The organism is Enterobacter cloacae complex sp. IR5384, assembly GCF_049237265.1.
Classification (GTDB): domain Bacteria; phylum Pseudomonadota; class Gammaproteobacteria; order Enterobacterales; family Enterobacteriaceae; genus Enterobacter; species Enterobacter cloacae.
This window is the reverse complement of sequence record NZ_JBMKHJ010000015.1, coordinates 1-56,222: the sequence shown is the minus strand read 5'-3', so window position 1 is coordinate 56,222 and position 56,222 is coordinate 1. Positions and strand designations below refer to the sequence as shown.

The window sequence follows — 56,222 nt, the reverse complement described above, 5'->3', positions numbered from 1 at the left end:
ATAAGCGGGCCTTTTTCGTAAACCGTGCCGATTACAGGCTGGATACGTTCTCGGACAGGTATTTCGCAACGCCGTCTGGGGATGCAGACATACCTTCTTTACCTTTTTCCCACTGAGCCGGGCACACTTCACCGTGCTCTTCGTGGAACTGCAGCGCGTCAACCATACGCAGCATTTCGTCGATGTTACGACCCAGCGGCAGATCGTTCACAACCTGGTGACGCACGATGCCGTTCGCGTCGATCAGGAAGGAGCCACGCAGCGCAACGCCAGCGTCCGGATGTTCGATACCGTAAGCCTGCTGGATTTCGCGTTTGATGTCCGCAACCATTGCGTATTTCACCGCACCGATGCCGCCTTTGTCGACAGGGGTGTTACGCCATGCGTTGTGTACAAACTCAGAGTCGAAGGAGACGCCAACCACTTCTACGCCACGCTTCTGGAATTCTTCATAACGTTTGTCGAACGCGATCAGCTCAGACGGGCAAACGAAAGTGAAGTCCATTGGCCAGAAGAACAGAACGGTCGCTTTACCGTTGGTGTGCTGTTTGAAGTTGAAGTTTTCAACGATTTCACCGTTGCCCAGAACTGCTGCAGCTGTAAAATCCGGAGCCGGACGAGTTACCAGAACCATATGATTCTCCTGTAGATACTAAGGTTATTTGGAACGCAACGCGAGCCAGTATAGAGAGTGTTCATGGATAAGACAAAGAGGTGGTGACAATCGTTCCGCCAGCTTTTACCTATCAATGCGAATTCTGTCAGAGCTGTTTGTTTTTCGCCTGCGCCATCATTCGCGGGTAAAACTGCCAGAAACGCGTTTCCAGCGCATCGTAATGTTCGTCCAGGTCATGCCATGAATCGCGTAGCGCATCCAGACGCGGTCGGCGGCTCGCCATCCCATTTAACACATTCTGGATGAAGTCCATCTCGCGATAGCGCTCCAGCCAGCGTTCCGACCACAGGTAATTATTCAGATTCACAAAGCGCGGCGGCGAGTCGGGCAGAATGATCGACACCTGCTGGTGGGCATAACGCACAAAATCCGGCAATGGCATCTTCGGCGACAGCTGCTCCCAGTGGCGCGACAGGAAATGGTCCCACATGACATCAAGCGAGATTGGCGCAACGCGGCGCGTTTCAGGGCGAAACCACGCTTTGGCCTCGGTTACTTCTGGCAGGTTATCCGTCATGACATCGATACGACGATGCATAAAAATCCCGTCGACAACCTCAGCGGGCCAGGTCTCGGCGGGGTTGCCGCGGACGAAATCGGCCAGCAAATTGCCGGAAAGGGAGCTGTCAGCGAGGTGAGCGAGGTGCAGGTGAGCGAGAAAATTCATGCGTTTTATTTGTCCGGGGGCGGCTAGTTGTTGCAGCAAAAGGGTGTGAGCACTAGACTATGCCGCCTGTTTTTAAGTCACGAGTATACGTCATGCGCGTCGCCGATTTCTCCTTTGAACTACCTGAATCCCTGATTGCTCACTATCCAATGCCTGAGCGCAGTAGCTGTCGCTTGCTGTCACTGGACGGGCCAACGGGCGAGCTGACGCACGGTACTTTCACCGATCTGCTCGACAAGCTCAACCCTGGCGATCTGCTGGTCTTTAACAATACCCGCGTGATCCCGGCGCGTCTGTTTGGCCGCAAGGCCAGCGGCGGCAAGATTGAAGTGCTGGTCGAACGTATGCTCGATGATAAACGTATTCTGGCACATATTCGCGCCTCTAAAGCACCTAAACCGGGTGCCGAACTGCTGCTGGGCGATGACGAGAGCATCAAAGCAACCATGACCGCGCGCCACGACGCGCTGTTCGAAGTGGAGTTCAACGATGAGCGCACGGTGCTGGATATTCTCAATGCCATCGGCCACATGCCTTTGCCGCCGTACATTGAGCGCCCGGATGAAGAGGCCGATCGTGAGCTCTACCAGACCGTCTACAGCCAGAAGCCTGGCGCGGTAGCGGCGCCGACGGCGGGTTTGCACTTTGACGAACCGCTGCTGGAAAAATTACGCGCGAAAGGCGTGGAGATGGCGTTTGTGACGCTGCACGTCGGCGCGGGCACCTTCCAGCCGGTGCGGGTAGACAGCATTGAAGATCACATCATGCACTCTGAGTATGCTGAAGTGCCGCAGGAGGTTGTTGATGCGGTTCTGGCGGCAAAAGCGCGCGGCAGCCGCGTTGTTGCAGTAGGCACCACCTCCGTACGTTCACTGGAGAGCGCTGCCCAGGCGGCTCAAAAAGATCTGATCGAGCCATTCTTTGGCGATACGCAGATCTTTATCTATCCGGGCTATCAGTACAAAGTCATCGATGCTCTGGTGACCAATTTCCATCTGCCTGAATCAACGCTGATTATGCTGGTCTCCGCCTTTGCGGGGTATCAGCACACCATGGCGGCATACAAGTCTGCGGTAGAACAAAAATATCGCTTTTTTAGCTACGGGGACGCGATGTTTATCACGTACAATCCGCTGGCTTTGAATGAGCGTGTCGGGGAATAAGTCCGCGGCACCGGAATAATGTGTTGGACTGTTTTTCTGGCACAGAGGAATAAAAATGAAATTTGAACTCGATACCACCGATGGCCGCGCGCGTCGCGGTCGCCTGGTGTTTGATCGCGGCGTGGTGGAAACCCCCGCGTTTATGCCTGTGGGGACTTACGGCACCGTAAAAGGGATGACGCCGGAAGAAGTAGAAGCCACTGGCGCCCAGATTATCCTCGGTAATACCTTCCACCTGTGGCTGCGTCCTGGTCAGGAGATCATGAAGCTTCACGGCGATCTGCATGACTTCATGCAGTGGAAAGGCCCGATCCTGACCGATTCTGGCGGTTTCCAGGTCTTCAGCCTGGGTGATATTCGCAAGATCACCGAGGAGGGCGTCCACTTCCGTAACCCGATCAACGGCGATCCGATTTTCCTCGATCCTGAAAAGTCTATGGAGATTCAGTACGATCTCGGCTCTGACATCGTGATGATCTTCGACGAATGTACGCCATACCCGGCGGACTGGGATTACGCTAAACGTTCCATGGAGATGTCGCTGCGCTGGGCGAAGCGTAGCCGCGACCGTTTTGACTCCCTGCAGAACAAAAATGCGCTGTTCGGCATTATCCAGGGCAGTGTTTACGAAGATTTACGCGATATCTCTGTTAAAGGTCTGGTAGAGATAGGTTTTGATGGCTACGCTGTCGGCGGTTTAGCTGTGGGTGAGCCGAAGGAAGACATGCACCGTATTCTGGAACATGTCTGCCCGCAAATCCCGGCGGATAAACCCCGTTACCTGATGGGTGTGGGTAAGCCAGAAGATCTGGTTGAAGGTGTGCGCCGCGGCATCGATATGTTCGACTGCGTCATGCCAACCCGTAACGCACGTAACGGTCATCTGTTTGTTACCGATGGCGTGGTGAAAATCCGTAACGCGAAGCATAAGAGTGACACCAGTCCGCTCGATGCCGAGTGCGATTGCTACACCTGTCGCAATTATTCTCGCGCGTATTTGCATCATCTCGATCGTTGCAATGAGATTTTGGGCGCGCGTCTCAATACCATTCATAACCTTCGCTATTATCAGCGCTTAATGGCTGGTTTACGCAAGGCTATCGAAGAGGGTAAATTAGAGAGCTTCGTGACCGATTTTTACCAACGTCAGGGTCGAACCGTTCCACCTTTGAACGTTGATTAATATTAATAATGAGGGAATTTGAATGAGCTTTTTTATTTCTGATGCGGTAGCGGCAACAGGTGCTCCAGCGCAGGGCAGCCCGATGTCTCTGATTCTGATGCTGGTTGTGTTCGGTCTGATCTTCTACTTCATGATCCTGCGCCCACAGCAGAAGCGTACCAAAGAGCACAAAAAGCTGATGGACTCCATCGCGAAAGGTGATGAAGTCCTGACTAACGGTGGCCTGGTCGGTCGCGTAACCAAAGTGGCTGAAAGTGGCTACATTGCTATCGCCCTGAACGACACCACTGAAGTGGTTATCAAACGTGACTTCGTAGCTGCCGTTCTGCCGAAAGGCACCATGAAGGCGCTGTAATCCCAACTTTTCCCAAAGGGAACTGCCGTGTTAAACCGTTATCCTTTGTGGAAGTACATCATGCTGGTCGTCGTGATTCTCGTCGGCCTGCTGTACGCGCTTCCCAACCTGTATGGTGAGGATCCGGCTGTTCAAATCACTGGCGCGCGCGGTGTCGCCGCCAGTGAGCAAACGCTGATCCAGGTCCAGAAAACGTTACAAGAAGAAAAAATTACCGCTAAGTCTGTGGCTCTGGAAGAGGGCGCAATTCTTGCTCGCTTCGACACCACCGACACGCAGCTCCGCGCTCGCGAAGCGCTGATGGGCGTGCTGGGTGATAAATACGTCGTGGCGCTTAACCTTGCTCCTGCTACCCCACGTTGGCTGGCTGCGCTGAGCGCAGAGCCAATGAAACTCGGTCTTGACCTCCGTGGCGGCGTACACTTCCTGATGGAAGTGGATATGGATACCGCGCTGGGCAAACTGCAGGAACAGAATATCGATAGCCTGCGCAGCGATCTGCGTGATAAAGGCATCGCGTATACCACCGTTCGTAAAGAAGATAACTACGGTATGAGCATCACGTTCCGCGACAGTGCGGCGCGCGATCAGGCTGTAGATTACCTGACCCAACGTCACCGTGACCTGGTGATCACCGCTCAGGGCAGCAACCAGCTGCGCGCGGTAATGACCGACGCCCGTCTGAAAGAAGCGCGTGAATATGCCGTTCAGCAGAACATCAACATTCTGCGCAACCGTGTAAACCAACTGGGCGTGGCTGAACCGCTGGTGCAGCGTCAGGGTGCTGACCGTATCGTTGTAGAACTGCCGGGTATTCAGGACACCGCGCGCGCGAAAGAGATTCTGGGCGCCACTGCAACGCTGGAATTCCGTCTGGTGAACACCAACGTTGACCAGTCTGCTGCCGCTTCTGGCCGTATTCCGGGTGACTCGGAAGTGAAAGAGACCCGCGAAGGTCAGCCCGTTGTGCTGTACAAACGCGTGATCCTGACCGGTGACCATATCACCGACTCCACCTCCAGCCAGGACGAGTACAACCAGCCGCAGGTTAACATCTCGCTGGACAGCGCGGGTGGTAACATCATGTCTAACTTCACCAAGGACAACATCGGTAAACCGATGGCAACCCTGTTCGTGGAGTACAAAGACAGCGGTAAGAAAGACGCTAACGGCCGTGCGGTGCTGGTGAAAGAGGAAGAGGTGATTAACATCGCCAATATCCAGTCTCGTCTGGGTAACAGCTTCCGTATTACCGGTATCAACAACCCGAACGAAGCGCGTCAGCTCTCTCTGCTGCTGCGTGCCGGTGCGCTGATTGCGCCAATTCAGATTGTTGAAGAACGTACCATTGGTCCAACTCTGGGTATGCAAAACATCCAGCAGGGGCTGGAAGCGTGTCTGGCCGGTCTGGCGGTCTCTATCCTCTTCATGATCTTCTTCTATAAGAAGTTTGGTCTGATTGCCACCTCCGCGCTGATCGCGAACCTGGTGCTGATCATCGGCATTATGTCCCTGCTGCCAGGGGCGACGCTGACCATGCCGGGGATTGCGGGTATCGTTCTGACCCTTGCGGTGGCAGTCGACGCCAACGTACTGATTAACGAACGTATCAAAGAAGAGTTGAGCAACGGTCGCTCTGTTCAGCAGGCGATTGATGAAGGCTATAAAGGCGCGTTCAGCTCCATCTTCGATGCGAACGTAACAACACTGATCAAGGTTCTTATCCTGTATGCAGTGGGGACTGGCGCAATCAAAGGCTTTGCGATTACCACCGGTATCGGTGTTGCAACGTCAATGTTTACTGCTATTGTCGGCACCCGTGCCATCGTGAACCTGCTGTACGGCGGCAAGCGCGTCAAAAAGCTGTCTATCTGAGGAGTGCGTTGTGGCACAGGAATATACTGTTGAACAATTGAACCACGGCCGTAAAGTCTGGGACTTTATGCGCTGGGACTACTGGGCCTTCGGCATTTCAGGTTTACTGCTGATTCTGTCCATCGTCGTTATGGGCGTAAAAGGCTTTAACTGGGGTCTGGATTTCACCGGTGGTACGGTGATTGAAATCACCCTGGAAAAACCGGTCGATATGGACCAGATGCGTCAGTCACTGCAGAAAGCGGGCTTTGAAGAGCCGCTGCTGCAGAACTTCGGCAGCAGCCGCGACATCATGGTGCGTATGCCGCCGGTACACGATGCCAACGGCAGTCAGGAACTGGGCAGCAAGGTTGTTAGCGTGATTAACGAAACAACCAGCCAGAACGCCACGGTTAAGCGTATTGAGTTCGTCGGCCCGAGCGTGGGTGCGGACCTGGCGCAAACCGGTGCGATGGCACTGCTGGTGGCGCTGATCTCCATCCTGGTTTACGTCGGTTTCCGCTTTGAGTGGCGACTGGCGGCGGGTGTGGTTATCGCACTGGCGCACGACGTGGTGATCACCATGGGCGTACTGTCTCTGTTCCATATTGAGATTGACCTGACAATTGTGGCATCCCTGATGTCCGTTATCGGTTACTCCCTGAACGACAGTATCGTGGTATCTGACCGTATTCGTGAAAACTTCCGTAAGATCCGTCGCGGTACGCCGTACGAAATCTTTAACGTGTCGTTGACCCAGACGCTGCACCGTACCTTGATCACATCCGGTACCACCTTGATGGTGATCCTGATGCTGTATCTCTTCGGTGGTCCAGTGCTGGAAGGCTTCTCGCTGACCATGCTGATCGGTGTGTCTATCGGTACTGCGTCGTCAATCTACGTGGCGTCCGCTCTGGCACTGAAACTTGGCATGAAGCGCGAGCACCTGCTCCAGCAGAAAGTCGAGAAAGAAGGGGCGGATCAGCCGTCTATTCTGCCGTAAGACGTTTATCGCGTTATCGAAATCCCGGTCTGTTGACCGGGATTTTTTTTATCTGCTCCTGACAAACACTCCTGACAGTATGCTGTCAGGAGCCCTGTCGTAGACTCCTGTTGAACCCAAACAAGAGTCAGGAGGATGTATGAAAAGTGTAATTAACTGGTTTGAAATTCCGGTCGCGGATATGGATCGCGCCATCAAATTTTATGAGCCGGTGATGCAGGTTTCACTGAGGCGCGAGAAAATGGACAGCGCCGAGCTGGCGGTATTCCCGCATGAGGATCCGGCCACCGGCGGCGCGCTGGCAAAATTTGAGGGGATTATTCCCTCGGTGCAGGGGGCCATTATCTACCTGCATACTGACAATTTGACCGCTACGCTCGATCGCATTGCCTCTGCGGGCGGCGAGTGCGTGTTTGGCCCGCTGGAGTTACCGCGCGGTATTGGTACTATTGCTTTATTTACCGACAGCGAAGGTAATCGCGTCGGCCTTCATCAACCTGCCTGAGAGCGTAAGCAAAAATGACCCGACGCGCTGACCGTTTGTTTCAGATAGTACAGATCCTGCGGGGCCGACGTCTGACAACGGCAGCGCATCTTGCGGACCGGCTGGGCGTTTCTGAGCGCACGGTGTACCGCGATATCCGCGACCTGTCGCTTTCCGGCGTGCCGGTGGAGGGCGAAGCGGGGAGCGGTTACCGGCTGATGTCGGGGTTTGACCTGCCGCCGCTGATGCTGACAAACAAGGAGTCTGAGGCGCTGATTGTGGCTATTCGCCTGCTTACCACCTGGGGTGGGGAGTCGCTGTCGCGCGAACTGGAGTCTGCACAGGAGAAAGTGCTCGCGATCCTGCCCGAAGAGAGCCGCCGAAAGGCAGAGCAGACGCGGATCTACGCCCCGGATTTTGGCATGAAAAGCCACTCCCGCAGTGATTTTGATGTCATACATCAGGCGATCTCGGCCCAGCGCGTGCTCGTGCTGCATTATCGTGACGAAGCGGGGCAATTTTCAACGCGTGAGGTTCAGCCGCTGGGGCTGTTTTTCTGGGGAGAACGCTGGCTACTGGCGTCATGGTGTGAACTGCGCGATGACTATCGCTGTTTCCGTCTCGACAGATGCCTCAAAATTGTCCTTACGGAAAGACGCTTTAGTGAGAGTGCAGACCGATCGCTGGCGGATTTTTTGCGCAAGGTGAAGCAGTAACAAGCCACGGGGAGAGACAGCCCGCACAGGTTTTGTAGGCCGGGTAAGCGTCAGCGCCACCCGGCAACAATCACACGATTAGAAGTTGTAACCCACTACCAGGTAACCACCCCAACCGGTAGAACGGACGCTGAAGTCGCCGTTGCCGAAGTTCAGGCTGGCGTCGTCGTTCCACTGTCCACCGTTGTGCCAGTAACGCGCAACAACAGAGTAGTGCCAGTGATCGTAGTTCAGCGCCAGGATGTGGCTGGAGGCGATGGAGTCGTTGGTGCGCGCTTTATTACCGTTCAGATCGCGGAAGTCGTTGTCGCCCAGATCGGAACCCCAGTCAAAGTTGGTGAAGCCGATATAGCTCAGGTTGCCGCCCCACAGCTGGGTGATTGGCACAAAGTATTTCACTTTGAAACGGTAACCATCCCACTCGTTTTCGTTCGCGGCACCGTAGTTCTGCCATTGATACTTAGCGTACACGTTCAGAGACAGGCTCATTGGCAGGCCCGTGTCGATGTCGGTACCCAGACCCATATACCAGGTGCTCTGGCGACCGGACTTGTTACGGCCCATGTCGTAGATATAGTTGTTTGCGAAATACCACTCTTTGAACGGACCAAACGCCAGGCTGGTACCAGTCAGTTTATCAATAGAGAAGCGCGGTTCGATCTCCATGAACAGTGGGGAACCGTGGTTCCAGATACCTTTTGCGTCGGTGTTACCACCGAAGAAGACCGGTGCATCCATATAGCCGTAGAAATCAAACCAGTCTTTCTTGGCGAACGCTTCGTACTCCAGGTAGGTATCGTTACGGATCTGAGGTCCGAAACGGGTGTGGTAGCTGCCGACCACGTTAACGCTCTGGTGCCACCAGTCGGAGAGGTATTGTGGTTTATCGTTTTCCGCTGCGTTAACAGTGAAAGAGGAGGACAATGCCAGCACGGCGCCGGCTGCGAGTAATGTTTTTTTCATAATCATGCCACTGATTGAAATTCCCTTCCGGGAGTGAAAAATGCGCGAATTGCGTTTCTAAATATTTCGTGTTTCTGCGGAGCCTATTATAGGAATCCTTGCTCACAAAAATATGTGTTGTTTCACATATCTCTCACACGCGTAATCGATTGCGTTCACGTTTGCGTACTTTAAACGGCCGGGATTGTAGCGGCAATCATTTATGTTGCCAATCCATACGAAATGTAAATGTTAGCGGAGTGACATTTCACTCCGCTCAAAAGGAGGGGGATTACTGTGCGGCGGGTTGGATGTCGTGAATGCGGATAAAGCCTAACTGATCGGGCGTAAGGCCGCTTAACTGCAGCGGAATATCCACATCACTCGGCGCTAAAACACTGGCCGGGGCGGTGAAGAGCTGATTCTTCACGTTCACCTCCTGGTAATTCTCGGTGGTGCCCTGGATCTGGCCCCACTCGACGGTGCCGCTAAAGGCTGGCAGCGGATCGTTGGACTCACCCTGAATGCGTAATGTTGCGCGAGTACCATCCGCATTTGCCGCCACATTCACCAGCGACATTTTTAACGTGCCAACCTGGCTGTTGAGACGGGCAGGGGTGTTGGCCCCCGGCAGCAAATACACTCCGCTGGTGGATTTTGCATTCAGCGCGTTTTGCTGGGTGATCTTCACGGTCTCTTTGTTCAGTTTGTCCATTGCCGTATTGAGCGTATTCACGCTCTGTTTCATCTGGCGGACTTCGGTTTGCTGTGCACAGGCACTAAGGGTGAAGAGGCTCCCCACCAGCAGAATTTTCAGGTAACGTCTTGTCATTGCGTTTAATTCCTTGAAATAACGGATCACCGTAATGGTAGCCAGCATCATCCCGACAGACATAGATCCTTTGTCTCAAAAAGCTCTTCCTTTGTTGTCAGGCCAGTTCAGGGTAAAATGAAAGTCAGTTAACCAGATAACAGGGATACCGTATGCATTGCCCATTCTGCTCCGCTGTGGATACCAAAGTCATCGATTCTCGTCTTGTGGGCGAAGGGTCTTCCGTACGCCGCCGTCGGCAGTGTCTGGTATGTAACGAGCGTTTCACGACCTTTGAGGTGGCAGAGCTGGTCATGCCGCGCGTGGTAAAAAGTAACGACGTGCGCGAGCCGTTTAACGAAGAGAAGCTGCGCAGCGGAATGCTCAAAGCGCTGGAAAAACGCCCCGTCAGCGCGGATGACGTCGAAATGGCGTTAAACCACATTAAATCTTACCTTCGTGGTCTGGGTGAACGTGAAGTGCCCAGCAAGATGATCGGCAATCTGGTGATGGAGCAGTTGAAAAAGCTCGATAAGGTTGCCTATATCCGCTTCGCCTCTGTCTACCGCAGTTTCGAAGATATCAAAGAGTTTGGCGAAGAGATCGCCCGCTTACAGGATTGAGTCCATGCAGGATGAGATGTACATGGCGCGCGCCATGAAGCTGGCGCAGCGCGGTCGATTTACCACCCATCCTAACCCCAACGTCGGGTGCGTCATTGTTAAAGATGGCGAGATCGTGGGCGAAGGTTTCCACTACCGCGCGGGCGAGCCCCATGCTGAGGTGCATGCCCTGCGTATGGCGGGTGAAAAAGCGCGTGGGGCTACGGCCTACGTGACGCTTGAGCCGTGCAGCCATCACGGGCGCACACCGCCATGCTGTGAAGCGCTGATTGCGGCGGGAGTGTCGCGCGTTGTCGCTGCGATGCAGGATCCTAATCCCCAGGTGGCCGGACGTGGTCTGTACCGTCTGCAGCAGGAAGGGATCGATGTTAGCCACGGCCTGATGATGCAGGACGCGGAAGCGATCAACAAAGGCTTCCTGAAGCGTATGCGTACCGGGTTCCCGTATATTCAGCTCAAGCTGGGCGCCTCACTGGATGGCCGCACGGCGATGGCGAACGGCGAAAGTCAGTGGATCACCTCGCCGCAGGCAAGGCGCGATGTGCAACGTCTGCGTGCGCAAAGCCATGCTATCCTCACCAGCAGTGAAACGGTGCTCGCGGACGATCCGGCCATGACCGTGCGCTGGAACGAACTGAATGCCGATACCCAGGCGCTGTACCCACAGGAAAACCTGCGTCAGCCGCTGCGTATTGTCATTGATAGCCAGAACCGCGTCACGCCTGAACACCGCATTGTGCAGCAGCCCGGTGAAACCTGGATTGCCCGCACAAAGGAAGATTCACGCGACTGGCCGGAAAGCGTGCGCAGCATTATGGTGCCGGAGCACAACGGTCATCTGGATTTAGTGGTGCTGATGATGCTGCTGGGTAAGCAGCAGGTGAACAGCATCTGGGTGGAAGCCGGCCCGACGCTGGCAGGCGCACTGCTCCAGGCGGGTCTGGTCGATGAACTGATTGTCTACGTTGCGCCTAAACTGCTGGGTAGCGACGCGCGTGGCCTGTTTGTGCTGCCCGGCCTTGAAAAACTGGCCGATGCACCACAACTCAAATTTAGCGAGATTCGTCCGGTGGGTCCGGATGTTTGCCTCCATTTAACGACAGCGTAATTGCTCCTGAAATAGGGAAGCAGTGCGCAAAGTATTATGATAAAATCCGCCCCCCTGCGGGGCCAAATGAACCCGTAAAGGAAGAGTATGAACATTATTGAAGCTGCTGTAGCTACCCCGGACGCTCGCGTCGCCATCACCATTGCGCGTTTCAACAACTTCATCAACGATAGCCTGCTGGAAGGTGCGGTTGACGCCCTGAAACGTATCGGCCAGGTTAAAGATGACAACATTACCGTTGTGTGGGTTCCAGGTGCTTACGAACTGCCACTGGCAGCGGGCGCGCTGGCGAAAACCGGTAAATACGACGCGGTGATTGCGCTGGGTACCGTTATTCGTGGCGGCACTGCGCACTTCGAATACGTTGCGGGCGGTGCAAGCAATGGTCTGGCGCACGTTGCACAGGATGCTGAAATTCCTGTCGCGTTCGGCGTGCTGACCACCGAAAGTATTGAACAAGCCATCGAACGTGCTGGCACTAAAGCCGGTAACAAAGGTGCAGAAGCTGCACTGACCGCGCTTGAAATGATCAATGTATTGAAAGCCATCAAGGCCTGATTTTTTTGTAAGGGGAATTCCGTGAAACCTGCTGCTCGTCGCCGCGCCCGTGAATGTGCCGTTCAGGCACTTTACTCCTGGCAGTTGTCCCAGAACGACATCGCTGATGTTGAATACCAGTTCCTGTCAGAACAGGACGTGAAAGATGTTGACGTTCTGTACTTCCGTGAACTGCTGTCGGGAGTGGCGACTAATAGCGCGTATCTCGATGGTCTGATGAAACCCTACCTCTCCCGTCTGCTCGAAGAGCTGGGTCAGGTTGAAAAAGCAGTGCTGCGCATTGCGCTGTTTGAGCTGTCTAAACGTGATGATGTGCCGTACAAAGTGGCCATCAACGAAGCGATCGAACTGGCGAAAACCTTCGGCGCGGAAGACAGCCACAAGTTTGTAAACGGCGTTCTTGATAAAGCAGCACCTGCGATCCGTCCCCACAAAAAGTGATCCGCAAACCGGAGCTCTGCATTGCCTGACGGGCAGTGCGGCTCCGGTTTTTTCTTTTATTTGCTGAGGCATAACGTATGGCATGCGGCGAATTCTCCCTGATTGCCCGTTATTTCGACCGTGTCAGAACCTCTCGTCTTGATGTTGAAACCGGCATTGGCGATGACTGTGCACTTCTCAATATTCCCGAAAAACAGACGCTGGCAATCAGCACCGACACCTTAGTGTGCGGGCGCCATTTCTTACCTGATATCGATCCTGCCGATCTGGCGTATAAAGCGCTGGCGGTCAACGTGAGCGATCTGGCTGCGATGGGGGCCGATCCGGCGTGGTTAACGCTGGCCCTGACGCTGCCAGAGGTCGATGAACCCTGGCTTGAAGCCTTCAGTGACGCTCTGTTTGAGCAGCTTAACTACTACGACATGCAATTGATTGGCGGCGATACCACGGCGGGGCCGCTATCGATGACGCTCGCGATCCACGGTTATGTGCCGGCTGGACGCGCGCTGAAACGCTCCGGGGCGAAACCTGGCGACTGGATCTACGTCACCGGTACGCCGGGCGACAGCGCAGCGGGACTGGCAATCCTTCAGGATCGCTTAACCGTGAATGACACTGACGACGCGGCGTATCTGGTCAAACGTCATCTGCGGCCAACGCCGCGTATTCTTCACGGCCAGGCGCTACGCGAACGGGCAAGCTCGGCTATCGATCTCTCGGACGGGTTAATTTCAGATCTCGGTCATATTCTGAAGGCCAGCGGTGTCGGCGCGCGCGTTGACCTGGATCTGTTCCCGCTATCAGAGCAGCTGCTTCGACACGTCGAGCCTGAGCAGGCGCTGCGCTGGGCGCTCTCCGGCGGCGAAGATTATGAGCTGTGCTTTACCGTGCCTGAGCTCAACCGTGGGACGCTGGACGTGGCGTTAGCGCATCTTGGCGCGAAATTTACCTGTATCGGCCAGATCATGCCGGAGAGTGAAGGGCTGAAGTTTGTGAAAGATGGTGCGCCCGTTACGCTGGACTGGAAAGGGTACGATCACTTCGGGTGATGTTGTGCGATCTGTACTGCCGGGTGGCGGCTTCGTCTTACCCGGCTTACGTATTTGAGGGTTAGGGAGAGGGATTATTTAAACCCCACCACCGGATGCTGCTGATACGGTGTCTCCAGCTCGGCAACCTGCTCTGGCGTCAGCGTGATATCTACCGCATTCAGCAGTTCATCAAGCTGCTCTTCCCGCGAAGTGCCAATAATCGGTGCCGCGACGCCGCGTTTACCCAGCAGCCATGCCAGCGCGACCTGGGCGCGGGTGGCTCCGGTATCGTCGGCGATCCCGGCTAACCGTTCGGCAATTAACGCATCGCTGGCTTCTGTACTGGAATAAAGATTTTTTCCTACTTCATCCGATACCAGGCGGGCCGTGGTTTCCCCCCACGGACGGGTCAGGCGACCACGTGCCAGCGGGCTCCACGGGATCACCGCCACGCCTTCCTGATAGCAGAGCGGTAGCATATCGCGTTCTTCTTCGCGATAGATCAGGTTGTAGTGATCCTGCATGGTGACGAAGCGCGCCCAGCCATGTTGCGCCTGCAGAGCCAGCGCCTGAGCAAACTGCGACGCGTGCATAGACGATGCGCCGATGTAGCGCGCTTTACCGGCTTTCACCACATCGTTGAGCGCTTCAAGCGTCTCCTCAATGGGCGTGTTGTAATCCCAGCGGTGAATTTGCAGCAGGTCGACATAGTCCATGTTCAGGCGTCGAAGGCTGTCATCAATGGAACGCAGGATCTGGGCGCGAGAGAGCCCCTCAGCCAGATCGCCCACCGGGTAATAGACCTTGGTGGCGACGACGATTTCATCACGACGCGCAAAATCGCGCAGGGCTCGGCCAACGATCTCTTCACTGCTGCCGTCGGAGTAGCTGTTGGCGGTGTCAAAGAAGTTAATGCCACCTTCAATGGCGCGTTTGATGATAGGGCGGCTGCTCTCTTCCGGCAGCGTCCAGGCGTGATTACCCCGGTCAGGCTCGCCAAAGGTCATACAGCCCAGGCAAAGTCGGGAAACGTTAAGATCCGTTTTTCCTAATGTCGTGTATTGCATGGTTCCACTCCTGCTTTTTTAAACAATACGTTTAAGCATAGCAGGAGCGGAAAAGGGGAAGGATCAGGCAAGCCAGCTACGAATTTTGGCTTCAATACCAGCGGCGTCCAGGCCAATTGCCGCGCGGGCTTCGTCCTGAGTACCTTGCGGAATGAAGTGATCCGGCAGACCAAGGTTCAGTACCGGAACGGCTTTACGGTTCGCCATCAGCACCTCGTTCACGCCGCTCCCCGCGCCGCCCATGATGGCGTTTTCTTCCAGCGTCACCAGCACCTCATGGGTTTCTGCCATTTCCAGGATCAGGGATTCATCGAGCGGTTTCACGAAGCGCATATCCACCAGAGTGGCATTAAGCGCTTCAGCGACCTTAGCGGCCTCTGGCATCAGGGTACCAAAGTTCAGAATTGCCACTTTCTCACCGCGACGTTTCACCAGACCTTTACCTATCGCCAGTTTTTCCAGCGGCTGCAGCTCAACGCCTACCGCGTTACCGCGTGGATAGCGAACCGCGCTTGGACCATCCTGGTAGTGATAGCCGGTATACAGCATCTGACGACATTCGTTTTCGTCGCTTGGCGTCATGATAACCATGTCCGGGATGCAGCGCAGGAACGAAAGATCGAATGCACCCTGGTGCGTCTGGCCGTCAGCACCCACGATGCCTGCGCGGTCGATAGCAAACAGCACCGGCAGCTTCTGGATGGCAACGTCATGGATCACCTGATCGTAGGCGCGTTGCAGGAAGGTGGAGTAGATCGCCACCACCGGTTTGTATCCACCAATCGCCAGACCCGCCGCGAAGGTGACTGCGTGCTGCTCGGCAATCGCCACGTCAAAATACTGGTCAGGGTATTTTTTGGAGAACTCGACCATGCCGGAACCTTCTCGCATAGCCGGGGTGATCGCCATCAGCTTGTTGTCTTTCGCCGCGGTTTCACATAACCAGTCGCCGAAGATTTTGGAATAGCTCGGCATACCGCCGCTGCTTTTTGGCAGACAACCGCTGGTCGGATCGAATTTAGGTACCGCGTGGAAAGTGATCGGATCTTTTTCCGCCGGTTCGTAACCACGGCCTTTCTTCGTCATGATGTGCAGGAACTGCGGGCCTTTCAGGTCGCGCATGTTCTTGAGCGTGGTGACCAGCCCCAGCACGTCGTGCCCATCAACCGGGCCGATATAGTTAAAGCCCAGCTCTTCAAAGAGTGTGCCCGGCACGACCATGCCTTTGATGTGTTCTTCGGTGCGCTTGAGCAGCTCTTTGATTGGCGGTACGCCAGAGAAGACTTTCTTGCCGCCTTCGCGCAGCGTGGAGTAAAGCTTGCCGGAGAGCAGCTGTGCCAGATGGTTATTCAGCGCGCCGACGTTCTCGGAAATCGACATTTCGTTATCGTTCAGGATAACCAGCATGTCCGGCTTGATATCGCCCGCGTGGTTCATGGCCTCAAAGGCCATCCCGGCGGTGATGGCGCCGTCGCCGATCACGCAGACGGTGCGGCGCTGCTTGTTCTCTTTTTCGGCGGCCACGGCAATACCGATACCCGCAGAGATGGAGGTGGAGGAGTGGCCGACGCTTAAAACATCGTACTCACTCTCACCGCGCCACGGGAACGGATGCAGGCCGCCTTTCTGGCGGATCGTGCCAATTTGATCGCGACGACCCGTCAGAATTTTATGTGGATAGGCCTGATGGCCCACGTCCCAGATGAGCTGATCGAACGGGGTGTTGTAGACGTAGTGCAGCGCAACGGTCAGCTCGACCGTGCCAAGCCCGGAGGCGAAATGTCCGCTGGAGCGGCTTACGCTGTCGAGCAGATAGCGACGCAGCTCGTCGCACAGCTTCGGCAGGTTCTCTTTCGGCAACAGACGCAACTCCTGGGTGGAGTCAACTAACGCCAGTGTCGGGTATTTGGCAATATCAAAACTCATCAAAGGCTCATCGAGATAGTGTGTTTATTTATCACGCTGGATTATATAGTCCGCTAGCGCTTCCAGTGCCGAGGTATCGAGAGACTGCGCGGCCAGTTCATTCAGCGACTGGCGGGCTTCCTCTATCAGATCCCGGGCTTTACGCTGGGCTTGCTCAAGACCCAGCAGGGCGGGGTAGGTACTTTTGCCAAGCTGCTGATCCGCACCCTGACGTTTACCCAATGTTGCAGTATCGCCCACCACATCCAGAATGTCATCCTGAACCTGGAACGCCAGACCGATACTTTCTGCGTATCTGTCCAGAATCGGCAGGGCTTTGCGCCCCTGTTCACCCGCGCTCAGTGCGCCCAGGCGAACGGCGGCACGGATGAGTGCGCCCGTTTTATGCCGGTGAATACGCTCCAGCTGTTCCAGATTAACCTGACGTCCTTCTGCCTCCAGATCCAGCGCTTGCCCGCCGCACATGCCGGCAACGCCGCTGGCCATCGCCAGCTCGGAAATCATTGCCAGACGGTCGCGATCGCTGACTTCTGCCATCGGCGCATCGCTCAGAATAGAGAATGCCAGCGTTTGCAGAGCATCCCCCGCCAGGATGGCATTCGCTTCGCCAAACTTAATATGGCAGGTTGGCTGACCGCGACGCAGATCGTCATCATCCATCGCCGGTAAATCATCGTGGATCAGCGAGTAGGCATGGATGCACTCAACGGCGGCAGCCGGGGCGTCCAGCGTAGTATCGCTGATACCAAACATATTGCCTGTGGCGTAGACGAGGAACGGGCGCAGGCGCTTTCCACCCAAGAGTGCGCCATAGTGCATGGCCTCAACCAGTGGAGTGTTCTGAAAAGGTTGTGGCGCAATAAAACGGCGCAGGGCGTCGTTGGCGCGTATGACTCGCGCCTGAAGCTCGTTAGCAAAATCCATTTACTCGGCGTCCGGTGTGAAAGGCGTTGTCTTAGCGTCTTCGCTATCGGAAAGCAGGATCTGCACACGCTGCTCGGCCTGCTGCAGTTTAACCTGCCCCTGGCGCGCCAGCTGCACGCCACGCTCGAATTCGTTGAGCGCCTCTTCCAGCGGTAAATCACCGCTCTCAAGGCGGGTGACGATCTGCTCCAGTTCACTCAGCGCAGTTTCAAAACTGGCCGGTGCGTCGTTCTTCTTCGGCATAGTGAATTGACTCTTATATTCTCAGCCCCGACATGGTAACGGACTCGGGGCAATTATCAAATAACGCGCAATGTGCACAGGAACGGCGCGATGGTGGTATACTTGCGCGCCTGGATGCAGCCACGGGTGTGGGCTGTAATATTATTTTCCATTACAAGCCTTAATACGCTTGCCTAAGAAACATTGCCGCCATGAAGTTTATCATTAAATTGTTCCCTGAAATCACCATCAAAAGCCAATCTGTGCGTTTGCGCTTTATTAAAATTCTCACCGGGAACATTCGTAACGTTTTAAAACACTACGACGAAACCCTCGCCGTGGTGCGCCACTGGGATCACGTTGAAGTCCGCGCGAAAGATAAAAACAAACGTCAGGACATTCGCGACGCGCTGACCCGTATTCCAGGTATTCACCATATTCTGGAAGTGGAAGATGTTCCGTTCACTTCCCTGCATGACATCTTCGAAAAAGCGCTGGTGCAGTATCGCGACCAGATCGAAGGCAAAACCTTCTGCGTGCGCGTGAAGCGTCGCGGCAAGCACGAATTCAGCTCTATCGAGGTGGAACGTTACGTTGGCGGCGGTCTGAACCAGCATGTTGAAACGGCGCGCGTGCGTCTGACCAACCCGGATGTCACCGTGAACCTGGAGATCGAAAACGATCGCCTGCTGCTGGTGAAAGGGCGTTACGAAGGTATCGGCGGCTTCCCAATCGGTACCCAGGAAGATGTGCTGTCCCTGATTTCCGGTGGTTTCGACTCTGGCGTCTCCAGCTACATGCTGATGCGTCGCGGCTGCCGTGTGCATTACTGCTTCTTTAATCTGGGCGGCGCGGCGCATGAAATCGGCGTGCGTCAGGTGGCACACTATCTGTGGAATCGCTTTGGCAGCTCGCACCGCGTGCGCTTTGTGGCGATCAACTTCGAGCCAGTGGTTGGCGAAATCCTGGAGAAAGTGGACGACGGTCAGATGGGCGTGGTCCTCAAGCGTATGATGGTGCGTGCGGCCTCTAAAGTAGCGGAACGCTATGGTGTGCAGGCGCTGGTCACCGGTGAAGCGCTGGGTCAGGTTTCCAGCCAGACGCTGACCAACCTGCGTCTCATCGACAATGTCTCTGACACCCTGATCCTGCGTCCGCTGATCTCTCATGACAAAGAGCACATCATCGATCTGGCGCGCGAAATCGGCACTGAAGATTTTGCCCGTACCATGCCAGAGTACTGCGGCGTGATTTCGAAGAGCCCGACGGTCAAAGCGGTGAAGGCGAAGATCGAAGCGGAAGAAGAGAACTTTGATTTCAGCATTCTGGATAAAGTGGTGGAAGAAGCCTCCAACATCGACATCCGTGAGATTGCCCAGCAGACCGAGCAGGAAGTGGTTGAAGTTGAAACCGTGAGCGGTTTCGGTGCCAACGACGCGATTCTGGATATCCGCTCCGTTGATGAGCAGGACGACAAGCCGCTACAGGTGGAAGGGGTGGAAGTGGTTTCTCTGCCGTTCTATAAGCTGAGCACCAAATTTGGCGACCTCGACCAGAGCAAAACATACCTGCTGTGGTGTGAGCGTGGGGTGATGAGTCGCCTGCAGGCGCTGTACCTGCGTGAGCAGGGCTTTGCGAATGTGAAGGTGTATCGCCCGTAGTTTTTTGCGGGTGTGTGTGTGGCTTGATGCCCTCACCCCGACCCTCTCCCAAGGGGAGAGGGCGCAAACATTAAAAACGGCAACCTGAGGTTGCCGTTTTGCTTTTACCTAGCGCCACCCGGCTTTTCTTTGCACTACTCTTCATAGTAGTTATAAATCCCCGCCGCCATCACCAGCGTGGAGGCGACTTCGTAGGCTTTCTCTCGCCCGACCAGCAGGTCAATAATCTTTAAGCCAAAGTCTATCGCGGTACCTGGCCCCTGGCTGGTGAGCAGGTTGACGCGCGGATCCCAGACGACGCGTTTATCCACCCACTGCTCTTCCGGGATGGTCTCTTTCAGCCCCGGGAAACCGGTCATGTTACCGATGGGAAAGATATTATGCGGAACCAGCACGGTACCGGCGGCGGCACAAATGGCAGCAACGATACGTCCCGACAGATGAAACTGTCTGACGGTTTCGACTAACAGAGTGCTGTCGCGAAAATACTCCGCCCCTTTCAGGCCGCCGGGCAGCACGATGATGTCATAGTCCCCGTCGGCCACCTGTACCAGTGGCGCATCCGCGAGGAGTTTCACTCCTCGGGAGCAGGTAATAGCCAGGTTGCCATCGCTGGCGACGCTGGCGGTGGTGACCTGAATACCGCCACGCACCATGATATCGATGGTGGTGACCGCTTCTGTCTCTTCGCTACCAGGGGCGAGGCAAACCAGTGCCGACGCGCTCATATTCACTCTCCTTACGTTTTACCAGGTCATACAGGCGGGCGTTTTCCGGCACAATGATACCGTGTGCGCGGGCGCGTTTTAGCAGATAGCCAGTGATGTAGTCGATTTCCGTGTGGCGTAGCGCCCGAACATCCTGCAACATGGATGAGATATTTTCTGCCGTACTATCAATAACCTGCTCGACATAATAGCGTAAATCATCCGCCGATGTGTGTAAGCCTTCACGCTCGATCACCGAGGCGACTTCAGCACAGAGGGTGGCAACCTCCTGCGGATGGTGCTTCAGTTCCCCGTTCGGGCAGTCCCACAGCGCCGTCAGCGGATTGATCACACAGTTAACGGCCAGCTTACGCCACAGCTGAGGGCGGATGTTGTTGTGCCAGGCCACGTCCGGAAGCACCGTTTGCAGGGTGTCTGCCAGATAACTGTAGTCGCCGTCCTGATCCCGGGCAGGTCCAATATGCGTGACGCCGCTGGCGACATGCACAATGATATTGCCGTCACGGCGTGCGGCGTGCGTGGTGGTGGCCATCAGCAGCGGCTGCACAATGCTTTTCAGTTCATCAATCGTCCCCATGCCGTTATGCAGGAGTAAAACGGGCGACGTGGGGGGAAGCTGGGCGGCCAGCGCTTTTACCGCATCTGAAACTTGCCACGCTTTGAGCGTCACCAGCAGCAGGTCGCTATGCGCCAGGAAATCAGGATCGTTCGCGGTGAGGGATTCGTTAAAGATACTTCCGTCTTCACCAATCAGGTTTACACTGCAATAGGGCTGAGGTACGCGCAGCCAGCCCTGAACTTCGTGTCCGTGCTTGCATAGTGCGGTCAGCCAGAGTTGACCAAGGGCTCCGCATCCGAGCACTGTAATTTTCATTGTTCCTCCTCACCTGCAACTGCGCCAGGTGTTACGGCCTAAGTATAGCGCCGTCAGCTAAGCTTCTGTTGAGTTATGCCTCGTAGCGGGTATTATGCAACGCAACAAAAATGAAGGGAGAAGAAAAGATGCCATCTTTCGATATTGTTTCCGAAGTTGATATCCAGGAAGTTCGCAACGGCGTAGAAAACGCAACCCGCGAAGTTGAGTCACGTTTCGATTTTCGTGGCGTTGAAGCCTCGTTTGAGCTGAACGATGCCAATAAGACCATTAAGGTGCTGAGCGAATCTGATTTCCAGGTTAACCAGCTGCTCGATATTCTGCGTGCCAAGCTGTTAAAACGCGGCATTGAAGGGACCTCGCTGGATGTACCGGAAGAGTTCGTGCACAGCGGTAAAACCTGGTTTGTTGAAGCCAAACTGAAGCAGGGCATTGAGAGCGCGGTTCAGAAGAAAATCGTTAAGCTCATCAAAGACAGCAAGCTGAAGGTTCAGGCGCAGATCCAGGGTGAAGAAATTCGTGTTACCGGAAAATCCCGTGATGATCTGCAGTCCGTCATGGCGCTGGTGCGCGGCGGCGATCTGGGACAACCGTTCCAGTTTAAAAACTTCCGCGATTAAAACGAAAAAGCCCGGTTTAACCGGGCTTTTTTTCAGGCTTTCAGCGCCTGTTCAACTTCAAAGCGGTTTGTCACCTTACTGTCTATTTTGACATACGCGCTGCGCTCTTCTGCCGCGAGAAGCACTTCACTCACGCCCTCTGTCGATGCAAGACGCTGTTTCAGCGCATCGTTGATCTCAACGTCGTCAGGAATTTCTACCCGCAGGCTACTGACGTAGCGCGGCTCTTTCATGGTACCGGCAACCAGCAGCCAGACCGTCGCCAGCAGTGCGCCTGCGAGGAAGACGGTTTGGGAATCAAACAGGCCGTCGACCCAGCCGCCGAGGGCACCGCCAATGGCCACGCCGATGAACTGGCTGGTGGAGTAAATCCCCATCGCCGTGCCTTTATAACCGGCAGGGGATTCTTTGCTGATTAGTGACGGCAGCAGGGCTTCCATCAGGTTAAACGCCAGGAAGAAGAGCTGCACACCGGCAACCAGTTCCCAGAAGTGGGGGCCAGCGCCCCAGAGCACGATCTCGGCAATCAGCAATACCGCCACACAGCCAATGAAAACGCGCTTCATTTTGCGCTTCACTTCGGCATAGATAATAAACGGTACCACCGAGACGAACGAAATCACCATCGTCACCAGATAGATTTTCCAGTGTTCTGCCGCCGGGAAACCTGCGGCAGCCAGTTGACCGGGCAGGGCGACAAAGGTCGACATCAGCAGAATGTGCAGACACATAATGCCGAAGTTAAGCTTCAACAGGCGCGGCTCAACCAGTACCTTGCTAAAGCAGCCTTTGACCATCCCGGATTCACGGTTGAGGACGTGGTTTTTGCTGTCCGGTACCACCCACAGCGTTAAGGCAATACCGATGGTCGCCAGCACGGCAATCATCCAGAACAGGGCGTGCAGGCCAAGCGTGTGGGTAATAATGGGGCCGAGCACCATCGCAATCGCAAACGTGACGCCAAAGCTCACGCCGATAAATGCCATCGCTTTGGTACGGTTCTGTTCACGGGTTAAATCCGACAGCAGCGCCATCACGGCGGCGGCAATCGCGCCGGAGCCCTGCAGGGCGCGGCCAAGAATAATTCCCCAGATGGAGTGGGAGAGGGCGGCGATGATGCTACCGAGCACAAAAACCAGCAAACCACCGACAATGAGCGGCTTGCGGCCGACGCGGTCAGAGAGCAGACCAAACGGGATCTGGAATACCGCCTGAGCCAGACCATAAATACCAATCGCCAGGCCAATCAGCGCTTCGCTGGCGCCCTGCAATGCCATGCCGTATGTGGTCAGAACAGGCAGGACCATAAACATGCCAAGCATCCGTAGCGAGAAAACAGTCCCTAAACCCCAGGTCGCACGCAGCTCGCCCGGTGTCATTTTATAATCGTTCATTGCCACCTCAATTCAAAAGCAGGCCATAGTGTAGTGCGGGGAAGGGGCGGGGTAAATAAAGGGTTATTTAACAAATATTACATGCGTTATTGATAGATTCAGTGAATAAAAAAGGGTGCCGAAGCACCCCTTTATTCACCTGTTGTGTCTTACCAGACGTAAGTCAGCAGGTTATGCGAATCCGGCACCATAAAGTCCACGGACATCATCACGGACAGCGAGGTGATGGCAACAATCGAGAACACAAACAGTTTGCGCGCCCAGACTTTGTCATCTTCCACTTTGTAACCGCGCAGGGCCATACCGAGCCACCAGACGCTTACCGCTGCGGCCACCGCCAGATATTTATACCCGGCGTAACCCCCCAGCGAGAGCATCAGCGTTGCCACGGCAAAGGCGATGATGTACAGCGTGATGTGGTTCTTGGCAACGGAAATACCTTTCACGACCGGCAGAACCGGAATGTTCGCTGCCTGATAATCCTTAAAGCGGAAAATCGCGATGGCATAGGAGTGCGGCATCTGCCACAGGCTAAAGATAGCCAGCAGGATCAGCGCACCGCTGTCGAACTCGTTCGTGACGGCGCAGTAGCCAATCACCGGCGGCGCAGCGCCGGAGAGAGAACCAATCAGCGTGCCGTAGACGGAGTGACGCTTCATATACAGGCTGTAAACGCCCACATACACCACGAACCCCATCACCCCCAGCCAGCAGGCCAGCGGGTTAGCACCAAACCACAGCAGCATAAAGCCAGCAATACCCAGCAAGGTGGCGTACACCAGCGAGACGGAAGGGGCGATCAGGCCTTTCACCAGCACCCGATTTTTGGTCCTTTCCATCTTCTTGTCGATATCCATGTCGATGTAGTTGTTAAATACACAACCGGACGCAACAACCAGTGACACACCGACCAGCGTGTAGATAAAGAGGGTGTAATCAATGCTGCCTTTGGAGGCCAGCAGGAACCCTCCGATCACGGAGATCAGGTTGCCAAAGATGATGCCTGGTTTCGTTACTTGCAGGTATTGCTTAAACATACTCGCCGCTCTTAGTGAACCATCATGTTGTAGTTAAGGTTCCACATAATCCAGATGGAACCGACTACCAGGATAGCGATGATAATCACGGTAAAGATGAAAGCCGTCATGTTCCAGCCTTCATCGGACTTGGTGTTCATGTGCAGGAAGCAAACCAGATGCACCAGAATCTGAATCACCGCGGTCACCAGGATTGCACCCAGAATAACCGGCTTAGACGCAGAACCGCTCATCACCATCCAGAACGGGATCACCGTCAGGATGATCGACAGGATAAAACCTGTCATGTAGGTTTTTACGCTACCGTGGGAAGCGCCATGATCGTTTGAATGACTCATTACATCGCCCCCATCAGATAGACAACAGAGAACACACAGATCCACACCACGTCCAGGAAGTGCCAGAACAGGCTCAGACACATGATACGGGTACGGTTAGTGCTGGTCAGGCCGCGACGGGAGATCTGGAACATCAGAACCGCCATCCAGATCAGACCGGAGGTCACGTGCAGACCGTGGGTACCGACCAGCGCGAAGAACGCAGACAGGAAGCCACTGCGATCCGGCCCGAAGCCTTCCATAATCAGGTGATGGAATTCATAGATTTCCATCCCGATAAATCCAGCACCAAACAACCAGGTCAACGCCAGCCAGGAGACAACCTGGCTCTTGTTGTTTTTGTACATGGCGATAGCCGCCATGCCGTAGGTGATGGAGCTGAATAACAGCAGTGCGGTTTCAACCAGAACGAACGGCAGTTCAAAAATGTCCTTGCCGGTCGGGCCGCCCGCTGTGCCGTTCACCAGAACGGCATAGGTTGCGAACAGACAGCAGAACAGAATGCAGTCGCTCATCAGGTAGATCCAGAACCCGAAGACTTTCGTCGGTCCTGTATCGTGGTGCGCATGTTCATGCGCGTGGGCAGTCGAGTGCGCCAGAGTATCAGTTGCCATTTTTCAGCCCCGCTTTAGAAATCTCGTCGAAATGCTGATTTTCCAGCTTTTCAACTTCACGGACTGGTACGTAGTAGTCCACGTCCTCGTCAAAGCTCTTCACAATCCAGCTGATTACGATGCCAGCGAAGCCAACAATCGCCATCCACCAGATGTGCCAGATCATTGCGAAACCAAATACCGTTGCGAAAGCGGCAATCACGATGCCCGCTGCGCTGTTTTTCGGCATATGGATCTCTTCGTAATGGTCAGGTTGCTTGTACGCTTCACCTTTTTCTTTCATTTCCCAGAATGCATCACGTTCGTGAATGTGCGGCACTACGGCAAAGTTATAGAACGGAGGTGGAGAAGAGGTCGCCCACTCCAGCGTACGGCCGCCCCATGGGTCACCGGTCAGGTCGCGGTTCAGGTTACGGTCACGGATGGACACGTAGTACTGAATCAGCTGGCACAGGATACCGCAGGCAATCAGCGCGGCACCGCCCGCTGCAACCATCAGCATTGGGTGGAACTGCGGATCGATCTGCTGGCTCAGACGACGGGTCATACCCATGAAGCCCAGCACGTACAGCGGCATAAATGCTACGAAGAAGCCAATGATCCAGAACCAGAACGCGCGTTTACCCCATTTCTCGTTCAGCGTGAAGCCGAACGCTTTTGGCCACCAGTAGGTTACGCCAGCGAAGCAGCCGAAGACCACGCCACCGATGATAACGTTATGGAAGTGCGCAATCAGGAACAGACTGTTGTGCAGAACGAAGTCAGCACCCGGTACCGCCAGCAGTACGCCGGTCATCCCACCTACGGAGAAGGTGACGATGAAGCCGATGGTCCACAGCATCGCTGAGTGGAACACGATACGGCCCTGGTACATGGTGAACAGCCAGTTGAAGATCTTCACCCCGGTAGGGATGGCGATAATCATGGTGGTAATACCGAAGAAGGCGTTTACATTCGCGCCCGCACCCATAGTAAAGAAGTGGTGCAGCCAAACGATGAACGACAGAACGGTAATACAGACGGTTGCCCACACCAGAGAGGTGTAACCAAACAGACGTTTACGCGAGAAGGTTGCTGCGATTTCGGAGAACACACCGAAGACAGGCAGAACCAGAATGTACACTTCCGGGTGACCCCAGGCCCAAATCAGGTTGATGTACATCATCATGTTGCCACCCATGTCATTCGTGAAGAAATGGGTGCCCAGGTAGCGGTCCAGGGTCAGCAGCGCGATGGTGACGGTCAGAATTGGGAAGGATGCGATAATCAGTACGTTGGCGCACAGAGATGCCCAGGTAAATACCGGCATCTTGAACATGGTCATACCAGGTGCACGCATCTTCAGGATGGTCACGAAGAAGTTGATACCGGTCAGGGTGGTACCGACACCGGAGAGCTGAAGCGCCCAAATCCAGTAGTCAACGCCAACGCCCGGACTGTACTCAATTCCTGACAGCGGTGGGTAAGCCAGCCAGCCGGTCTGAGCAAATTCGCCCACGCCCAGTGACAGGTTAACCAGGATAACGCCGACAACCGTAAACCAGAAGCTCAGGTTGTTCAGGAACGGGAACGCAACGTCGCGCGCGCCAATTTGCAGCGGAACGACAACGTTCATCAGACCGATAACCAGCGGCATCGCCACGAAGAAGATCATGATAACGCCATGAGCGGTAAAGATCTGGTCGTAGTGGTGCGGTGGCAGGAAGCCTGCTTCACCCGCAGACGCGAGTGCCTGCTGGCTACGCATCATGATCGCATCCGCAAAGCCACGAATTAACATGACGATACCGACGATGCAGTACATGATACCGAGTTTTTTGTGGTCAACCGAAGTCAGCCACTCGTTCCACAGGTAGCTCCACTTACCGAAGTAAGTGATCAAGGCCAGTAAGGCCGCGCCACCGATGATAATGGCAGCCACCGTAACCATGATAATCGGTTCATGGTAGGGCACTGCATCCAGTGTCAATTTTCCGAACATTTTCTTCCTCGGCCCCTTAGTGAGCGGTTTCCGCGTGGCTCATGTCCATGCCTTCCATACCTTTGTGCGCGCTATGCTCGCCTTCAGGCTGGGTCATGTCCATGCTCTTGCCGTGATCCATAAATTTGCCAATAACGTCTTTGAACAAATCAGGTTTCACGTTAGAGAAGTACTCCACCTTGTTGTATTCGCTAGGTGCAGCCACTTTTTCGAACGCCGCCATGTCAGACATGGTGTTTGGAGACTGCTTCGCTTTTGCAACCCACTGGTCGAAAGCGGCACGGTCCGGCGTCGCAATAGCTTTGAACTTCATACCTGAGAAGCCCGGGCCGCTATAGCTGGCGGAGATACCATCATAGGTGCCTGCTTCATTCGCGATCAGGTGCAGGTTGGTCTGCATACCGGCCATCGCGTAAATCTGGCTACCCAGACGTGGGATGAAGAAGGAGTTCATTACGGAGTTGGAGGTCACTTTGAACTGAACCGGAGTGTTCGCCGGGAAGGCGATTTCATTCACGGTAGCAATGCCCTGCTCTGGATAGATGAAGAACCATTTCCAGTCCATGGAGACCACTTCGATGGTAATTGGTTTTTCATCGTGAACCAGCGGTTTGCTTGGCTCAAGTGCGTGAGTGGTTTTCCATGTCAGCACAGCGAGGAACAGGATGATCAGAATAGGAACCGTCCAGACCACAGCTTCCACTTTATTGGAGTGTGACCAGTTAGGGCTATACTTCGCATCTTTATTGCTCGCACGATACTTCCAGGCGAAACCAACAGCCATCAAAATGGCTGGAATAACCACAATCAACATCAGGCCAAATGCCGTCAGTATCAGTGAACGTTGTTCCAGTCCAATCTGTCCTTTGGGGTCAAGTAGTGCAGAATCGCAACCACTGAGTAATACAGTGCCTGCGAATAATGACAACCATCCCAAACTTTTATTGTATTTCCTGAGTCTCATTTAACGACCTCAATTCCACGGGAGTCTGGTGGCGTTTAAAGTGTGGGGGCATTTTACGGGAAGGTTACATTACTGTAAACATCATTAGGCCTGTGTCAGGAAGGTGTTACCGGGTTCTGCCGCACGTGTCACAAGTGTTGCAAATTATGTCGGTTTTTATGACCGAAGCCGCATGGCATGGGCTTTATAACGAAAGGACCCCCAAGCATACCCTAAAAGGGGCAATTGGTATAACCATTGTTAAAAATAAACAAAAAATTAACAATTAATTATCAATAAAAAGACAATTAAAAAACGAAAATTCAATCTTTCCCAAGCTGAATCGTTTAATGAAAAATAGCCTGAAAGAAATGGCTCCAATAATTTCCGAATCCTATCCCGCACAAAACAACAAATATTTTTTTTAGCGTTTGTCGGTTATTTCACCGTTATAATTTCAGCCGGTGATTACAACGGGAAATAACCTTTCGCTTTTATCTTCAGGTTGTCTGCGTTTTACGCAGAGCCAGAAAATCGAGCAGCCCACCGAGCAGGATCCCGACGACCGCCAGCAGGGCGCCGACATCAAGGAGAAGGGCTTCAAGAGGAAGCACCAGGGGGGTAGTGGCATTGATGATAAGCACCACGAGCCATAACCCCAGCGCCAGACATCCCACCATTAACAGGCGTAGCGCAAAACGGTAGGCGCGCTGATATTCCGTTCGCGGCATAAAGTGTTCTGTTCGCTGGGTATATTCCAGCGTCTGGCGGCAGACCAGCAACAATAAAATGCCTGGCACGGCTGCAACCACGGAGAAGAGATAAAACGTTGGCCAACCGTGCGCTTCAACAAACCAACCGGCAATCGGCCCCACATATACGCGGCCCACGGCAGAAAGCGCCGAGAGCAGGGCGAACTGCGTTGCAGAAAACGACTTGTTGCAGAGCGTCATCAGCAGGGCGACAAACGCCGCGGTACCCATTCCGCCACACAGGTTCTCAAAGAACACTGCTGCCGCCATGCTAATCATATGTTTATCGGTAATCGACAGCAGCCAGTAACCCGCGTTAGACGCCCCCTGCAGAATGCCGAAGATCAGCAACGCCCGGAACAAGGTCAGGCGCTGCATCAACACCCCGCCGTAAAGTGCGCCGACGATAGTGGCAAACAGCCCGAGGGTTTTGTTAACCACTCCCACTTCACCGGCATCGAACCCGACGCCGCGGATCAGGAACGTGGTGGTCAGGCTCATCGCGAAGGCATCACCCAGCTTATAAAGGACGATGAGCAGCAGGATCAGCCAGGCATTGTTGCGGCCAAAGAAATCACGCAGCGGTTCGGCAACGGCCTGCTCCAGAGAACGGGGGACCGGAATCACGTCGCTCGGTTCAGGGGCGAGGAGGGTGGCAATAATGCACGGGATCAGCAGGGCGGCCATCAGCCAGTACATGCCCTGCCAGCCCAGATAGCGGTCAGCCAGCCACAGCGCCAGCCCACCAGATACCAACATGCCGAGGCGATAGCCCAGCACGCTGATGGCTGCACCGGCTCCACGCTCTTCTGCGGGTAACACGTCCGTTTTCCAGGCATCAAACACGATATCCTGTGACGCGGAACAGAAGGCGATCACCACCGCAAGCGCCGCCATCCAGTGAAGCTGTGTCGACGGCTCAAGGAATCCCATGGCGGCAATGGCCAGCAACAGCAGGACCTGCGTCATCACCAGCCAGCCACGACGACGGCCCAGGAACGGCGGGGTGTAGCGATCCATCACCGGCGACCACAGGAACTTAAAGACATACGCCTGGCCGACGAGCGAGAAGAAGCCAATGGTTTTGAGATCGATATTCTCAACCGTCATCCAGGCCTGCAATGTGCCGGAAGTGAGCGCGAGGGGTAAACCGGAGGCAAAGCCAAGGATCAGCAGAATGGCTGATTTGGGTTGCTGGAAAATGCGTAAGTAATGACTGGACATGTTCTTAAAAACTGACCCGGTAAAACACCGGGTCAGTCAGCAGGATTAACGCGCGTTTTGCTTGATAAAGTCGTGAATGCTGGTGTCCTGCGCCATATCGGCGATGGTATCGGTCAGCACGCTGTTTACGGCGTTAGCAATGTTCTGGTTAGAGGCCTGGAAAGCACCTTCTACGGAGTAGCTGGCGCGATAATTTTTGGTCATCTTGTTGCCGTTCTTCGCGGTAGCGATGATGGCGATGTCCGCTTTGGTGGAGATGTTGTAGCGCACGTTACCCTGGGAAACGTCAGCGTACAGGTTGTTAACGATGATCTGCAGATCAACCGCGCCGCTTGGGCCAATCATGTAACCACGAGAGGTCATCTGTTTCTCCAGCACTTCCTGCAGCAGGAAACGCAGGTCACGGGAAGCGGTCAACGTCACCAGCTGGTTGTCGCGGGTCACTTTCGCCAGGGCCTGATCCTGACGCTGATCGGCACCGTTAATGCTCACGGTCACGCCCATCAGGCTTGGATCCTGCTGAGGCAGCGTGATTTTTGGTGAGACATCAATAGTTGTTGGCGGGGTAGCGCAGCCTGCCAGCATAAAGAGGGCTACCAACGGAAAGAAGAGTTTTTTTAACATTTTCGGGTTCTCAACGAATCGTAAGCATATAGAGAGAAAAATTGCCGCCATCATAACATCGCTAACGGCCAGGGGAAGTGGTCAACGCATGTAAATTCATCGCCTTGTCTGAAAACTGACCAGTTCGCCCTTTTTCTCAACCTGTGTGTGACAAAACGTATGAGCCTCACAGTGAACTTCATTCGTTTGAATGAGAAAATAAGACGAAAGCTAAATATTTGTTGTCTTGTTGTAATGGAACCGGTAAAAGCGGCTAACATTTAAAGGGATGGGTGACATCCTGGCGTTGTCGGAGGAGTAATTTCATGATGATACGTGAGCAGATAGAAGATAAATTAAGGGCAGCGTTCAACCCTGTGTTCCTCGAAGTCGTCGACGAAAGCTATCGTCATAACGTGCCGGCAGGTTCTGAAAGCCACTTCAAAGTGGTTCTGGTTAGCGATCGCTTCACGGGAGAACGTTTCCTGAACCGACACCGCTTGATCTACAGCACCTTGACGGAAGAACTCTCCACAACCGTACATGCGCTGGCATTGCATACCTACACCATTAAGGAGTGGGAAGGCTTGCAGGATACGGTTTTTGCATCCCCGCCTTGTCGCGGTGCAGGCACCATCGCCTGATAAATCGGATTTGCAACCGCTGGAGTTTTTCCAGTATGTTGCTTACAGATTTCCTCAAAACGGCCTTCGGGCCGTTTTGTTTTGTCTGAGTTTTGAGCGGATGGTGCGATTTTAAGGCTAAAAATAGCCTTAAAGTGTGAAAAAAGCCGCAGCAACATGCCCCAACCGTTCTCGACTCACCTAAGTGATGCCGCTATAATGCCGCGTCTTATTGAATGTCTTCGGGATGATTCTGGCGACAGGGAATGTGAATCTGCACTAAGAGAGCATCCCGGTAAAACAGACAGATTCAGAGTTGACCGAGCACTGTGATTTTTTTGAGGTAACAAGATGCAAGTTTCAGTTGAAACCACTCAAGGCCTTGGCCGCCGTGTAACGATTACTATCGCTGCTGACAGCATCGAAACTGCTGTGAAAAGCGAGCTGGTCAACGTAGCAAAAAAAGTACGTATTGACGGCTTCCGTAAGGGCAAAGTACCAATGAATGTTGTTGCTCAGCGTTATGGCGCTTCCGTGCGTCAGGATGTGCTGGGTGAACTGATGAGCCGCAACTTTATCGATGCGATCATCAAAGAAAAGATCAATCCGGCCGGTGCGCCGAACTACGTTCCAGGCGAATACAAACTGGGCGAAGACTTCACCTACTCTGTAGAGTTCGAAGTGTATCCGGAAGTAGAACTGAAAGGTCTGGAATCTATCGAAGTTGAAAAACCGATTGTTTCCGTGACCGACGAAGATGTTGACGGCATGCTGGATACCCTGCGTAAGCAGCAGGCTAACTGGAAAGAGAAAGAAGGCGCTGTTGACGCTGAAGACCGCGTCACCATCGACTTCACCGGTTCTGTAGACGGCGAAGAGTTCGAAGGCGGCAAAGCGACTGACTTCGTACTGGCAATGGGTCAGGGTCGTATGATCCCGGGCTTCGAAGACGGTATCAAAGGCCACAAAGCGGGCGAAGAGTTCACCATCGACGTGACCTTCCCTGAAGAGTACCACGCTGAAAACCTGAAAGGTAAAGCAGCGAAGTTCGTCATCAACCTGAAGAAAGTGGAAGAGCGCGAACTGCCAGAACTGACTGAAGAATTCATCAAGCGTTTCGGCGTGGAAGATGGTTCTGTTGCCGGTCTGCGTACTGAAGTACGTAAAAACATGGAACGCGAGCTGAACGGCGCTGTGCGTAACCGTGTGAAATCTCAGGCTATTGAAGGCCTGGTGAAGGCGAACGAAATCGACGTTCCAGCTGCGCTGATCGACAGCGAAATCGACGTACTGCGTCGTCAGGCTGCACAGCGTTTCGGTGGCAACCAGCAGCAAGCGATGGAACTGCCACGCGAGCTGTTCGAAGAGCAGGCAAAACGCCGCGTTGTTGTTGGTCTGCTGCTGGGCGAAGTGATTCGTACTCACGAGCTGAAAGCTGACGAAGAGCGTGTGAAAGGCCTGATCGAAGAGATGGCTTCTGCATACGAAGATCCATCAGAAGTTATCGAGTTCTACGGTAAGAACAAAGAGCTGATGGACAACATGCGTAATGTTGCCCTGGAAGAGCAGGCTGTTGAAGCGGTACTGGCGAAAGCGAAAGTGACCGAAAAAGCGACCTCTTTCAACGAACTGATGAACCAGCAGGCGTAATTTCGCCCCGAAGGTTTAAAGTTTGAACAAAAACCCGTTGCCTTCCGGCAACGGGTTTTTTTTATCGCAGCAATAGCCCAGGAAGGGTGCTAAAACGCCCTTTCGGTGTTAGCGTAACAACAAAAGGTTGTTATGCTTGAAATAGGGCAATGTAAACCCCATAAGTGTGTAATCAGATGAATGAGACTGGCTGATAATCCGTCCGTAAGGTTACAATCAGTACAGCAGGTGTTTTCAATTTTGATCCAGGAGACGGAAATGTCATACAGTGGCGAACGAGATAACTTTGCACCCCATATGGCTCTGGTGCCAATGGTTATTGAACAGACCTCACGTGGTGAGCGTTCTTTTGATATCTATTCCCGTCTGCTCAAGGAACGCGTTATCTTTCTGACCGGCCAGGTGGAAGACCACATGGCGAACCTGATCGTGGCGCAGATGCTGTTTCTGGAAGCGGAAAACCCGGAAAAAGACATTTACCTGTACATTAACTCCCCAGGCGGCGTGATTACGGCAGGTATGTCCATTTATGACACCATGCAATTCATCAAGCCTGATGTGAGCACTATCTGTATGGGTCAGGCAGCATCTATGGGTGCCTTCCTGTTAACCGCAGGGGCAAAAGGCAAACGTTTCTGCCTGCCGAATTCCCGCGTGATGATTCACCAGCCGCTGGGTGGTTACCAGGGGCAGGCGACGGATATCGAAATCCACGCCCGCGAAATTCTGAAAGTAAAAGCGCGCATGAATGAACTTATGGCGCAGCATACGGGTCAATCTCTTGAGCAGATCGAGCGCGATACCGAGCGCGATCGCTTCCTCTCTGCTTCAGAGGCAGTTGAATACGGCTTAGTCGACTCCATTTTGACCCATCGTAATTGATGCCCGCGACGCGAGTGTGCCGCTATACTAAGGTAAAGCGGCACTCTGCTTGAGAGCAGCTTGCGTCTGAAAATGGCATTTGCGTCGTCATGTGCGGCACAAAGAACTTAAAAAGAGGTTTGGACTCATGACAGATAAACGCAAAGATGGTTCGGGCAAACTGCTGTACTGCTCTTTTTGCGGCAAAAGCCAGCATGAAGTGCGTAAACTGATTGCCGGGCCGTCCGTGTATATCTGCGACGAATGTGTTGATTTATGTAATGACATCATTCGCGAAGAGATTAAAGAAGTAGCGCCTCACCGTGAGCGTAGCGCGCTGCCGACACCGCATGAAATTCGTCATCATCTGGACGACTATGTCATCGGTCAGGAGCAGGCTAAGAAAGTGCTGGCGGTAGCGGTATATAACCACTACAAACGCCTGCGTAACAGTGATACCAGCAATGGCGTAGAGCTGGGTAAAAGTAACATTCTGCTGATCGGCCCAACCGGTTCCGGTAAAACGCTGCTGGCTGAAACGCTCGCACGCCTGCTGGATGTGCCGTTCACCATGGCGGATGCCACCACCCTGACCGAAGCCGGTTACGTGGGTGAAGATGTGGAAAACATCATCCAGAAACTGCTGCAGAAGTGCGATTACGACGTACAGAAAGCCCAGCGCGGGATCGTCTATATCGATGAGATCGACAAGATCTCCCGTAAATCAGACAACCCGTCTATCACCCGTGACGTATCAGGGGAAGGTGTACAGCAGGCATTACTGAAGCTGATCGAAGGGACCGTTGCCGCAGTGCCTCCGCAGGGTGGCCGTAAACATCCGCAGCAGGAGTTCCTGCAGGTTGATACCTCCAAGATCCTGTTCATTTGTGGCGGTGCTTTCGCCGGTCTGGATAAAGTTATCTCCCACCGTGTTGAAACCGGCTCCGGCATTGGTTTTGGCGCAACGGTGAAGGCCAAATCCGAGAAAGCGAACGAAGGCGAACTGCTGTCTCAGGTTGAACCAGAAGATCTGATCAAGTTTGGTCTGATCCCAGAATTCATTGGGCGTCTGCCGGTTGTGGCTACGCTGAATGAACTGAGTGAAGAAGCCCTGATCCAGATCCTGAAAGAGCCGAAAAACGCGCTGACCAAGCAGTATCAGGCGCTGTTTAACCTGGAAGGCGTTGAGCTGGAATTCCGTGATGAAGCGCTGGATGCGATTGCGAAGAAAGCGATGATCCGTAAAACCGGTGCCCGTGGTCTGCGTTCCATCGTTGAAGCCGCGCTGCTTGATACCATGTACGACCTGCCTTCCATGGAAGATGTCGAAAAAGTGGTTATCGACGAGTCCGTTATCGGTGGTCAAAGCAAGCCGCTGCTGATTTACGGGAAACCGGAAGCGCAGCAGGCATCTGGCGAATAATTCACCAAATCATACAAGCAGTTAATCAAAAAGGGGGGATTTTATCTCCCCTTTACTTTTTCCGTATTCATGGCGTTGAATGTGTGGGAAACATCCCCATATACTGGATTACATGTTAATGGTTGTGTGAAGCACAGTTACATGACCAGTTTACCTGGCGGACACTAAACTAAGAGAGAGCTCTATGAATCCTGAGCGTTCTGAACGCATTGAAATCCCCGTATTGCCGTTGCGCGATGTGGTGGTTTATCCGCACATGGTCATACCCTTATTTGTAGGGCGGGAAAAATCTATCCGTTGCCTCGAAGCCGCCATGGATCATGATAAAAAAATCATGTTGGTTGCGCAGAAGGAAGCTTCGACGGATGAGCCGGGTGTAAACGATCTTTTCACCGTCGGGACCGTGGCCTCTATTTTGCAGATGCTGAAGCTGCCTGACGGCACCGTTAAGGTGCTGGTAGAAGGCCTGCAGCGTGCGCGTATTACCACCCTGTCTGACAATGGCGAACATTTCTCTGCCAAGGCAGAGTACCTTGATTCGCCTCAGCTTGATGAGCGCGAGCAGGAAGTGCTGGTGCGCACCGCGATTAGCCAGTTTGAAGGCTATATCAAGCTGAACAAGAAAATCCCACCAGAAGTGCTGACGTCGCTGAACAGCATCGACGATCCCGCACGTCTGGCGGACACCATCGCAGCGCATATGCCGCTGAAGCTGGCGGACAAACAGTCCGTGCTGGAGATGTCCGACGTTAACGAACGTCTGGAATATCTGATGGCGATGATGGAGTCTGAAATCGATCTGCTGCAGGTTGAGAAGCGTATTCGCAATCGCGTGAAAAAGCAGATGGAAAAATCGCAGCGTGAGTACTATCTGAATGAGCAAATGAAAGCCATTCAGAAAGAGCTCGGCGAGATGGACGACGCGCCGGACGAAAACGAAGCGCTGAAGCGTAAGATCGACGCGGCAAAAATGCCGAAAGAGGCCAAAGAGAAAGCGGAAGCTGAACTGCAGAAGCTGAAAATGATGTCTCCGATGTCGGCTGAAGCGACGGTGGTGCGTGGCTACATCGAGTGGATGGTTCAGGTGCCGTGGAATGCCCGCAGCAAGGTCAAAAAAGACCTGCGTCAGGCGCAGGAGATCCTGGATACCGACCACTACGGCCTGGAGCGTGTTAAAGACCGCATCCTTGAGTACCTCGCGGTACAAAGCCGTGTAAACAAACTGAAAGGCCCAATCCTCTGTCTGGTTGGACCGCCAGGGGTAGGTAAAACCTCTCTGGGTCAGTCCATTGCGAAAGCGACCGGACGTAAATATATTCGTATGGCGCTGGGTGGCGTACGCGACGAAGCGGAAATCCGCGGTCACCGTCGTACCTACATCGGTTCTATGCCGGGTAAATTGATCCAGAAGATGGCGAAAGTAGGGGTTAAAAACCCACTGTTCCTGCTCGATGAGATCGACAAAATGTCGTCGGATATGCGTGGCGATCCGGCCTCGGCTCTGCTGGAAGTACTTGATCCAGAACAGAACGTGGCGTTCAGCGATCACTACCTGGAGGTGGATTACGATCTGAGCGATGTGATGTTCGTAGCGACCTCCAACTCCATGAACATTCCGGCACCGCTGCTGGATCGTATGGAAGTGATCCGTCTGTCTGGTTATACCGAAGACGAGAAGCTGAATATTGCGAAGCAGCATCTGCTGCCAAAACAGATTGAGCGTAACGCACTGAAAGCCAACGAGCTGACCGTCGAGGACAGCGCGATTATCGGCATCATTCGCTACTACACTCGCGAAGCGGGCGTGCGTAGCCTTGAGCGTGAAATCTCGAAACTGTGCCGTAAAGCGGTGAAACAGCTGCTGCTGGATAAGAGCCTGAAGCACATCACCATTAACGGCGACAATCTGCATGCCTATCTGGGCGTTCAGCGTTTCGACTATGGTCGTGCGGACAACGAAAACCGCGTGGGTCAGGTCACCGGTCTGGCATGGACAGAAGTGGGCGGCGATCTGCTGACCATCGAAACCGCCTGTGTGCCAGGTAAAGGTAAGCTAACCTATACCGGTTCTTTGGGTGAAGTCATGCAGGAGTCCATCCAGGCGGCCTTGACTGTGGTTCGCGCACGTGCGGAGAAACTGGGGATCAACCCGGATTTCTACGAAAAACGTGACATCCACGTTCACGTCCCGGAAGGGGCAACGCCGAAAGATGGCCCAAGCGCCGGTATCGCGATGTGTACCGCGCTGGTCTCCTGTCTCACAGGGAACCCGGTGCGTGCTGATGTCGCAATGACCGGTGAAATTACCCTGCGTGGTCAGGTTCTGCCAATTGGTGGGTTAAAAGAAAAACTGCTGGCGGCACATCGTGGTGGGATCAAAACCGTATTGATTCCTTACGAAAATAAACGCGATCTGGAAGAGATTCCGGACAACGTGATTGCCGATCTGCAGATCCATCCTGTTAAGCGAATTGAGGAGGTTCTTACTCTCGCATTGCAGAATGAACCCTCCGGAATGCAGGTTGTGACCGCAAAATAGTGACCTCGCGCAAAGAGCGTCAATAAAAACAAGGCTGGTAAGTCATTTCGCACTTGCCAGCCTTTTTTTGTATAGCTAATTTAGATTGCTGATTAGGTCAGCCATCAACAACGGGTGTTGTAAGGTCATGGCAGGCCTGATATAACTGCTGCGCGGTCGCGTTGTGAAGGATTCAGGCGCGATATAAATTATAAAGAGAGGAAGAGAACAGTGAATAAATCTCAACTGATTGACAAAATTGCTGCTGGTGCTGATATTTCTAAAGCTGCAGCTGGACGTGCGTTAGATGCATTAATTGCTTCTGTTACTGAATCTCTGCAGGCTGGGGACGACGTTGCACTGGTAGGCTTCGGTACTTTTGCTGTTAAAGAGCGTGCTGCCCGTACTGGCCGCAACCCTCAGACCGGTAAAGAGATCACCATTGCTGCCGCTAAAGTGCCGGGTTTCCGTGCAGGTAAAGCGCTGAAAGACGCAGTAAACTGATTGCTTTCCCGTTTCAGGGAAGCCGAAAAGTACAAGGGCGCATCATTTGATGTGCCTTTTTTATTTGTCCAGACCTGATTTGTGCGAGTTTATGCGAGTTGTGGGCTGACAATCGCCCCGTTTTCTTGTCACAATACGCCTTTACGCGCGACGGTCAGGATTTTCCGTTAGCGTCAGGTAACCAGTCACCTACAGCGGAGTGTTGTTACACCATGATGGACAGCTTACGCACGGCTGCTAACAGTCTCGTGCTCAAGATTATTTTCGGTATCATTATCGTGTCGTTCATATTGACCGGCGTGAGCAGTTACCTTATCGGCGGTGGCGCGAACTATGCCGCAAAAGTGAACGGCCAGGAAATCAGCCGCGGTCAGTTCGAGAACGCGTTTGCCGGTGAACGTAACCGTATGCAGCAACAGCTGGGCGACCAATTCTCTGAGCTGGCTGCGAACGAAGGATACATGAAAACCCTGCGCCAGCAGACGCTGAACCGCCTGATTGACGAAGCGCTCCTCGATCAATATGCCAAAAAACTGGGTCTGGGTATCAGCGATGAGCAGGTTAAAAAAGCCATCTTCTCGACTCAGGCTTTCCAGTCTAACGGCAAGTTCGACAATGCTCGCTATAACAGCATTGTGAATCAGATGGGCATGACGGCCGATCAATACGCGCAGGCGCTGCGTAACCAGCTGACGACGCAACAGCTCATCAATGCGGTGGTTGGTACTGATTTCATGCTCAAAGGTGAAACTGACGAACTGGCAGCCCTGGTGGCACAGCAGCGTGTTGTGCGTCAGGCGACCATCGATGTGAATGCGCTCGCGGCGAAGCAGCAGGTGAGCGACGCAGAGGTTAACGCCTGGTACGAGCAGAATAAAAACAGCTTTGTTGCACCTGAGCAGTTCCGCGTGAGCTATATCAAGCTGGATGCTGCTGCGTTGCAGGAAAGCGCGACTGATGCAGAAATCCAGTCTTACTACGATCAGCATCAGGATCAGTTCACTCAGCCGCAGCGTAACCGCTACAGCGTGATTCAGACCAAAACCGAAGCCGATGCCAAAGCGGTGCTGGATGAGCTGAACAAAGGCGCAGATTTCGCCACCGTTGCGAAAGCAAAATCCACCGACATCATTTCTGCCAAAAATGGCGGCGATATGGGCTGGCTGGAAGCGGCGACTACGCCGGATGAGCTGAAAAATGCCGGTCTGAAAGACAAGGGCCAGCTGTCGGGTGTGATTAAATCGTCCGTTGGTTTCCTGGTTGCGCGTCTGGATGATATCGAAGCCGCTAAAACCAAACCACTGGCTGAGGTGCGTGATGATATCGCCGCCAAAGTGAAGCAGGAAAAAGCGCTTGATGCGTACTATGCCCTGCAGCAGAAAGTGAGCGATGCGGCGAGCAACGACAACGAATCTCTGGCCGGTGCAGAGCAGGTTGCTGGCGTGAAAGCGGTGGAGACCGGCTGGTTTGGCCGAGACAACCTGCCGGAAGAGCTGAACTTCAAACCGGTTTCGGATGCCATCTTCAACGGTGGTCTGGTGGGCGAGAACGGTACGCCGGGCAGCAACTCCGATATCATTACCGTTGACGGTGACCGTGCGTTTGTTCTGCGCGTAAGCGAGCACAAGCCTGAAGCGGTAAAACCGCTGGCGGAAGTGAAAGATCAAGTTGTGGCGCAGGTTAAACATAGCAAAGCGGAACAGCAGGCAAAACTGGATGCTGAGAAGATCCTGGCTGACCTGAAAGCCGGTAAAGAAGACGCCCTGAAAGCGGCGGGTCTGAGCTTCGGTGACGCGAAAACGCTGAGCCGAACCGGTCAGGACCCAATCAGCCAGGCTGTGTTTGGTCTGAGCCTGCCAGCGAAAGACAAACCGAGCTTCGGGACAACAACCGACATGCAGGGGAACGTCGTTCTGCTGGCGCTGGATGAAGTGAAAGCCGGCACCATGCCAGAAGCGCAAAAGAAAGCAATGGTTCAGGGTATCACCCAGAACAATGCCCAGATTGCTTTCGAAGCGATGATGAGCAACCTGCGTAAAGAAGCCAAAATCAAGCTGGGCGATGCCATCACTCAGCAGCAATAATTACGTATCTGCTCGCAGATTTTCGTAACGCTCTGCAAACCCTGAAGGCCGCTTTCGCGGCCTTTTCCATTTCTGCAAACGCATGTTTGAGCCTCCTTTGGCTGACGGCTATGGTGACATGGCTGTCAACAAACAAGGAGATAACAGCATGAAATGTGGAATCAAAGCACTGCTAATCACACTGGCTATTGCCACCACCGGAATGAGCGCAGGCGCACTGGCGGCGGCCCCCGCAGCCAAAACGCAGTCTGTACAGAGCAAAACTGACCCCGCTGCACAGGCATCTGCCCAGACTAAAGCCGCTGAACCTGGCAAAAGCACAGAGGACGACGGTACACGCGTCAGCATCAATACGGCCTCGGCTGAAGATCTCGCCCGCGTGATGAACGGCGTAGGGCTCAAAAAAGCGCAGGCTATCGTCAGCTACCGTGAAGAGTACGGCCCGTTTAAAACGGTTGACGACCTCAGGCAGGTTCCGGGGATGGGCAGTTCACTGGTTGAGCGCAACCTCTCACACCTGACGTTGTAATTTCAGTTTTACTTGCACAGCAGCAAAAGTTTGCCAGGATAAAGAGGTCATACCAGTCTTGACCTCTTATCCTATAACAACAGTAAAGGCTATTGCGCTATGCAGACAAAAATCAAAGTACGCGGTTTTCATCTTGATGTTTACCAGCACGTGAATAACGCCCGCTATCTCGAATTTCTGGAAGAGGCGCGCTGGGACGGGCTGGAAAACAGCGAAAGCTTTCAATGGCTGACCGCGCACAACATCGCGTTCGTGGTCGTCAACATCAATATCAACTATCGTCGCCCGGCCGTGCTGGGGGATGTGCTTACAGTGACCAGCCAGGTGCAACAGCTAAACGGGAAGAGCGGCGTGCTCAGTCAGGTCGTGACGCTGGATCCGGAAGGGCAGGTGGTAGCCGATGCGCTGATCACCTTCGTTTGTATCGATCTGAAAACGCAGAAAGCACTGCTGCTGGAAGGGGAGTTGCGGGAAAAGCTGGAGTTGATGATCGTGTGATTTTTTGTCTTTTATAAAAGACAAAGTGTTTTTCCAGGGATAGAATAATGGACAGGGACTATGTTGTTGAGCGTTATCGGACCCGTGATGGCAAAGTGCCGTTTGAGGAGTGGATAACCAGGATGCGTAGAAAGGATCCGGAGATTGTTTTACGGATCCTTATGCGTATTAACCGTGCAATAAAGCATAATTTTGGTGATTACAAATACCTTAGAGAAGGTGTTTGGGAGATGCGAATTGATAGTGGTCCCGGTTACAGGATCTATTTTGCCGTAGAGCATCAGAGGGTCTTGTTGTTACTCATCGGTGGTGACAAGAAGAGTCAAAAACAAGATGTTAAACAGGCGGTAGATTTCTTGAAAGATCATCTATCTAAAGGAAAAACAGATGAGCACTTCTAAACGACACTATTCAAGTTCTGTTAACCATCACGATGCGGTTGTAAAAATGCTTCGTGAAAACCCTTCCTACGCTCAACTTTACCTGCAAATAGCACTGGAAGAAATTTATGAGGATCAGGGGATCCCTGCCTATCTCATTGCACTCCGCCAGGTCATCGAATCCCGCGGCGGCATAGGTGAAATTGCTGCCAAAGCAGGTCTTTCCCGCCAGCAGCTATACCGAACCTTGTCTGATAATGGCAATCCAACACTGACGACGCTAATGAAAGTCACGCGTGCTGCCGGTGTAAAACTGTTCGACAGCACGGTCAAATAACCCTATTTCAGCCCGGTTTTTTTCTGCATCGCGGCCATCACACCGGCTTTATCTGCCAGGTAGTGATTCAAGCCATTGGCACGCAGGTTACAGGCGGCGCACTGGCCGCATCCGTCGCCCTTGATGCCGTTGTAGCAGGTCAGGGTTTCGCTGCGAACCAGATCCAGCTTGCCCCAGTAGTCCGCCAGTGCCCAGGTTTCCGCTTTATCAAGCCACATTAGCGGCGTTTCAAAGCGCGTCTCCTTGGCCATCCCCAGATTTACCGCATGATTAAGCGCTTTTACAAACTCGTCGCGGCAGTCCGGGTAACCGGAGAAGTCGGTTTCGCAAACGCCGGTGATCACCGCTTCGGCTTGCACCTGGTAGGCGTAGATGGCCGTCAGGGTCAGAAAAAGAATATTACGCCCTGGCACAAAGGTATTGGGAATACCGCTGGCGTCAGGTTTGTAATCAGGAACAGGAATACTGTCGCGGGTGAGGCTGCTGACGGCCAGTTCGTTTAACAGCGTGACGTCCAGCACCTTATGCGCGCGTGCGCCCAGTTTCAGCGCCAGTTCGCGGGCAACGTCGATTTCAGCGCGATGGCGCTGGCCATAATCGAAAGTGACACAATGCACTTCATCGTACTGGTGAAGCGCCTGAACCAGGCAGGTAGTGGAATCTTGTCCTCCGCTGAACACGACGACGGCACGTTTCATAAATCATCTCGACAGTTACGGTAAAAACATTATGTTACCGTCTGACTTCGGCGACGACCAGCTTCTTCACGACCGGGGGGCTGGAAGCCAGGCTTCAGTGAAATCAAACCAGCCACGGGTATTCAGTCGTATTCCGTTTACTCCCGGTGGCGCGCTAATTTGATACTGGTAGTTAAACAGCGGCGTCAGCACCGCATTATCCATCAGCCGGGTAAAGATGGCTCTCAGGCCAGCGTGTCTTGCCTGCTCATCGGCCTGAGTCTGAACGGCATCCAGCGTGGCTTGCAGATGCGCAACTTGCGGCGCGCTTAGCAGATGCGGCCAGAGGGTATCGCACCGAAGCCACTGTTCAAGCGTGTACTCCGGCGCTTCGCCAATCAGCCTGTCTCCCATCATCATGTCCGCATCGGCAAGCTGCGGACATCCGTCCCACGTCTTCGCATCGTGAAAGATAACGGTCAGTTCGCAGCCCTGCTGCGCAAGATACTGTTTTAGCTGGTTTGCCATGGTGTGTAACTCAACGGGCAAATGGTAAACGAGGGTTAACGCTGCCGGTAAAGGAACGTGCGTTAAATCCGGCCACCGGGGAATAGGCAGGCCTGGAAGCAGCTCTTCTGTTGGGGTAATCAACCCTTCGTTCAGCGGGAGCGTATGCAGCAGCGTTGAGAGATGGATGATATTGATTAGCCGTCGAGCCTGCAGTTCACTCATCCGGTCGCTCTGTTTCAGGGTGAGATAACAGAAGCCCAGGCTGGTGCTGTTACTTACCAGCCGCAGGCTCTCCAGTTCATCAGGCTCGCCAATGGCAATCTGGACCGGATGACGACAACTGGTCCCCAGTCCGTAATCAAATAGCGTCGGCGTGATCCAGTATTCAATCGCCTTGATCAGCGGGTGACTAAGATGGTACTGCTCGTGGCTTTCCAGACGCACCAGCTCGGAATCAAACACGCTCAGCCTGAAAGGGCCGCTGCCCGTCATGGGCTGATCGGGGTGGGCCAGACGGCTACAGTAGGTCGCCAGACGATGGGGCAACCAGTAGTCCGGTTGATGCAGGGTAAACGTCAGGCACTGCGGGTGAGTGACCTCGATGTCTAATACGCTCTGGAACAGTTTGCGCAGGGCTGGCAGCATAAGCAGGGCCTTCAGGCTCCGCTGCAACTGCGCTGTCTCAATTTTGTCGCCGTTATGCCAGTGCAGGGTCGAGCGTATATAAAAATGCCAGCGCAGGCCGCCATCCGTGACTTCCCAGTGATGGGCAAGATCGCCCGTTGGTTCGCTGTTGTTGCCGTTAAAGCGCGTCAGCCCGGAGAAAACCTGGCCTGCCAGGTGCTGCTCCGCCCGGCCGGGTAAAAAGCCAGGCTGCAGCGCATCCAGCGAGCGGTAATAGGGAATGCGCAGCGTCGGCGTATCGTTTTGCCACTGTCCGCCCAAAAAGGGATGCAGCAACTCCCGCAACTCTTCCGGCGCAAGCTGGGCCAGCTCCAGGGCGTTATGCTGCTGCCCATGCTTCAGCGCTTCTTCCATCATCGTATTGCGCAATGATTCCGGGCTGACATAAAACCTGAGCTCGCCGCGCTTGCCGCGACCAGACTGTGCATGCCAGTTCAGCCAGCCAGCCTCCTGCGCCTGACGCAGCAGGGTACGAACATGCCGCTCGCTGCAAAAACAGCGGCTGGCGAGCTCCGCAATGGTGACCTGCTGCGGTGCCCCTTCGGAGGGCTGCCACAGGCGTTGATACTGTTTGAGGCGGTTGAGCTGGCGCATGATAAACCCGGAACAATAATTCTCATCTATTCACTATTACTTCCGTATATCTCACGCAATACTGATGCACAAGTTAATCGCATCACATTTCGGGAGTTATGATGGCTCGGCTCGCTGCATTTGATATGGACGGCACGTTGTTAATGCCGGATCACCGTTTAGGGGAGAAAACCCTGAACACCCTTAAGCGTCTGCGTGAGCGTGATGTAACCCTGACGTTTGCCACTGGCCGTCATGTGCTGGAGATGCGCCATCTGCTGGGCGCATTTTCCCTGGATGCATTTCTGATTACCGGCAACGGAACACGAATTCATTCGGTCGAAGGGGAGGTGCTGCACCGTCAGGATCTCAACCCGGAAGTGGCGGATATCGTGCTGCACAGTACCTGGGATACCCAGGCCAGCGTTCATGTCTTTAACGATAACGGCTGGTTTACCGGTCGTGAAATCCCTCAACTTCTCCATGCGCATGTCTACAGCGGTTTTCGCTATCAGCTGATGGATCTGCGCCGCATCCCTGCCCACGCGGTGACCAAGATCTGTTTTTGTGGCGATCACGACGATCTCTGCCGCTTACGTATTCAGTTGAATGAGGCGTTAGGCGACCGGGCCCATCTGACCTTTTCGGCGGTGGATTGTCTGGAAGTGTTGCCGGTGGGGTGTAACAAAGGTTCTGCCCTGGCGGTTTTGAGCGACCACCTGGGCTTGACGCTGCAGGAGTGTATGGCGTTTGGTGACGCCATGAACGACCGCGAGATGCTGGGCAGCGTCGGGCGCGGTTTGATTATGGGGAATGCTATGCCGCAGCTGATCTCTGCGCTTCCTCATCTGCCGGTTATCGGACACTGCCGTAATGAAGCGGTGTCCCATTTTTTAACACATTGGCTGGACAACAACACCCTCCCATATTCCCCCGAATAGTGAGACCCTTCCAGCAAGCCAGACTTCGGTCTGGCTTTTTTTTATTTCACCAGCTGTGCAATTTGCGCTTGCCACGGCGCAATATCACCGATGTTTGCCTGCACCCACTCCGCGTTGTAATAGGTTTCCAGGTAGCGCTCCCCGCTGTCGCACAGCAGCGTGACGATAGAGCCCGTGCGGCCCTCTTCACGCATGCGTGCTGCCAGCTGCAGCGCACCCCACATATTGGTACCGGTAGAGGCACCCACCTTGCGGCCCAGCTGCGTCTCCAGCCAGTGGGCCGTCGCGACGCTGGCGGCATCCGGTACGCGGAGCATTTCATCCACCACATCAGGAATGAACGACGGCTCAACGCGCGGGCGGCCAATCCCTTCAATTTTACTGCCCACCGGGCTGCGCAGCTCGGCATTGCGGCTTTGCCAGTAGTCGAGGAAGACCGAGTTTTGCGGATCAACCACCATCAGTTGCGTATCGTAGCCCTGACAGCGGATATAGCGGCCAATGGTGGCCGAGGTTCCGCCCGTACCGGCGCTCATGACGATATATGACGGAACCGGATGAGGCTCATGAGTCATCTGGCGGAAAATACTGTCCGCAATATTGTTATTGCCACGCCAGTCGGTTGCACGCTCGGCGAAGGTGAACTGGTCCATATAGTGGCCGTTCAGCTCACGGGCCAGCATTTCCGAGGCGGCGTAAATTTCGCAGGCGCTTTCTACAAAGTGGCAGCGTCCGCCATAAAATTCGATCTGTTCGATTTTGCGTTTCGCGGTGCAGGAGGGCATGACAGCGATAAACGGCAGGCCCAGTAAACGGGCGAAATAGGCTTCGGAGACGGCGGTTGAACCGGATGACGATTCAATAATTGTCGTGCCTTCTTTAATCCAGCCGTTACACAAGCCATACAGGAACAGCGAACGCGCCAGACGATGCTTCAGGCTGCCCGTAGGATGGGTACTTTCATCTTTCAGATACAGCTGAATCCCCGCAAACCCCGGCAGGGCGAGGCGGATTAAATGGGTGTCGGCCGAGCGCTGGTAGTCGGCATTGATTTCGCTGATGGCATGTTTAACCCAGTTGCTATTCATCGTAATTATCCGTTTGTCATTTTGTGCCCAGCATAGCGAAAAGCACAGAAAAAATTGTTGCTATCTGGCCTTTAAAATAGAATGAAGGGAGAAAAATTTTCTCTGTGAGGTGGGTATGCTAGATAAAATTGACCGCAAGCTGCTTTCATTGCTGCAAAGTGACTGCACCCTCTCTTTGCAGGCGCTGGCAGATGCCGTTAATCTGACCACCACACCGTGCTGGAAGCGCCTCAAGAAGCTGGAAGATGACGGCATTCTGCTGGGGCGTGTCGCGTTATTAGATCCCGAAAAACTGGGGCTGGGCCTGACGGCCTTTGTCCTGATAAAAACGCAGCACCACAGCAGCGAATGGTATTGCCGCTTCGTAAACCAGGTCTCTGACATGCCGGAGGTCCTCGGCTTCTGGCGTATGGCCGGGGAGTACGATTATCTGATGCGTGTCCAGGTGGCAGATATGAAGCGCTATGATGATTTCTACAAGCGGCTGGTGAATAGCGTACCGGGCTTGTCGGACGTCACCTCAAGCTTCGCCATGGAACAGATTAAATACACCACAGCGTTACCCATTGAATAACTCCATAAAATACCTTCAGGAACAAACCGCGTGCGATTATTTGCCCAACTAAGCTGGTACTTTCGTCGGGAGTGGCAGCGCTACCTCGGCGCAGTTCTCCTGCTTATCATCATTGCCATTTTGCAGCTGATCCCGCCGAAGGTGGTAGGCTACGTCGTGGATGGCGTTACGGAACAGCATTACACCACCGCACGGGTGTTGATGTGGGTTGGCACGCTGGTGCTGACGGCCGTCATCGTCTATTTGCTGCGTTACGTCTGGCGCGTGCTGCTGTTTGGCGCGTCCTATCAGCTTGCCGTTGAGCTGCGCGAGGATTTTTACCGCCAGCTGAGCCGTCAGCACCCCGAGTTTTACCTGCGCCATCGCACCGGGGATCTCATCGCCCGTGCCACCAACGACGTCGATCGCGTGGTGTTCGCAGCCGGGGAAGGGGTGTTAACGCTGGTGGATTCGCTGGTAATGGGCTGCGCGGTTCTGATTGTGATGTCCACTCAGATCAGCTGGCAACTTACCCTGCTGGCATTGCTGCCGATGCCGCTGATGGCGCTGGCGATCAACCGTTATGGCGAACAACTGCACGAGCGTTTCAAGCTGGCGCAGGCGGCGTTTTCGTCGCTAAACGATCGCACGCAGGAGAGTATGACCAGCATCCGCATGATCAAAGCCTTTGGTCTGGAGGATCGGCAATCTGCCCTGTTTGCGGCCGATGCCGCAGACACCGGCGCAAAAAACATGCGCGTTGCGCGTATTGATGCGCGCTTTGATCCGACCATCTATATCGCCATTGGCATGGCTAACCTGTTGGCCGTCGGTGGCGGGAGCTGGATGGTGGTGCAGGGCACCTTGACCCTGGGGCAGTTAACCAGTTTTGCCATGTACCTGGGGCTGATGATTTGGCCGATGCTGGCGCTGGCCTGGATGTTTAATATCGTGGAGCGCGGCAGTGCCGCCTATAGCCGCATTCGCGCCATGTTGTCTGAAGCGCCAGTGGTCAACGACGGTACCGAACCGGTACCGGAAGGGCGTGGAGTGATGAACGTCGACATCCGTACGTTTGTTTATCCGCAGACGGAACATCCGGTGCTGGAAAACGTCAGCTTTACGCTGCAACCGGGGCAAATGCTCGGGATCTGTGGCCCGACGGGATCCGGTAAAAGTACCGTTCTTTCGCTGCTCCAGCGTCACTTTGATGTCACGCAGGGGGATATTCGTTTCCACAATCTTCCTCTCACGACACTGCAACTAGACGACTGGCGTCGCCGTTTGGCCGTGGTCAGCCAGACGCCGTTTCTCTTTTCTGACACTGTGGCGAACAACATAGCCCTTGGCTGTCCGTCGGCCACGCAGGAAGAGATTGAGCATGTGGCGCGCTTAGCCAGCGTACATGACGATATTTTGCGTCTGCCGCAGGGGTATGAAACGGAGGTGGGTGAACGTGGCGTTATGCTCTCTGGCGGGCAAAAACAGCGAATTTCCATTGCCCGTGCGCTGCTGCTCAATGCTGAAATCCTGATCCTGGATGATGCGCTTTCTGCTGTGGATGGTCGAACCGAACACCAGATCCTGCATAACCTTCGCCAGTGGAGCGACGGACGGACGGTGATCATCAGTGCCCACCGTTTGTCGGCGCTGACGGAAGCCAGTGAAATTCTGGTGTTGCAGCACGGGCACATTGCCCAGCGCGGGCAGCATGACCAGCTTGCGGAGCAACCGGGCTGGTATCGCGATATGTATCGCTATCAGCAGCTTGAAGCGGCACTCGACGATGCCCCGGAACAGGAAGAGGAGGACGCTAATGCGTAAATCAAAAACGCAGTGGCCGACGCTAAAACGCCTGCTGGCCTACGGTTCGCCATGGCGAAAACCCCTTGCTCTTGCCGTCGTGCTGCTGTGGATTGCGGCGATTGCAGAAGTGAGTGGTCCGCTGCTCATCAGTTATTTCATCGACAATATGGTTGCGAAAAGCTATTTGCCGCTGGGGCTGGTGGCGGGGTTAGGCGTGGCCTATGTGGGGCTACAGCTGGCAGCGGCTGGCCTGCACTATGCGCAGTCGCTACTCTTTAACCGGGCGGCGGTGGGTGTGGTTCAGAAGCTGCGTACCGACGTTATGGATGCTGCGCTGCGCCAGCCGCTGAGCGAGTTTGATATCCAGCCGGTCGGGCAGGTGATTTCGCGGGTGACCAACGATACCGAGGTGATTCGCGATCTGTACGTGACGGTCGTGGCGACCGTGCTGCGCAGTGCCGCGCTGATTGGCGCCATGCTGGTGGCGATGTTCAGCCTTGACTGGCGCATGGCGCTGGTGGCGATCGCGATTTTCCCGGCGGTGCTGATTGTGATGGTGATCTATCAGCGCTACAGCACACCTATTGTACGTCGGGTGCGGACCTACCTGGCCGATATTAACGATGGCTTCAACGAAGTGATCAACGGCATGAGCGTTATCCAGCAGTTCCGCCAGCAGGCTCGCTTTGGCGAACGCATGGGCGAAGCCAGCCGTTCGCACTATATGGCGCGTATGCAGACGCTGCGCCTTGATGGTTTCCTGCTGCGTCCGCTGCTGAGCCTCTTCTCGGCACTGGTGCTTTGCGGCCTGCTGATGCTCTTTGGCCTGAGTCCGGGCGGAACGATTGAAGTGGGGGTTCTGTATGCTTTTATCAGCTATCTGGGACGCCTGAACGAGCCGCTGATTGAACTCACAACCCAACAATCCATGTTGCAGCAGGCGGTGGTTGCTGGCGAGCGCGTCTTTGAACTGATGGACAGACCGCGTCAGACCTATGGTGAGGATACAGCACCGCTGCAAAGCGGGGCGATTACGTTTGACCATGTCTCGTTTGCCTACCGTGAAGACAGGCTGGTGTTGCAGGACATCAATCTTGATGTGCCGTCGCGCGGCTTTGTGGCGCTGGTGGGGCATACCGGCAGCGGCAAGAGTACGCTTGCAAGCCTGTTGATGGGCTACTACCCGTTAACGAAAGGCGAAATTCGTCTGGATGGACGTCCGCTGGCGTCGCTCAGCCACAGCGTATTGCGTAAAGGCGTGGCAATGGTGCAGCAAGACCCGGTCGTGCTGGCCGATACCTTTTACGCCAACGTGACCCTGGGGCGTGATTATACCGAGGAGCAGGTCTGGGCCGTGCTGGAAAAAGTGCAGCTCGCAGAGCTGGCACGCGGATTCAGCGACGGAATCAACACCCGGCTGGGCGAGCAGGGTAATAATCTTTCTGTCGGGCAAAAACAGCTTCTTGCGCTGGCGCGTGTGCTGATTGAAACGCCACAGGTGCTGATTCTGGATGAAGCGACGGCCAGCATCGACTCCGGTACTGAACAGGCTATCCAGCAGGCACTGGCCGCCGTGCGCGACCACACGACGCTGGTGGTTATCGCGCACCGTCTTTCAACGATTGTCGATGCAGATACCATTCTGGTGCTGCATCGCGGACAGGCCGTTGAACGCGGTACGCACCGGGCGCTCCTGGAGGCGAAAGGCCGCTACTGGCAGATGTATCAGCTGCAACTGGCGGGTGAAGAGCTGGCGGCCAGCGTCCGGGAGGAAGAGTCGCTTAGCGCCTGATGCACCAAAAACAGGCAACGTGCTAACAGTCACCGCTGTTGGTGCAAAACCGAAACGCGCCATGCACTGCCACGGTGCGTTTTTTTTCACCTGTTGACCATGAATGGTCTTTTAACGCGCATTGCGCCGCTTTTCCCTTCCGTTTTCATTTCTGGCACACCCCTTGCAATGTCTCCTGCGTGTTAGCTGCGGCCATTACCGAATTCTGACTGGAGGGGATCTATGAAGCTGGTTACGGTGGTAATCAAACCATTCAAACTCGAAGACGTGCGTGAAGCGTTGTCTTCAATGGGTATTCAGGGACTGACTGTCACCGAAGTAAAAGGCTTCGGTCGTCAGAAGGGTCATGCCGAGCTTTATCGCGGGGCGGAATACAGCGTTAACTTCCTGCCAAAAGTAAAAATTGATGTCGCGATTGCTGATGACCAGCTTGATGAAGTCATCGATGTGATCAGCAAAGCGGCCTATACCGGCAAAATTGGCGACGGCAAAATTTTCGTTGCCGAACTGCAGCGTGTCATTCGCATCCGTACCGGCGAATCTGACGAAGCGGCACTGTAAGTAACTCCTGGCACACAGTGATAGGGATCGAGAAAATGAAGATAGCAACAATCAAAACGGGTCTGGGTTCGCTGGCACTGCTGCCGGGCCTGGCAATGGCTGCTCCTGCGGTGGCAGACAAAGCCGATAACGCCTTTATGATGATCAGCACCGCGCTGGTGCTGTTCATGTCTATTCCGGGCATCGCGCTGTTTTACGGCGGCCTGATCCGTGGCAAAAACGTTCTCTCCATGCTGACGCAGGTTGCCGTGACGTTCGCGCTGGTTTGCGTGCTGTGGGTGGTCTACGGCTACTCTCTGGCCTTCGGTGAAGGTAACGCCTTCTTCGGCAACTTCAACTGGGCCATGTTGAAAAATATTGAACTGACCGCGGTGATGGGCAGTTTCTATCAGTACATCCACGTTGCGTTCCAGGGATCGTTCGCCTGTATCACCGTGGGGCTGATTGTGGGTGCGCTGGCTGAGCGTATTCGCTTCTCTGCCGTTCTGATCTTTGTGGTGGTCTGGCTGACGCTCTCCTATGTGCCGATTGCACACATGGTCTGGGGTGGCGGTCTGCTGGCGTCGCACGGCGCACTGGATTTCGCAGGCGGCACCGTTGTTCACATCAACGCTGCGGTGGCGGGTCTGGTGGGGGCATACCTGATTGGCAAACGCGTGGGCTTTGGCAAAGAAGCGTTCAAACCACACAACCTGCCGATGGTCTTTACCGGTACAGCAATCCTCTATTTTGGCTGGTTCGGCTTCAACGCTGGCTCTGCGAGCGCTGCTAACGAAATCGCTGCGCTGGCCTTCGTGAATACCGTGGTGGCCACGGCGGGTGCAATCCTCTCATGGGTGTTTGGTGAGTGGGCGGTTCGCGGTAAACCTTCTCTGCTGGGCGCGTGCTCGGGTGCCATTGCCGGTCTGGTGGGTATCACCCCAGCATGTGGTTACGTCGGTGTCGGTGGTGCGCTGCTTGTCGGCCTGGTGTCAGGTCTGGCGGGTCTGTGGGGTGTGACGGCGCTGAAACGTCTTCTGCGCGTGGATGACCCTTGCGATGTCTTTGGCGTGCACGGCGTGTGCGGTATCGTCGGTTGTATCATGACCGGTATCTTCGCCGCGAAATCGCTGGGCGGAGTGGGTTACGCTGAGGGCGTTGACATGGTTCACCAGGTGCTGGTGCAGCTGGAAAGTATCGCGATTACCGTTGTGTGGTCTGCTGTGGTGGCCTTCATTGGTTACAAACTGGCGGACATGACTGTGGGTCTGCGCGTACCGGAAGAGCAGGAGCGCGAAGGTCTCGACGTCAACAGCCACGGCGAGAATGCGTATAACGCATAATAAACAGCAAAACGGCAATCTCCGATTGCCGTTTTTAGTGTTTATTCCCTCTCCCAGTGGGAGAGGGCCAGGGTGAGGGCATCAGGCCGCACAAGGTAAAAGCAAAACGGCAATCCCTGATTGCCGTTTTTAGTATTTATTCCCTCTCCCCGTGGGCTGAGGGAGCCCAGTAATTTTTTACCGAAAGCGAAGAATGTTGTTTCAGGAAAATGAATGGCTTACCGCCGGGAGCCCGGGTCGCCAGGGCGGTGGCGATTGAGCCGCCCTGGCACGTTCACGGGTCATGCCGTTACAGAGTAGCAGGGAACATAAAGTGAACGGAATGACCTCCACAGCCGTATGTTCCCCCTCACCCCAGCCCTCTCCCAAAGGGAGAGGGGGCCGTCTGTGCAGGCATTATTTATGGATATCCCTCAGCCCTGTGGGGGAGGGCATTATCACCCGCGATTACGCATCACCCCTTCCTGCACCGTCGAGGCGACCAGCACGCCGTCCTGCGTATAAAACTCTCCACGTACAAACCCGCGAGCGCTGGACGCCGAGGTGCTTTCCACGCTGTAGAGTAGCCAGTCATTCATGTTAAATGGACGATGGAACCACATCGAGTGATCGATCGTCGCAACCTGCATCCCTTTTTCAAGGAACCCCACGCCGTGCGGCTGCAGTGCAACCGGCAGGAAGTTAAAATCTGACGCATAGCCCAGCAGATACTGATGCACGCGGAAATCCTCTGGTACGGTGCCGTTGGCGCGGATCCAGACCTGGCGTTTCGGCTCGGCCGTATGGCCTTTCATCGGGTTATGGAATTCGACCGGACGGATCTCCAGAGGTTTATCACAAAGGAATTTCTCTTTGACCTGCGGTGGCAGCAAGTGGGCCAGCGCGCGGGCGATATCGGTCTCCGATTTGAGATCGTCCGGCGACGGTGCCGCTGGCATCGTTTTCTGGTGCTCATAACCCGGTTCCGGTGCCTGGAAAGAGGCGGTCATGTAAAAGATGGGCTTGCCATTCTGAATGGCTGCCACGCGGCGCGCGCTAAAGCTGTTGCCGTCACGCAGCACTTCCACGTCGTACACAATGGGTTTTGCGCTATCGCCAGGACGCAGAAAATAGCTGTGAAAGGAGTGCACCAGACGGTCTGCCGGGACGGTCTCCTTGGCAGCGTACAGTGCCTGTCCGACGACCTGCCCGCCGAAGACCTGACGCAAGCCCAAATCTTCGCTCTGTCCGCGAAAGAGTCCTTCCTCAATTTTTTCCAGATTCAGTAATGTCAGCAGATTGTTCAGTGCCTGACTCATAGTTGTCCTCAATAAACGCCGTGGCGAAAGATAGGCAGAGTATAACGCAGAAATGAAAGTGGTCCGACGGGTAGAATTATCTGAATATCAGGGAGAATTTAGGCATTAATCAGTGATCTGTGCCACACTTGAATACGATATGTGTTTGAAACGACATCGGATGGGATCGATCCCGCTGGTGCATTGATGATAAGGAGACTTCAATGAAACTCGTGCCCATGCTAAGTGGTGTAGCTATTGCGGTGGCGTTGTCCGCCTGTGCAGGTAAGAGCGCCCAGGTGCCGGTGCCAGCAGCAGATCCAAATGGGATTAATACACTCTCACAGCAATCCATTCAGCAACCTAATGTTTCCGGTACTATCTGGATCAAACAGCGAGTCGCTTTACCACCGGATGCGGTATTAACGGTCACGCTGTCTGATGCTTCTCTGGCCGACGCGCCGTCGAAAGTGGTGGCCCAGCGTGCTGTACGTACCGAAGGTAAGCAGGCACCGTTTAGCTTCGTGCTGCCGTATAACCCGGCAGACGTACAGCCGAACGCCCGTATCCTTCTGAGCGCTGCGGTAACCATCAACGGTAAGCTGGTGTTTATTACCGATACGGTTCAGGAAGCCATCAACAACGGTGGGACGAAAATCGACCTGAACCTGGTGCCGGTGCAGCAAACCGAAGTGCCGATCGCACCACAGACGAACCAACCGTCTGTACCTACCCCACCGACTCAGCTGTAATGTGTTCCCCTCTCCTTCGGGGGAGGGGCTCAATACACCCAGCGATACTTCTGCAAATCAATCTGCCCTGACCCGGACACCTGTACCCCTTCTGAAAGTAATGCCTGCCTCTGGCGCTGCAAATCCGGCCCGGTGAGCGAGATGGCACCATGACGATTCACAACCCGATGCCAGGGCAATGTACTGCCTTCAGGAAGCCGTTTTAGCACGCCACCCACCTGACGCGCCGCGCGGGGGGAGCCAGCAAGACGTGCGACGTCACCATAGGTTGTCACGTAGCCCTCCGGAATGGAGGCCACAATTTGCCACACTCGCTGTGGAAAGGAGTCGTGTTCGTCCATCAGTACACCTGTGGGGATGAGTGAAGTGTCATGTTAAACGAAGATTGCGCCGATTGCTGTGCCTGTTTGCGCAAGAAACCACCATCCGGTTGCTGGCAGCTTGCAATTGACCGTTAGCACAGGGATAATGCGCCAGCGCGTTGGTTAACAACGCTCACAATGGGGGCCCTGTTGGTTCTCCCGCAACGCTACTCTGTTCACCAGGTCAGGTCCGGAAGGAAGCAGCCAGGGCAGACGACGTGTGTGCCGGGATGTAGCTGGCAGGGCCCCCACCCATTTCTGGGTAAGTACTTGATAGCTATACGCTATAGTACTGAAATCTCTCCTCCATAGCCTTAGTGGTACAAAAACTGTGTATCACCAGTAGGCTACACGATGTCCCTTATGCTCTCCCGTCATGGGATCTGGTACTACCGGAAAGTTAACGTCTTACCTTGTGGTAAACGCCGCGAGTTTCGTCGTTCGTTAGGTACGCGTTCAAAGACTGAAGCGACAAAGCGATCTTTACGCTTTGCAGATCGTCCTTGGCTGAGTACTGAAACCGCCACGACTACAATCGATTTGATTCAATCCCCTCATTCAGACTTGTCGCTCAGCGAGCTAAAACTACATGCTGAGCAGTACGTTGAGTTTAAAAGCCGTGAAGTTTGTGAAAGGGAATTTTCTTCTATCAAACGCTGTATTGAAAAGTACTTTAGCTTCACTGATCAGGTGCTTAAGCGTAGCAGGGCTGCTGAATTCATTAGCGGGCTCGATGTCGCGATTCCTACAAAGAACAAATATGTTAAGAAAATCAGTGGTTTTTTCCGATGGCTGAAACATCGCACTGACTATGATTTTCAAAATCCCTTTGAGGGGTTGCTCCAAAAGGATCGCGAGCCAGTTTCCCAAAAGCGAGAGGCATATACCTCTGCTCAGATCAGATGTCTGGAGAATGGGATCAGTACTTTACCTGACTGGAAGAGATGGATTATTTTGCTTGGTCGATTTACGGGGATGAGAGCTAATGAAATTTGTCAGCTATATCATGGTGATATATTTAAAAATGAGGGAAGATGGTGCATCAGGATTGATGATCGTCATGATGGACAGGTGGTCAAAACGGAGAACAGTAAACGTACAATACCAATTCATAACAAATTGATAGATATGGGATTTTTGGACTATGTACAGAACCAAAAGGGTAGACTGTTCCCGCAGTTAACTTTCTATAAAGGGTCATACAGCCACTACTTCACCCGCTGGTTTAGTGGTTATCGCAAAAAATTAGGGGTTCCAGAGTTTCATTCACTGCGACATTACATTGCCACTGACCTGCCCCCACGATTAGATACAACACTCAGTTAGTAACGTCGGAATCTTCATTCTCAGAATGACCCTTTCTCCAGCCCGCTGCAAATTCAGACGGTGTCTGA

The 56,222-nt window shown here is 54.2% G+C and carries 56 protein-coding genes and 1 other RNA gene; 34 read left to right on the top strand and 23 right to left on the bottom strand.

The window, feature by feature from the left end; all coding sequences use genetic code 11:
• Positions 1-31: 31 nt before the first annotated feature.
• Positions 32-634: a peroxiredoxin gene (locus ACOTX3_RS14045; protein WP_013095829.1), complete on the bottom strand. Its 603-nt coding sequence runs from the start codon at positions 632-634 to the stop codon at positions 32-34.
• A 127-nt stretch (positions 635-761) separates the two neighbouring features.
• Positions 762-1,343, bottom strand: coding sequence for an ACP phosphodiesterase (gene acpH / locus ACOTX3_RS14040; protein ID WP_058678427.1), 582 nt, complete (start codon positions 1,341-1,343; stop codon positions 762-764).
• 92 nt (positions 1,344-1,435) lie between these two features.
• On the opposite strand from acpH, the gene queA reads away from it, so the two are divergent.
• From queA to ACOTX3_RS14005, 7 genes are all read left to right on the top strand, one after another.
• Complete coding sequence (gene queA, locus ACOTX3_RS14035) at positions 1,436-2,506, top strand: tRNA preQ1(34) S-adenosylmethionine ribosyltransferase-isomerase QueA (RefSeq protein WP_029883413.1); 1,071 nt, start codon at positions 1,436-1,438, stop codon at positions 2,504-2,506.
• A gap of 55 nt (positions 2,507-2,561) precedes the next feature.
• Positions 2,562-3,689: a tRNA guanosine(34) transglycosylase Tgt gene (gene tgt, locus ACOTX3_RS14030; protein WP_013095832.1), complete on the top strand. Its 1,128-nt coding sequence runs from the start codon at positions 2,562-2,564 to the stop codon at positions 3,687-3,689.
• Between the two features lie 22 nt (positions 3,690-3,711).
• Positions 3,712-4,044: a preprotein translocase subunit YajC gene (yajC, locus tag ACOTX3_RS14025; RefSeq protein ID WP_000007630.1), complete on the top strand. Its 333-nt coding sequence runs from the start codon at positions 3,712-3,714 to the stop codon at positions 4,042-4,044.
• Positions 4,045-4,071: 27 nt separating this feature from the next.
• On the top strand, positions 4,072-5,919 hold the full coding sequence (gene secD, locus ACOTX3_RS14020; protein WP_072205080.1) for a protein translocase subunit SecD: 1,848 nt from the start codon (positions 4,072-4,074) through the stop codon (positions 5,917-5,919).
• Between the two features lie 10 nt (positions 5,920-5,929).
• Positions 5,930-6,901, top strand: coding sequence for a protein translocase subunit SecF (gene secF, locus ACOTX3_RS14015; protein WP_013095834.1), 972 nt, complete (start codon positions 5,930-5,932; stop codon positions 6,899-6,901).
• Between the two features lie 139 nt (positions 6,902-7,040).
• Complete coding sequence (locus ACOTX3_RS14010; RefSeq protein ID WP_020686373.1) at positions 7,041-7,406, top strand: VOC family protein; 366 nt, start codon at positions 7,041-7,043, stop codon at positions 7,404-7,406.
• Positions 7,407-7,420: 14 nt separating this feature from the next.
• Positions 7,421-8,101 carry a helix-turn-helix transcriptional regulator gene (locus ACOTX3_RS14005; protein WP_020686374.1) on the top strand — a complete coding sequence of 227 codons (681 nt, stop codon included), beginning with the start codon at positions 7,421-7,423 and terminating at the stop codon, positions 8,099-8,101.
• 78 nt (positions 8,102-8,179) lie between these two features.
• Here the strand turns inward: ACOTX3_RS14005 and ACOTX3_RS14000 are convergent, their stop codons facing one another.
• Both ACOTX3_RS14000 and ACOTX3_RS13995 read right to left on the bottom strand, forming a co-directional pair.
• Positions 8,180-9,064, bottom strand: coding sequence for a nucleoside-specific channel-forming protein Tsx (locus ACOTX3_RS14000; protein WP_058678438.1), 885 nt, complete (start codon positions 9,062-9,064; stop codon positions 8,180-8,182).
• 271 nt (positions 9,065-9,335) lie between these two features.
• Positions 9,336-9,875, bottom strand: a complete 540-nt coding sequence (locus ACOTX3_RS13995) for a DUF3251 domain-containing protein (RefSeq protein ID WP_014830864.1) — start codon at positions 9,873-9,875, stop codon at positions 9,336-9,338.
• A gap of 152 nt (positions 9,876-10,027) precedes the next feature.
• On the opposite strand from ACOTX3_RS13995, the gene nrdR reads away from it, so the two are divergent.
• The 5 genes from nrdR to thiL all read left to right on the top strand — a co-directional run bounded on the left by nrdR (position 10,028) and on the right by thiL (position 13,633).
• Positions 10,028-10,477, top strand: coding sequence for a transcriptional regulator NrdR (gene nrdR / locus ACOTX3_RS13990; RefSeq protein WP_008503337.1), 450 nt, complete (start codon positions 10,028-10,030; stop codon positions 10,475-10,477).
• Positions 10,478-10,481: 4 nt separating this feature from the next.
• Positions 10,482-11,585: a bifunctional diaminohydroxyphosphoribosylaminopyrimidine deaminase/5-amino-6-(5-phosphoribosylamino)uracil reductase RibD gene (gene ribD, locus ACOTX3_RS13985; RefSeq protein ID WP_028028139.1), complete on the top strand. Its 1,104-nt coding sequence runs from the start codon at positions 10,482-10,484 to the stop codon at positions 11,583-11,585.
• A gap of 87 nt (positions 11,586-11,672) precedes the next feature.
• A complete protein-coding gene (ribE, locus tag ACOTX3_RS13980) occupies positions 11,673-12,143 on the top strand; it encodes a 6,7-dimethyl-8-ribityllumazine synthase (RefSeq protein ID WP_003859098.1) in 471 nt (156 codons plus the stop codon).
• 21 nt (positions 12,144-12,164) lie between these two features.
• Positions 12,165-12,584 carry a transcription antitermination factor NusB gene (nusB, locus tag ACOTX3_RS13975; protein ID WP_006809908.1) on the top strand — a complete coding sequence of 140 codons (420 nt, stop codon included), beginning with the start codon at positions 12,165-12,167 and terminating at the stop codon, positions 12,582-12,584.
• Between the two features lie 77 nt (positions 12,585-12,661).
• Positions 12,662-13,633, top strand: coding sequence for a thiamine-phosphate kinase (gene thiL / locus ACOTX3_RS13970; protein WP_013095840.1), 972 nt, complete (start codon positions 12,662-12,664; stop codon positions 13,631-13,633).
• Between the two features lie 74 nt (positions 13,634-13,707).
• Here the strand turns inward: thiL and ACOTX3_RS13965 are convergent, their stop codons facing one another.
• The 4 genes from ACOTX3_RS13965 to xseB form a co-directional block, all read right to left on the bottom strand.
• Positions 13,708-14,682, bottom strand: coding sequence for an aldo/keto reductase (locus ACOTX3_RS13965; RefSeq protein ID WP_038418795.1), 975 nt, complete (start codon positions 14,680-14,682; stop codon positions 13,708-13,710).
• Between the two features lie 63 nt (positions 14,683-14,745).
• Positions 14,746-16,608 carry a 1-deoxy-D-xylulose-5-phosphate synthase gene (gene dxs / locus ACOTX3_RS13960; protein WP_023622252.1) on the bottom strand — a complete coding sequence of 621 codons (1,863 nt, stop codon included), beginning with the start codon at positions 16,606-16,608 and terminating at the stop codon, positions 14,746-14,748.
• Positions 16,609-16,632: 24 nt separating this feature from the next.
• Positions 16,633-17,532, bottom strand: coding sequence for a (2E,6E)-farnesyl diphosphate synthase (ispA, locus tag ACOTX3_RS13955; protein WP_058678429.1), 900 nt, complete (start codon positions 17,530-17,532; stop codon positions 16,633-16,635).
• Entirely contained in the window at positions 17,533-17,775 is a 243-nt protein-coding gene (gene xseB / locus ACOTX3_RS13950) for an exodeoxyribonuclease VII small subunit (protein WP_008503331.1), read from the bottom strand. It lies immediately after the preceding gene.
• Positions 17,776-17,966: 191 nt separating this feature from the next.
• On the opposite strand from xseB, the gene thiI reads away from it, so the two are divergent.
• Positions 17,967-19,415, top strand: a complete 1,449-nt coding sequence (thiI, locus tag ACOTX3_RS13945) for a tRNA uracil 4-sulfurtransferase ThiI (RefSeq protein ID WP_058678430.1) — start codon at positions 17,967-17,969, stop codon at positions 19,413-19,415.
• A 134-nt stretch (positions 19,416-19,549) separates the two neighbouring features.
• Here thiI and yajL read toward each other — a convergent pair whose 3' ends face one another.
• Together yajL and panE are read right to left on the bottom strand one after the other, a co-directional pair.
• Positions 19,550-20,143 (bottom strand): protein deglycase YajL, encoded by a 594-nt coding sequence (gene yajL, locus ACOTX3_RS13940; protein ID WP_023622463.1) that lies wholly within the window; start codon positions 20,141-20,143, stop codon positions 19,550-19,552.
• Positions 20,106-21,017: a 2-dehydropantoate 2-reductase gene (panE, locus tag ACOTX3_RS13935; protein ID WP_038418797.1), complete on the bottom strand. Its 912-nt coding sequence runs from the start codon at positions 21,015-21,017 to the stop codon at positions 20,106-20,108. Before panE ends, yajL begins: the two co-directional genes overlap by 38 nt.
• A 128-nt stretch (positions 21,018-21,145) precedes the next feature.
• On the opposite strand from panE, the gene ACOTX3_RS13930 reads away from it, so the two are divergent.
• Entirely contained in the window at positions 21,146-21,637 is a 492-nt protein-coding gene (locus ACOTX3_RS13930; RefSeq protein ID WP_008503327.1) for a YajQ family cyclic di-GMP-binding protein, read from the top strand.
• Positions 21,638-21,669: 32 nt separating this feature from the next.
• On the opposite strand, the gene ACOTX3_RS13925 is transcribed toward ACOTX3_RS13930, so the two are convergent.
• The 8 genes from ACOTX3_RS13925 to ACOTX3_RS13890 form a co-directional block, all read right to left on the bottom strand.
• Positions 21,670-23,031, bottom strand: coding sequence for an MFS transporter (locus tag ACOTX3_RS13925; RefSeq protein ID WP_013095847.1), 1,362 nt, complete (start codon positions 23,029-23,031; stop codon positions 21,670-21,672).
• Positions 23,032-23,180: 149 nt separating this feature from the next.
• A complete protein-coding gene (gene cyoE / locus ACOTX3_RS13920) occupies positions 23,181-24,068 on the bottom strand; it encodes a heme o synthase (RefSeq protein ID WP_013095848.1) in 888 nt (295 codons plus the stop codon).
• A gap of 11 nt (positions 24,069-24,079) precedes the next feature.
• On the bottom strand, positions 24,080-24,406 hold the full coding sequence (locus ACOTX3_RS13915) for a cytochrome o ubiquinol oxidase subunit IV (protein WP_006176899.1): 327 nt from the start codon (positions 24,404-24,406) through the stop codon (positions 24,080-24,082).
• Complete coding sequence (locus ACOTX3_RS13910) at positions 24,406-25,020, bottom strand: cytochrome o ubiquinol oxidase subunit III (RefSeq protein ID WP_003859057.1); 615 nt, start codon at positions 25,018-25,020, stop codon at positions 24,406-24,408. Before ACOTX3_RS13910 ends, ACOTX3_RS13915 begins: the two co-directional genes overlap by 1 nt.
• Positions 25,010-27,001 carry a cytochrome o ubiquinol oxidase subunit I gene (gene cyoB, locus ACOTX3_RS13905; protein ID WP_013095850.1) on the bottom strand — a complete coding sequence of 664 codons (1,992 nt, stop codon included), beginning with the start codon at positions 26,999-27,001 and terminating at the stop codon, positions 25,010-25,012. Before cyoB ends, ACOTX3_RS13910 begins: the two co-directional genes overlap by 11 nt.
• A 16-nt stretch (positions 27,002-27,017) precedes the next feature.
• Positions 27,018-27,965, bottom strand: coding sequence for a cytochrome o ubiquinol oxidase subunit II (cyoA, locus tag ACOTX3_RS13900; RefSeq protein ID WP_058678432.1), 948 nt, complete (start codon positions 27,963-27,965; stop codon positions 27,018-27,020).
• A gap of 479 nt (positions 27,966-28,444) precedes the next feature.
• On the bottom strand, positions 28,445-29,920 hold the full coding sequence (ampG, locus tag ACOTX3_RS13895) for a muropeptide MFS transporter AmpG (protein ID WP_127869136.1): 1,476 nt from the start codon (positions 29,918-29,920) through the stop codon (positions 28,445-28,447).
• Positions 29,921-29,965: 45 nt separating this feature from the next.
• Complete coding sequence (locus ACOTX3_RS13890) at positions 29,966-30,544, bottom strand: lipoprotein (RefSeq protein ID WP_013095854.1); 579 nt, start codon at positions 30,542-30,544, stop codon at positions 29,966-29,968.
• Positions 30,545-30,849: 305 nt separating this feature from the next.
• Here ACOTX3_RS13890 and bolA point away from each other — a divergent pair, with 305 nt between their 5' ends.
• From bolA to ACOTX3_RS13835, 11 genes are all read left to right on the top strand, one after another.
• Positions 30,850-31,167 carry a transcriptional regulator BolA gene (gene bolA, locus ACOTX3_RS13885; protein WP_013095855.1) on the top strand — a complete coding sequence of 106 codons (318 nt, stop codon included), beginning with the start codon at positions 30,850-30,852 and terminating at the stop codon, positions 31,165-31,167.
• Between the two features lie 330 nt (positions 31,168-31,497).
• Positions 31,498-32,796, top strand: a complete 1,299-nt coding sequence (gene tig, locus ACOTX3_RS13880; protein WP_013095856.1) for a trigger factor — start codon at positions 31,498-31,500, stop codon at positions 32,794-32,796.
• 258 nt (positions 32,797-33,054) lie between these two features.
• Positions 33,055-33,678 carry an ATP-dependent Clp endopeptidase proteolytic subunit ClpP gene (gene clpP / locus ACOTX3_RS13875; protein WP_013095857.1) on the top strand — a complete coding sequence of 208 codons (624 nt, stop codon included), beginning with the start codon at positions 33,055-33,057 and terminating at the stop codon, positions 33,676-33,678.
• A 127-nt stretch (positions 33,679-33,805) separates the two neighbouring features.
• Positions 33,806-35,080, top strand: coding sequence for an ATP-dependent protease ATP-binding subunit ClpX (gene clpX, locus ACOTX3_RS13870; protein WP_127869135.1), 1,275 nt, complete (start codon positions 33,806-33,808; stop codon positions 35,078-35,080).
• A 184-nt stretch (positions 35,081-35,264) separates the two neighbouring features.
• Positions 35,265-37,619, top strand: coding sequence for an endopeptidase La (gene lon, locus ACOTX3_RS13865; RefSeq protein WP_013095859.1), 2,355 nt, complete (start codon positions 35,265-35,267; stop codon positions 37,617-37,619).
• Positions 37,620-37,829: 210 nt separating this feature from the next.
• Complete coding sequence (gene hupB / locus ACOTX3_RS13860) at positions 37,830-38,102, top strand: nucleoid-associated protein HU-beta (protein WP_002444653.1); 273 nt, start codon at positions 37,830-37,832, stop codon at positions 38,100-38,102.
• Between the two features lie 212 nt (positions 38,103-38,314).
• Positions 38,315-40,186: a peptidylprolyl isomerase gene (ppiD, locus tag ACOTX3_RS13855; RefSeq protein WP_058651624.1), complete on the top strand. Its 1,872-nt coding sequence runs from the start codon at positions 38,315-38,317 to the stop codon at positions 40,184-40,186.
• A gap of 148 nt (positions 40,187-40,334) precedes the next feature.
• The gene (locus ACOTX3_RS13850) at positions 40,335-40,715 is read left to right on the top strand and encodes a helix-hairpin-helix domain-containing protein (protein WP_020686127.1); all 381 of its coding nucleotides are present in this window, start codon (positions 40,335-40,337) and stop codon (positions 40,713-40,715) included.
• Between the two features lie 99 nt (positions 40,716-40,814).
• Entirely contained in the window at positions 40,815-41,213 is a 399-nt protein-coding gene (locus tag ACOTX3_RS13845; RefSeq protein WP_058678434.1) for a YbgC/FadM family acyl-CoA thioesterase, read from the top strand.
• Between the two features lie 47 nt (positions 41,214-41,260).
• Positions 41,261-41,614 (top strand): type II toxin-antitoxin system RelE/ParE family toxin, encoded by a 354-nt coding sequence (locus tag ACOTX3_RS13840; protein WP_058678435.1) that lies wholly within the window; start codon positions 41,261-41,263, stop codon positions 41,612-41,614.
• A complete protein-coding gene (locus tag ACOTX3_RS13835) occupies positions 41,601-41,930 on the top strand; it encodes an addiction module antidote protein (RefSeq protein WP_013095863.1) in 330 nt (109 codons plus the stop codon). The genes ACOTX3_RS13840 and ACOTX3_RS13835 overlap by 14 nt, the downstream gene beginning before the upstream one ends.
• 2 nt (positions 41,931-41,932) lie before the next feature.
• Here ACOTX3_RS13835 and queC read toward each other — a convergent pair whose 3' ends face one another.
• Together queC and ACOTX3_RS13825 are read right to left on the bottom strand one after the other, a co-directional pair.
• On the bottom strand, positions 41,933-42,628 hold the full coding sequence (queC, locus tag ACOTX3_RS13830; protein ID WP_013095864.1) for a 7-cyano-7-deazaguanine synthase QueC: 696 nt from the start codon (positions 42,626-42,628) through the stop codon (positions 41,933-41,935).
• A gap of 66 nt (positions 42,629-42,694) precedes the next feature.
• Entirely contained in the window at positions 42,695-44,395 is a 1,701-nt protein-coding gene (locus ACOTX3_RS13825; RefSeq protein WP_058678436.1) for an SgrR family transcriptional regulator, read from the bottom strand.
• A gap of 101 nt (positions 44,396-44,496) precedes the next feature.
• On the opposite strand from ACOTX3_RS13825, the gene cof reads away from it, so the two are divergent.
• Positions 44,497-45,315, top strand: a complete 819-nt coding sequence (gene cof / locus ACOTX3_RS13820; protein WP_038418803.1) for an HMP-PP phosphatase — start codon at positions 44,497-44,499, stop codon at positions 45,313-45,315.
• Between the two features lie 41 nt (positions 45,316-45,356).
• On the opposite strand, the gene ACOTX3_RS13815 is transcribed toward cof, so the two are convergent.
• A complete protein-coding gene (locus ACOTX3_RS13815) occupies positions 45,357-46,403 on the bottom strand; it encodes a PLP-dependent cysteine synthase family protein (protein WP_058678437.1) in 1,047 nt (348 codons plus the stop codon).
• 115 nt (positions 46,404-46,518) lie between these two features.
• On the opposite strand from ACOTX3_RS13815, the gene ACOTX3_RS13810 reads away from it, so the two are divergent.
• The 5 genes from ACOTX3_RS13810 to amtB all read left to right on the top strand — a co-directional run bounded on the left by ACOTX3_RS13810 (position 46,519) and on the right by amtB (position 52,437).
• Positions 46,519-46,977 (top strand): Lrp/AsnC family transcriptional regulator, encoded by a 459-nt coding sequence (locus ACOTX3_RS13810; protein WP_020686133.1) that lies wholly within the window; start codon positions 46,519-46,521, stop codon positions 46,975-46,977.
• Positions 46,978-47,007: 30 nt separating this feature from the next.
• Entirely contained in the window at positions 47,008-48,780 is a 1,773-nt protein-coding gene (locus ACOTX3_RS13805; protein WP_023621395.1) for a SmdA family multidrug ABC transporter permease/ATP-binding protein, read from the top strand.
• Positions 48,773-50,554, top strand: a complete 1,782-nt coding sequence (locus ACOTX3_RS13800) for a SmdB family multidrug efflux ABC transporter permease/ATP-binding protein (protein WP_013095870.1) — start codon at positions 48,773-48,775, stop codon at positions 50,552-50,554. Before ACOTX3_RS13805 ends, ACOTX3_RS13800 begins: the two co-directional genes overlap by 8 nt.
• Positions 50,555-50,776: 222 nt before the next feature.
• Positions 50,777-51,115 (top strand): P-II family nitrogen regulator, encoded by a 339-nt coding sequence (gene glnK, locus ACOTX3_RS13795; RefSeq protein WP_008503304.1) that lies wholly within the window; start codon positions 50,777-50,779, stop codon positions 51,113-51,115.
• A gap of 35 nt (positions 51,116-51,150) precedes the next feature.
• Positions 51,151-52,437, top strand: coding sequence for an ammonium transporter AmtB (gene amtB / locus ACOTX3_RS13790; RefSeq protein ID WP_013095872.1), 1,287 nt, complete (start codon positions 51,151-51,153; stop codon positions 52,435-52,437).
• A 437-nt stretch (positions 52,438-52,874) separates the two neighbouring features.
• Here amtB and tesB read toward each other — a convergent pair whose 3' ends face one another.
• Positions 52,875-53,735: an acyl-CoA thioesterase II gene (gene tesB / locus ACOTX3_RS13785; RefSeq protein ID WP_013095873.1), complete on the bottom strand. Its 861-nt coding sequence runs from the start codon at positions 53,733-53,735 to the stop codon at positions 52,875-52,877.
• 203 nt (positions 53,736-53,938) lie between these two features.
• Between tesB and ACOTX3_RS13780 the strand changes: the two genes are divergently transcribed.
• Positions 53,939-54,466 (top strand): YbaY family lipoprotein, encoded by a 528-nt coding sequence (locus ACOTX3_RS13780; protein WP_013095874.1) that lies wholly within the window; start codon positions 53,939-53,941, stop codon positions 54,464-54,466.
• A gap of 29 nt (positions 54,467-54,495) precedes the next feature.
• Here ACOTX3_RS13780 and ACOTX3_RS13775 read toward each other — a convergent pair whose 3' ends face one another.
• Positions 54,496-54,807 carry an MGMT family protein gene (locus ACOTX3_RS13775; protein WP_013095875.1) on the bottom strand — a complete coding sequence of 104 codons (312 nt, stop codon included), beginning with the start codon at positions 54,805-54,807 and terminating at the stop codon, positions 54,496-54,498.
• A gap of 169 nt (positions 54,808-54,976) precedes the next feature.
• On the opposite strand from ACOTX3_RS13775, the gene ffs reads away from it, so the two are divergent.
• Positions 54,977-55,073: signal recognition particle sRNA small type (ffs, locus tag ACOTX3_RS13770), an RNA gene on the top strand.
• A 118-nt stretch (positions 55,074-55,191) separates the two neighbouring features.
• The gene (locus tag ACOTX3_RS13765) at positions 55,192-56,154 is read left to right on the top strand and encodes a site-specific integrase (RefSeq protein WP_250116767.1); all 963 of its coding nucleotides are present in this window, start codon (positions 55,192-55,194) and stop codon (positions 56,152-56,154) included.
• Positions 56,155-56,222: the final 68 nt, after the last annotated feature.

Excerpts from the sequence above, each read along its gene's own strand:
- ACOTX3_RS13775 (WP_013095875.1), bottom strand. The coding sequence starts at position 54,807 with ATGGACGAACACGACTCCTTTCCACAGCGAGTGTGGCAAATTGTGGCC.
- ACOTX3_RS13800 (WP_013095870.1), top strand. The coding sequence starts at position 48,773 with ATGCGTAAATCAAAAACGCAGTGGCCGACGCTAAAACGCCTGCTGGCC.
- ACOTX3_RS13890 (WP_013095854.1), bottom strand. The coding sequence starts at position 30,544 with ATGTTAAAAAAACTCTTCTTTCCGTTGGTAGCCCTCTTTATGCTGGCA.
- queC (WP_013095864.1), bottom strand. The coding sequence starts at position 42,628 with ATGAAACGTGCCGTCGTCGTGTTCAGCGGAGGACAAGATTCCACTACC.
- ACOTX3_RS13995 (WP_014830864.1), bottom strand. The coding sequence starts at position 9,875 with ATGACAAGACGTTACCTGAAAATTCTGCTGGTGGGGAGCCTCTTCACC.
- tgt (WP_013095832.1), top strand. The coding sequence starts at position 2,562 with ATGAAATTTGAACTCGATACCACCGATGGCCGCGCGCGTCGCGGTCGC.
- ACOTX3_RS13825 (WP_058678436.1), bottom strand. The coding sequence starts at position 44,395 with ATGCGCCAGCTCAACCGCCTCAAACAGTATCAACGCCTGTGGCAGCCC.
- cof (WP_038418803.1), top strand. The coding sequence starts at position 44,497 with ATGGCTCGGCTCGCTGCATTTGATATGGACGGCACGTTGTTAATGCCG.
- tig (WP_013095856.1), top strand. The coding sequence starts at position 31,498 with ATGCAAGTTTCAGTTGAAACCACTCAAGGCCTTGGCCGCCGTGTAACG.
- dxs (WP_023622252.1), bottom strand. The coding sequence starts at position 16,608 with ATGAGTTTTGATATTGCCAAATACCCGACACTGGCGTTAGTTGACTCC.
- ACOTX3_RS14045 (WP_013095829.1), bottom strand. The coding sequence starts at position 634 with ATGGTTCTGGTAACTCGTCCGGCTCCGGATTTTACAGCTGCAGCAGTT.
- ACOTX3_RS14000 (WP_058678438.1), bottom strand. The coding sequence starts at position 9,064 with ATGAAAAAAACATTACTCGCAGCCGGCGCCGTGCTGGCATTGTCCTCC.
- panE (WP_038418797.1), bottom strand. The coding sequence starts at position 21,017 with ATGAAAATTACAGTGCTCGGATGCGGAGCCCTTGGTCAACTCTGGCTG.
- ACOTX3_RS13780 (WP_013095874.1), top strand. The coding sequence starts at position 53,939 with ATGAAACTCGTGCCCATGCTAAGTGGTGTAGCTATTGCGGTGGCGTTG.
- ACOTX3_RS13765 (WP_250116767.1), top strand. The coding sequence starts at position 55,192 with ATGCTCTCCCGTCATGGGATCTGGTACTACCGGAAAGTTAACGTCTTA.
- nrdR (WP_008503337.1), top strand. The coding sequence starts at position 10,028 with ATGCATTGCCCATTCTGCTCCGCTGTGGATACCAAAGTCATCGATTCT.
- ACOTX3_RS13910 (WP_003859057.1), bottom strand. The coding sequence starts at position 25,020 with ATGGCAACTGATACTCTGGCGCACTCGACTGCCCACGCGCATGAACAT.
- xseB (WP_008503331.1), bottom strand. The coding sequence starts at position 17,775 with ATGCCGAAGAAGAACGACGCACCGGCCAGTTTTGAAACTGCGCTGAGT.
- thiL (WP_013095840.1), top strand. The coding sequence starts at position 12,662 with ATGGCATGCGGCGAATTCTCCCTGATTGCCCGTTATTTCGACCGTGTC.
- ACOTX3_RS13965 (WP_038418795.1), bottom strand. The coding sequence starts at position 14,682 with ATGCAATACACGACATTAGGAAAAACGGATCTTAACGTTTCCCGACTT.
- ACOTX3_RS13915 (WP_006176899.1), bottom strand. The coding sequence starts at position 24,406 with ATGAGTCATTCAAACGATCATGGCGCTTCCCACGGTAGCGTAAAAACC.
- cyoA (WP_058678432.1), bottom strand. The coding sequence starts at position 27,965 with ATGAGACTCAGGAAATACAATAAAAGTTTGGGATGGTTGTCATTATTC.
- yajC (WP_000007630.1), top strand. The coding sequence starts at position 3,712 with ATGAGCTTTTTTATTTCTGATGCGGTAGCGGCAACAGGTGCTCCAGCG.
- acpH (WP_058678427.1), bottom strand. The coding sequence starts at position 1,343 with ATGAATTTTCTCGCTCACCTGCACCTCGCTCACCTCGCTGACAGCTCC.
- clpX (WP_127869135.1), top strand. The coding sequence starts at position 33,806 with ATGACAGATAAACGCAAAGATGGTTCGGGCAAACTGCTGTACTGCTCT.
- yajL (WP_023622463.1), bottom strand. The coding sequence starts at position 20,143 with ATGAGCGCGTCGGCACTGGTTTGCCTCGCCCCTGGTAGCGAAGAGACA.
- ispA (WP_058678429.1), bottom strand. The coding sequence starts at position 17,532 with ATGGATTTTGCTAACGAGCTTCAGGCGCGAGTCATACGCGCCAACGAC.
- ampG (WP_127869136.1), bottom strand. The coding sequence starts at position 29,920 with ATGTCCAGTCATTACTTACGCATTTTCCAGCAACCCAAATCAGCCATT.
- ribD (WP_028028139.1), top strand. The coding sequence starts at position 10,482 with ATGCAGGATGAGATGTACATGGCGCGCGCCATGAAGCTGGCGCAGCGC.
- cyoB (WP_013095850.1), bottom strand. The coding sequence starts at position 27,001 with ATGTTCGGAAAATTGACACTGGATGCAGTGCCCTACCATGAACCGATT.
- ACOTX3_RS13925 (WP_013095847.1), bottom strand. The coding sequence starts at position 23,031 with ATGAACGATTATAAAATGACACCGGGCGAGCTGCGTGCGACCTGGGGT.
- queA (WP_029883413.1), top strand. The coding sequence starts at position 1,436 with ATGCGCGTCGCCGATTTCTCCTTTGAACTACCTGAATCCCTGATTGCT.
- ACOTX3_RS13840 (WP_058678435.1), top strand. The coding sequence starts at position 41,261 with ATGGACAGGGACTATGTTGTTGAGCGTTATCGGACCCGTGATGGCAAA.
- ACOTX3_RS13845 (WP_058678434.1), top strand. The coding sequence starts at position 40,815 with ATGCAGACAAAAATCAAAGTACGCGGTTTTCATCTTGATGTTTACCAG.
- tesB (WP_013095873.1), bottom strand. The coding sequence starts at position 53,735 with ATGAGTCAGGCACTGAACAATCTGCTGACATTACTGAATCTGGAAAAA.
- thiI (WP_058678430.1), top strand. The coding sequence starts at position 17,967 with ATGAAGTTTATCATTAAATTGTTCCCTGAAATCACCATCAAAAGCCAA.
- cyoE (WP_013095848.1), bottom strand. The coding sequence starts at position 24,068 with ATGTTTAAGCAATACCTGCAAGTAACGAAACCAGGCATCATCTTTGGC.
- ACOTX3_RS13835 (WP_013095863.1), top strand. The coding sequence starts at position 41,601 with ATGAGCACTTCTAAACGACACTATTCAAGTTCTGTTAACCATCACGAT.
- ACOTX3_RS13930 (WP_008503327.1), top strand. The coding sequence starts at position 21,146 with ATGCCATCTTTCGATATTGTTTCCGAAGTTGATATCCAGGAAGTTCGC.
- ACOTX3_RS14005 (WP_020686374.1), top strand. The coding sequence starts at position 7,421 with ATGACCCGACGCGCTGACCGTTTGTTTCAGATAGTACAGATCCTGCGG.
- ribE (WP_003859098.1), top strand. The coding sequence starts at position 11,673 with ATGAACATTATTGAAGCTGCTGTAGCTACCCCGGACGCTCGCGTCGCC.
- ppiD (WP_058651624.1), top strand. The coding sequence starts at position 38,315 with ATGATGGACAGCTTACGCACGGCTGCTAACAGTCTCGTGCTCAAGATT.
- lon (WP_013095859.1), top strand. The coding sequence starts at position 35,265 with ATGAATCCTGAGCGTTCTGAACGCATTGAAATCCCCGTATTGCCGTTG.
- bolA (WP_013095855.1), top strand. The coding sequence starts at position 30,850 with ATGATGATACGTGAGCAGATAGAAGATAAATTAAGGGCAGCGTTCAAC.
- ACOTX3_RS14010 (WP_020686373.1), top strand. The coding sequence starts at position 7,041 with ATGAAAAGTGTAATTAACTGGTTTGAAATTCCGGTCGCGGATATGGAT.
- ACOTX3_RS13815 (WP_058678437.1), bottom strand. The coding sequence starts at position 46,403 with ATGAATAGCAACTGGGTTAAACATGCCATCAGCGAAATCAATGCCGAC.
- ACOTX3_RS13810 (WP_020686133.1), top strand. The coding sequence starts at position 46,519 with ATGCTAGATAAAATTGACCGCAAGCTGCTTTCATTGCTGCAAAGTGAC.
- ACOTX3_RS13850 (WP_020686127.1), top strand. The coding sequence starts at position 40,335 with ATGAAATGTGGAATCAAAGCACTGCTAATCACACTGGCTATTGCCACC.
- glnK (WP_008503304.1), top strand. The coding sequence starts at position 50,777 with ATGAAGCTGGTTACGGTGGTAATCAAACCATTCAAACTCGAAGACGTG.
- clpP (WP_013095857.1), top strand. The coding sequence starts at position 33,055 with ATGTCATACAGTGGCGAACGAGATAACTTTGCACCCCATATGGCTCTG.
- amtB (WP_013095872.1), top strand. The coding sequence starts at position 51,151 with ATGAAGATAGCAACAATCAAAACGGGTCTGGGTTCGCTGGCACTGCTG.